Below are 54,686 nucleotides of genomic sequence, written 5' to 3'. Positions count from 1 at the left end.
GGAGTTGACGCTTGGCCTGTTGCGCTCACCTGCGGTGATTGGCGCGCAACTGACCGACAATAACAATACCGTGCTGGCCAATGTCAAACGTGCCCCTTCGGCCAGTACCTACCGAGTGATCAGTGACTTCCTGTTTGGTGCCGATCGCCAGTTCAAGGAGCGGTTGTTCCTCGAACACCTGCCCGATGAATCCCTTGGTACCCTGGCACTGGAAGTCGATACCTACGCCTTCGGCAGCCGTTTCTTGCGTCGGGCCGAAGTCACCCTGCTCAACGGTTTCGCCCGCAGCCTGATCCTCAGCGGCATTCTCCTGGCATTATTTTATGTGATGCTGACCAAGCCGCTGGTACGGGTCATCCGCGAGCTGAGCGAGCGTGACCCGCGCATCGCCGAGCAACCACCGCTGGAATGCCCGGTGCACCATCACAACGATGAAATCGGGGTGCTGGTCAGGGTGGCCAACCAGCAGTTCGAAAGTATGACCACGGAAATCCAGCAGCGGCGCGCCGCCGAAAATCGCCTGACTGACTACCTCGGGCAACTGGAGTCCATCGTTTCGTCGCGCACCGCCGAGCTGAAAGCGATCAATCGGCGCCTGACGGCCTCCAACGAGGAACTGCAGATCGCGCGCCAGACAGCCTTGGACATGGCGCAGGCGCGCTCGGTGTTCCTGGCCAACATGAGCCATGAAATCCGCACGCCCCTCAACGGCCTGCTGGGCATGATCGCCTTGTCCCTCGACAGCCCGTTGAATGCCGAGCAGCGCCAGCAACTGGCGATTGCCCACGACTCCGGCAAAGTGCTGGTAGAACTGCTCAACGATATTCTCGACCTGTCGAAATTCGATGCCGGCCAACTGGAACTCGAACACATTCCCTTCGACCTCGGCTCATTGATCGAAGACACCGCCAACCTGCTCTCGCAGAACGCTGCACCCAGCGTCGAGCTGACCTGCCTGATCGATCCGCAGTTTCCCGCCCAGGTGATTGGCGACCCGACACGGGTTCGGCAAATCGTCAGTAACCTGCTATCCAACGCCCTCAAATTCACTCGTTTCGGCCGGGTCGATGTGCGCCTCTGTACACGGGAGGATGGCGTCAGGATCGAAGTCTGCGACACCGGTATCGGCATCGCCCAGGATGCCCAGGTCAAGATCTTCCAACCCTTTACCCAGGCTGGCGCCGGCATTACCCGTCAGTTCGGCGGCACCGGGCTGGGGCTGGCCCTGACCTTCAACCTGTGCAACGCCATGCAGGGCCGACTGAGCATCAGTTCGGAGTCGGGTTTTGGCAGCCAGTTCTGCGCCGACCTGCCACTGCCAGCGCACACTCGCGCCACACCGCCGGCTCGCCTGCACGGCAAGGTCGTGGCCATCACGTCGGCCAGCAGTGGCCTGGCCGAGCTGTTGCGCAGCCTGTTGCCCGGATGGGGCCTGGATTACCAACAGCGCAGCCTCGATGACTCACTGCACGACCTGGACCCCGATGTACTGATTACTGACTGCCCACCCTGCCTGTTCGAATTGCGCTCGAGGTTCGCCGCACCGATCTTGCTGGTGACCGCCTACGGCAACTTCATGCCCAGCGAAGAAAGCGCCGCCCTTGCTCCTCTGCAGCAACAGGCCCGTCCACTGGCGCGCAATGCGCTGTACCAGACCTTGCGTCGCGCCTTGAACATGGAACACGTTGGGGATAGCCCAACGCCCGATCACTCGCCGTCACCTCCACGCCGGGGGCGAATCCTGTTGGTGGAAGACAACCCGGTCAATCAGCTGGTGGCCAAAGGCATGCTGAGCAAACTGGGCAGCGACGTGATTGTGGTGTCCCACGGCGCCGAGGCGCTCGACCAACTGGAACTCGGCCACTTTGACCTGGTGCTGATGGACTGCAACATGCCGGTCATGGACGGTTATGAAGCCAGCCGGCACATCCGGCGCAGCGGTCGTTGGCCGGACCTGCCGATCGTCGCCTTGACCGCCAATGCCATGCCCGAGGAACGGGAGCGCTGTCGCGCGGCCGGGATGAACGATTACCTGGCCAAGCCCTTTCGCCGCGAAGAACTGGCCGCGCTGCTGGACCTGTGGATACCGCTCAGGAAAGCCCCTTGATCTGCTCCAGCAACTGATCGAGGCCCGCGCGCAATTGCGTCAGTTGCTGCAGGTCGAAGCCGCTGTCGCACAATAATCTGGACTTCAGCGGCCCCACCTGTTCACGCAGGGCAACACCGGCTGGCGACAAGCTCAGGTGCACTTCGCGCTCGTCCCGGGCCGAGCGCTGGCGCTGGACGAACTGCATCTGCTGCAGGCGCTTGAGCAAGGGCGTCAGGGTTCCGGAATCCAGCGCCAGGCGTTCGCCCAACGCCTTGACCGTGGGTTGCTCGGGCGGCTGCTGCTGCCACTCCCATAACACCAGCATCACCAGGTACTGCGGATAGGTCAGGCCCAGGGGCTCGAGCAAGGGCTTGTAGCCCCGGATCACCGCCCTGGAGGCCGCGTACAGCTTGAAACAGAGCTGGTCATCCAGTGCCAGAGAATCAACGGACAGATCATTCATTTGAGCAGTGCTTCAATCTCGCGCGTCAGGTCTTGCGGCTTGGTCGCGGGGGCAAAACGCTTGACCAGCTTGCCGTCCTGACCGATCAGGAATTTGGTGAAGTTCCATTTGATGCCCTGGGACCCCAACACGCCGGGGGCGCGCTTCTTCAACTGGACAAACAGCGGATGGGCGTCGCTGCCATTGACGTCGATCTTTTTGAACAGCGGAAAGCTGACACCGAAATTCAATTCGCAGAACTCAGAGATTGCCCCCTCGTTGCCCGGCTCCTGCTTGCCGAACTGATTGCAGGGAAAACCGAGCACCACCAAGCCTTGATCCTTGTAGGTCTGCCACAACGCTTCCAGTCCCTTGTACTGCGGGGTAAAGCCACATTTGCTGGCTGTGTTGACCACCAGCACCGCCTTGCCGGCGTAATCGGCAAGGGTCTTTTGTTCCCCTTTGATCGTGGTACACGGGATGTCGAGCAGGTTGTCGGTCATGGGACGGGCTCCGAATAATAGGCAGATACAATAAACATAGCGAGCAATTGAATTGTGCGCAACTTAATTGGCCGAAAAACCGACCGGGAGCACCGGCTGGCTAACGGGATTGGCTGCCTGCACCAGACCTTCGCCAGCCAGCCAGCACCTGCCTCAGTCGCGCGGCACCAGGTCCAGGCACACGGAGTTGATGCAGTAACGCAGGCCGGTAGGCGGCGGACCATCCGGGAACACATGCCCCAGGTGCGCCTCACATTTGGCGCAGACCACTTCGGTGCGGATCATGCCGTGGCTGACATCGCGGATCTCAACCATGGCGCTCGCGCCGATCGGCTCGTAGAAACTTGGCCAGCCGCAGCCGGAGTCGAACTTTGCCCGGGAGTCGAACAGCGGCACGTTGCAGCAGATGCAATGATAGACACCCGCGGTCTTCGTCGCGTTGTACTTGCCCGAGAACGGTCGCTCGGTGCCCTTGAGACGGCACACGTTGTACTGCTCTGGATCGAGCATGGCCCGCCATTCTTCCAGGGTTTTCTGGATCTTTTCCATTGTCCTACCTCAGCAACTGAAAAAGCCCGATCTGTACCTTTTCCACGGATCGGGCGGCACGTATGATTGCGCCTCGTCAAACGCCAGTCTGGCAGCCGCGTTACACGCATTCAAACGGATTTTGGTGCACCGCTCCGAGGCGCCGGGCTCGTGTGAGAACGCAGGATTCCCAGTACGGTAGTTCATACAACGTCTGGATCGTTCATTTTCGGGAACACATCGCCATGCAGGTCAGCAAATCGAACAAGCTCGCCAACGTCTGTTATGACATTCGCGGCCCGGTGCTCAAGCACGCCAAACGCCTGGAAGAGGAAGGCCATCGCATCCTCAAGCTGAACATCGGCAACCCGGCGCCCTTTGGTTTCGAAGCGCCTGATGAAATCCTCCAGGACGTTATCCGCAACCTGCCGACCGCCCAGGGCTACAGCGACTCCAAAGGCCTGTTCAGCGCACGCAAGGCCGTCATGCAGTACTACCAGCAGAAGCAGGTCGAAGGTGTCGGTATCGAGGACATCTACCTGGGCAACGGCGTTTCCGAGCTGATCGTGATGTCGATGCAGGCCTTGCTCAACAACGGCGACGAAGTGCTGGTGCCGGCGCCCGATTACCCGCTGTGGACGGCTGCGGTAAGCCTGGCCGGCGGCAACCCGGTGCATTACCTGTGCGACGAACAAGCTGACTGGTTCCCTGACCTGGCAGACATCAAGGCCAAGATCACCCCCAACACCAAAGCCCTGGTGATCATCAACCCGAACAACCCGACCGGCGCGGTGTACTCGCGCGAAGTCCTGCTGGGCATGCTCGAACTGGCGCGCCAGCACAACCTGGTGGTGTTCTCCGACGAGATCTACGACAAGATCCTCTACGACGATGCTGTGCATATCTGCACCGCCTCACTGGCCCCGGACCTGCTGTGCCTGACCTTCAACGGTCTGTCCAAGTCCTACCGGGTGGCGGGTTTCCGTTCCGGCTGGATCGCCATCTCCGGGCCCAAGCAACACGCCCAGAGCTACATCGAAGGCATCGACATGCTGGCCAACATGCGCCTGTGTGCCAACGTGCCGAGCCAGCATGCGATCCAGACGGCACTGGGTGGCTACCAGAGCATCAACGACCTGGTGCTGCCACAGGGCCGGTTGCTGGAACAACGCAACCGCACCTGGGAGCTGCTCAATGACATTCCCGGAGTCAGTTGCGTGAAGCCGATGGGCGCGCTGTACGCCTTCCCGCGGATCGATCCGAAAATCTGCCCGATCCACAATGACGAAAAATTCGTGCTCGACCTGCTGCTCTCGGAAAAACTGCTGGTGGTGCAAGGCACGGCATTCAACTGGCCGTGGCCCGACCATTTCCGTGTCGTGACCCTGCCCCGCCTCGACGACCTGGACATGGCCATCGGCCGGATCGGTAACTTCCTGAAATCCTATCGCCAGTAAATGACCTGTCGCCGAGGCGGGTAGCAACCCGTCCTCGGTGATTGATTCAGCAACATATCCCCCCGCCTTTCGACTACTCTCTGCCCCTTGTGTGCTGGCGCTCGCTCGCTTGTGGCTGCAAGCCAACAATCACGGGCGTTGCGCAGGAAAAAACTGGCCCAATATTGCTTGAAGCAATACCAGAAATGTCCTGCAACCTAGTGGAATCTGGCTGTAGGACACAGTTTGAAATAGTCACCCGGTTGAATAGCCCGGTGCAGCACCTTATATACCCCGCAGTAAGCTACATCTTTAGCATGAGGAGATTTCTACAACCATGATGCGCATCCTGCTGTTTTTGGCCACTAACCTGGCGGTCGTGCTGATTGCCAGCATCACCCTGAGCCTTTTCGGCTTCAACGGGTTCATGGCGGCCAACGGGGTTGATCTCAACCTCAATCAGCTGCTGATTTTCTGTGCGGTCTTTGGTTTCGCCGGTTCCCTGTTCTCGCTGTTCATCTCCAAGTGGATGGCGAAGATGAGCACCAGCACCCAAATCATCAGCCAGCCGCGCACTCGCCATGAACAATGGTTGCTGCAAACCGTTGAGCAACTGTCCCGCGAAGCCGGGATCAAGATGCCCGAAGTCGGTATTTTCCCGGCTTACGAGGCCAACGCGTTTGCCACCGGTTGGAACAAGAACGATGCACTGGTCGCAGTCAGCCAGGGCTTGCTCGAACGTTTCTCGCCGGACGAAGTGAAAGCGGTCCTGGCCCACGAGATCGGCCACGTGGCCAACGGTGACATGGTCACTCTGGCGCTGGTCCAGGGCGTGGTGAACACCTTCGTGATGTTCTTTGCGCGGATCATCGGCAACTTTGTCGACAAGGTGATCTTCAAGAACGAAGAAGGCCAAGGCATCGCCTACTACATCGCGACCATCTTCGCTGAATTGGTCCTGGGCTTCCTGGCCAGCTCGATCGTCATGTGGTTTTCGCGCAAACGTGAGTTCCGTGCGGACGAAGCCGGTGCCCGCCTGGCCGGTACCAGTGCCATGATCGGCGCCCTGCAGCGCCTGCGCTCGGAGCAAGGCCTGCCGGTGCACATGCCGGACACCCTGAATGCCTTCGGCATCAACGGTGGCCTCAAGCAAGGGTTCGCTCGCATGTTCATGAGCCACCCGCCGCTGGAAGAGCGTATCGACGCACTGCGTCGTCGCGGTTGATCCGTCTGGCGTAACAACAAAAAAGGCCCGCAGCGATGCGGGCCTTTTTTATATGTCTTGAGTGGGGAGTTGCTGCCTACGCGCGATGAGACAGGCATAGGCAACTGCGGACTAACGGGGGGAAATCCGGTACACCCGCTCCACAAGCCGTGTCACCCCGGCCCGCAGGAACTTCCAGCTCTCACCCAGCACATCCTGCTCCTGCAGCATGTGCAGGCGCCAGAAGCATCCCCAAGACCGCTGCACCTCATTATCCTCCACAGCAAACGGTGGTCCTGGCAACTGCGCCTGATCGTAATCCAGAGTAATCAGCAACCCCCGCAACTCGGCCGGCAAGATCTGCTGCAGATGCGCGCCATAACGCTCGCGCATTGGTGGCGGCAAGGCGATCAGTGCCGCGCGATCGTACAGCGCAGCACAATCAGCCACATCGCGCGCCGTCAGCGCAAAAAAATCGCCGCACCACAGCTCAATGGCCCCGGCACGATAGACCTTGAACGCGCCCGCATCACTTACCTCTGGCGCTAACTGCTGCTCGCTGAAAAAGTCTTCGACAGCCGTTTGCGAAAGTTCGATCCCGAGCACCTGGTGCCCCTGCCCTGCCAGCCACAGCAGGTCCAGGCTCTTGCCACACAACGGGACTAGCACACGTACCCGCGCAGGGATCGCCAGCTCCGGCCAGTGCCGCTGCAAATACGGATTGACTTGCGGCAGGTGAAAACCGATCTGGTTCGAAGCCCACTTCTTGTGCCAAAACTCCGGCTGCATAAATCACCCTGAAAATTCGATCAATAAGCTCTAAAACTTATATTAGATTTAGATCAATGATCTGACTGAAGATGTAGTCATCTTACCGCTCAGGACCTCCTCCATGTTCCCCAGCCTGTTTATCTCCCACGGCTCACCGATGCTGGCACTGGAACCAGGCGCCAGCGGGCCGGCACTGGCGCGCCTGGCCAGCGAGCTGCCAACCCCCAAGGCCATCGTGATTGTCTCCGCGCACTGGGAAAGTCGGGACCTGCGGGTCAGTAGCGGCACCCAGCCAGAAACCTGGCACGACTTTGGTGGCTTTCCTGCCGCCCTCTTCGCCGTGCAATACCCCGCACCCGGCCAGCCAGAGTTGGCGGCACAGGTCGCCGAACTGCTCAAGACTGACGGCCTGCCGGCACAACTGGACGGGCAACGCCCGTTCGATCATGGGGTCTGGGTGCCGTTGTCGCTGATGTATCCGCAGGCCGACATCCCCGTGGTGCAGGTGTCACTGCCAAGCCACGCCGGCCCGGCACTGCAGACTCGGATCGGCCATGCGCTGGCCAACCTGCGCCAACAAGGCGTGCTGTTGATCGGCTCCGGCAGCATCACCCACAACCTGCGAGAGTTGGACTGGCATGCCGGCCCGGAGAGCATCGAACCCTGGGCCCGTGAGTTCCGTGACTGGATGATCGACAAGCTGGCGGCCGACGATGAAGCGGCGCTGCATGATTACCGCCAACAGGCGCCCAACGCGGTGCGCAGTCACCCGAGTGACGAGCACTTGTTGCCGCTGTATTTTGCCCGCGGTGCCGGCGGCGAGTTCAGCGTGGCGCACACAGGTTTTACCCTGGGCGCACTGGGCATGGACATCTATCGTTTTGGCTGACCACTGAACCTGGAAAGCAAACAGCAGGCAAAAAAAATCCCCGAACCAGTCGGGGATTTTTTATCGTAGATCAATCAGCCCAAGGGCGGATTAATCTTCGCGGTAGCGACGCAGTTTCAGCTGCTTACCGGCAACACGAGTATCCTTCAGCTTGGTCAGCAGTTTCTCCAGACCATCTTCCGGCAGCTCTACCAGCGAGAAGCTGTCACGCACCTGGATGCGACCGATTGCTTCGCGAGCCAGGCCACCCTCGTTAAGGATGGCGCCCAACAGGTTCTTGGCAGCGATACCGTCACGCGCACCCAGCGCGGTACGGCAACGAGCACGACCTTCGGCCAGCGGGATCGGTGCACGACGCTCACGATCACCACGGTCCGGACGATCACCAGTACGCTCTGGACGGTCGCCACGTGGTGCATTGTTCGGCACCAGTGGACGCTCCTTCTCGATCGCGGCCAGGGTCAGCGCTTGACCGTTGGTAGCCTTGCGCAGCAGGGCTGCGGCCAGGGCACGTGGGCTGCAACCGATATCGGCGGTCAGGCGATCAAGCAGATCACCGTGGGTCGATTCGGCATCGGCAACCAGCGGCGCCAGGCTGTTGGTCAGTTTCTTGATGCGCGCATCGAGAACTGCCTGGGCGTCCGGCAGGCGAACTTCAGCAACTTTCTGCCCGGTTACACGCTCGATCACTTGCAGCATGCGGCGCTCACGAGGAGTCACCAGCAGCAGTGCACGACCTTCGCGACCCGCACGGCCGGTACGGCCGATACGGTGAACGTAGGATTCCGGATCGTACGGCATGTCAACGTTGAACACGTGAGTGATGCGCGGAACGTCCAGGCCACGAGCAGCAACGTCGGTCGCCACAACGATGTCCAGACGGCCATCCTTGAGGGAGTCGATCACGCGTTCACGTTGGTTCTGGGCAATGTCGCCGTTCAGCGCAGCGGCTTTGTAGCCTTTGGCTTCCAGGGCGCTGGCCAGGTCCAGGGTCGCTTGCTTGGTGCGCACGAACATGATCAGGGCGTCGAAATCTTCCACTTCCAGCAGGCTCAATACAGCCGAGGTCTTCTGGTCAGCGTGAACCAACAGGTGAGCCTGTTCGATCGCGGTAACGGTCTGGGTCTTGGTCTGGATCTTCACGTGTTGCGGATCGCGCAGGTGGCGCTCGGCAATGGCACGGATCGACTGCGGCAAGGTAGCCGAGAACAATACGGTCTGACGGGTAGCTGGCAATGCCTTGAAGATAACTTCCAGGTCATCCATGAAGCCCAGCTTGAGCATTTCGTCAGCTTCGTCGAGAACCAGGTGGTTCACGGTCGACAGGACTTTCTCGTCGCGACGCAGGTGGTCGCACAGACGGCCCGGGGTGGCGACAACAATCTGTGCGCCATTACGGATTGCTTTCAATTGTGGGCCCATCGGCGCGCCGCCGTAGACAGCCACAACAGTTACGCCTGGCATTTGCTTGGCGTAGGTTTCAAAAGCAGTTGCAACTTGCAGCGCCAACTCTCGGGTTGGCGCCAGGATCAGGGCTTGCGGCTCGCGCTTGGCAGGATCGATGCAGTGCAGGATAGGCAGGGCGAACGCGGCGGTTTTACCGGTACCGGTTTGCGCCTGGCCAATCATGTCTTGGCCGGCCATGATGATCGGGATCGATTGCTGCTGAATAGCCGAAGGCTCTTCGTAGCCGGTCGCGATGACGGCTGCCAGAATATTCGGATTAAGATTAAAAGCGGCGAAGCCGCCGGTTTCCTGGGTCATGGGTCTGCCTCTAAGTGCATCCGCAAAGACCCATGCTCCAAAGCTGCGCGTGCCGTGTTGAGACTCAAGAGTCGCCCTGGCAGCTTTGTCGGCGGGGATTTGCGAAAACGAATGAATGAAAAGAATCGTCAAGGAAGAGTCCGCAGTGCGGACGTGCAGCCGAAGCTGACTTCGGGGAATTGCTCTACCTAAACGCGGCCCGGCTAAAGGCCGGCGCGCACTATACCGGAATTAGCTGAAAAAGGGAGCTTTTTTTATCGAAAAAAGCCTGTGAACGCAGGACTGTCACAGCTTTTGCGGATATTCGCGCGACAGTCTATTTTTCAAAGGCCCGGCCCTGCTGGTCATGGCGCTTAAACGGTTCATCTTGCGGGCCGGGACCTTTGGTCCGATGCCTCCTTTCCCTCCGAGGATTTACTCCATGAATCAACCGGATAAGAGTCGTGTCAGCCGAGAACGACAGGGGCATGTGCTGTTGATCGGGCTGGATCGGGTCGCCAAGCGCAACGCATTCGACCTCGATCTGCTGAACGCCTTGAGCCTGGCCTATGGCGAGTTCGAGGCCGACTCAGAGGCCCGGGTTGCCGTGGTGTTTGCCCATGGCGAGCACTTTACCGCCGGCCTCGATCTGGTGAGTGCGAGCGGCGCACTGGCCAAGGGTTGGCAGGTTCCGACTGGCGGCTGCGATCCGTGGGGAGTATTCGTCGGACCCAGGGTCAGCAAGCCGGTGATTGTAGCCGCCCACGGGTATTGCCTGACCATCGGTATCGAGTTGATGCTGGCGGCGGACATCAACCTGTGCGCCAGCAACACCCGCTTTGCACAGATGGAGGTCCAGCGCGGGATCTTTCCCTTCGGCGGCGCCACCTTGCGCCTGCCTCGACTGTCGGGCTGGGGCAATGCCATGCGCTGGTTGTTGACCGGTGACGAGTTCGACGCCCACGAAGCGTTGCGCCTGGGACTGGTGCAGGAGGTCATGGCCAGCGAGGACCTGTTGCCACGCGCCATTGAACTGGCTGAACGCATCGCCCGACAGGCACCGCTGGGGGTTCAGGCGACATTACAGTCGGCGCGCCAGGCCCACCTCGAGGGTGAAGCCGCAGCGGCAGCGAGTTTGCCGGCGTTGGCCAAGGAGCTGTTGAACAGCGAGGACGCCAAGGAAGGCGTGCGATCATTGATCGAGAAGCGCCCGGCCATTTTCAAAGGATGTTAACCCCCTGGCGCTCCATCAGGTGGCTGGGCGAATGGCCTTGATCAGGTTCTGCAACGAGTAACCCAGGCGCGGGGCCAGGGCTTCGGCGCGGGCGCTCAACCCGTGCACGTCCAGCTCCTGGTCGAGCTCCGCTGGCACGATCAGGATCACATTGCCCTCCTTCACCGGCAGCTCCCAGTAATGGCGGTGATAAAGCCCGCGCAGCAATGCCGCACCCAATGGCTTGCCATCATCGGTCGCCCATTGGTTGATCACCAGCCAACCGCCCGGATTCAGGCGTTTCTGGCAGTTTTCCAGGAAATTCCACGCCAGATGCCCGACACCCGGCCCGACATCGGTGTAGAGGTCGACGAAGATCAAATCCGCAGGCTCGGCGGTTTCCAGCAGATCGAGCGCATCGCCGATACGGATGTACAGACGCGGGTCATCGTCCAGGCCCAGATACTCGATGGCCAGGCGCGGTACGTCCGGGCGCAGTTCAATGGCTTCTACGTCTTCCAGCGGCAGGAACTTCAGGCAGGCTTGGGTCAAGGTACCGGCACCCAGCCCGAGGAACAGCGCGCTGTCCGGCTGCTCGTGGCACAGCGCGCCAATCAGCATGGCGCGAGTGTAGTCATACTCCAGCCAGCTCGGGTCGGCGGTGAACACGCAGCTCTGCTCGATGGCGTCGCCAAATTCGAGGAAGCGGTAATCCGCCACTTCCAGCACCCGGATCATGCCGAACTCATCGTGCACTTCGGCGAGCAGATGCTCGACGCGCTCCTCAGTCATTTCGTCTCCTGGTCGTTGCCCGGCCAGTCACCAGACAACGTTATCATTCGTTCCGCGTTAGGCGGCAAAGGCGCGATTGTCGGCCAAGCATCGCCAGCAGGTCACGTACTAATTGCTGATAACATGAGGTCCCGTGCGTAAACACTAGAGACCGTGATGAGCCAACCCTGGAGCCCTGACAGCTGGCGCGCCTTGCCGATCCAGCAACAACCCCACTACCCGGACGCGGCGCACCTGCATGCCGTCGAGCAAAGCCTGGCCAGTTATCCGCCCCTGGTGTTTGCCGGTGAGGCCCGGGAGTTGCGCCGTCAGTTTGCCGAGGTCACCGAAGGGCGTGCGTTTCTGCTGCAAGGCGGCGATTGCGCGGAGAGCTTTGCCGAGTTTTCGGCGGCGAAGATTCGCGACACCTTCAAAGTGCTGCTGCAAATGGCCATCGTCATGACCTTTGCCGCCGGCTGTCCAGTGGTCAAGGTCGGCCGGATGGCAGGGCAGTTCGCCAAGCCGCGCTCGGCCAACGACGAAACCATCGATGGCGTGACCCTGCCGGCCTATCGGGGTGACATCGTCAACGGCATCGGCTTCGACGAAAAAAGCCGGGTGCCGGACCCGGACCGCCTGCTGCAGTCATACCATCAGTCCACAGCCACCCTGAACCTGTTGCGCGCCTTCGCCCAGGGCGGTTTTGCCGACCTGCACCAGGTGCACAAGTGGAACCTGGACTTCATCGCCAACTCGGCTTTGGCAGAAAAGTACAGCCACCTGGCCAACCGTATCGATGAAACCCTGGCCTTCATGCGCGCCTGCGGTATGGACTCGTCACCGCAATTGCGCGAGACCAGCTTCTTCACCGCCCACGAAGCCCTGCTGCTCAATTACGAAGAAGCTTTCGTGCGGCGCGACAGCCTGACCAACGACTATTACGACTGCTCCGCCCACATGTTGTGGATCGGCGACCGCACTCGCCAGCTCGACGGCGCTCACGTCGAGTTCCTGCGCGGGGTCAACAACCCGATCGGGGTCAAGGTCGGCCCGACCATGAACACCGATGAGCTGATTCGTCTGATCGACGCGCTCAACCCGAACAACGACCCAGGCCGCCTGAACCTGATTGCCCGCATGGGCGCGAACAAGGTCGGCGATCACCTGCCGCAGCTGATTCGTGCCGTGGAACGTGAAGGCAAAAAGGTGCTCTGGAGCAGCGACCCGATGCACGGCAATACCATCAAGGCCAGCAGCGGCTACAAGACCCGGGATTTCGCGCAGATCCTCGGTGAGGTGAAGCAGTTCTTCCAGGTTCACCAGGCCGAAGGCACTTACGCTGGCGGTATTCACATCGAGATGACCGGTCAGAACGTCACCGAGTGCATTGGCGGCGCACGTCCGATCACCGAGGACGGCTTGTCGGACCGCTACCATACCCACTGCGATCCACGGATGAATGCCGATCAGTCGCTGGAGCTGGCGTTCCTGATCGCTGAAACCCTGAAGCAGGTTCGCCGCTAAGGCGGGCTACCCCCCGGCCAACGCCACCCGCAACCGCGCCGCACTGGCGCGGGGGCAATTGAGTTGAATCTGCGCCAGGCCCAACCAGTTGGCCATCTTGCGCAAATTGTCCGCCAACGCCTGCATGCCCGCCTCATCGAGACCCGGTTGCTCTTCGTGCACCGCGTGCACCGCCAGCCGCCCCAACGCCCGCTCAGCCCGCAGATCGACCCGCGCAGCGATCCGCTCGTGGTGCAGAAACGGCAACACGTAATAGCCATACACCCGCTTGGCGGGTGGCGTATAGATTTCCAGGCGGTATCGGAAGTCGAACAGGCGCTCGGTCCGGCTGCGTTCCCAGATCAACGAATCAAAGGGCGAGAGCAATGCACTGGCACTGACCCGGCGTGGGACTTTCGGCTCGGGCAAACAGTACGCCCGTTGCTTCCAGCCCTGCACTTCGCAAGCCTGCAACGCGCCATCCTCCACCAGTGCCGCCAACGCGCTGCGACACTGCGCCAGCTCCAGGCGAAAATAGTCGCGCAAGTCCGTCTCAGTCGCCACACCCAGTGCAGCGGCGGCGTGCAGGAGCAGTCCTCGTTGCGCATCTGCCTCGCTTGGCAGAGCAACACTGAGCACGGACGCGGGAATCACCCGTTCCGGCAGATCGTAGAGCCGCTCAAAACCGCGCCGCCCCGCCACCGTGACCTCTCCGGCAGCGAACAACCACTCCAACGCGTGTTTTTCCGCACTCCAGTCCCACCAGGGCCCTGCTCGCTCCTGGCGTGTCGACAAACTCCCAGCCCCCAACGCACCGAGCTCCTCGACCGAGGCCAGGACCCGGCGGATGGTGTCCTGCTGTTCCCGCCCGAAACGCGCCAATTGCTGATAGATGCCCTCGCCTTGCGCGGCCCGTTGCATCCGCCAGCGCAGCAACGGATACATCGACAACGGCAACAATGAGGCCTCATGCCCCCAGTATTCGAACAAGGTGCGCCGCCGCCCTTGAGCCCAGGCGGCCTGATCAAGTAGCCCGGAGGAGTAGTCTCCAAGGCGCGAGAACAAGGGCAGATAATGCGAGCGCACTAGCGCGTTGACCGAATCGATCTGCAGCACACCCAGACGTTCGATCAACCGATTGAGCTGGCTCGACTTGACCGGTGCTGGCGACTGACGCCCAGAGAACCCTTGGGCCGTCAGTGCCAGGCGCCTGGCTTGCTTGAGGGAAAAACACAGGGAGCCGGTCATGTAACCATCCTTGGTGAAGGTTTCCTCCACCTTAATACCAGGCTCACCAAACGCCAATGGCAGGCTCAACGCTTCAGCGGATCATCCCAGAACGGGCGCGCTGACTCCCTGACCACATCTGCCCGACTCAGCCCGATGTCCCGCAACCGGTCATCGCTCATCCGTGCAAGCTCTGCACGGTCCTTACTCAACTGGCGCCACCGCCCCAGTTTCGCGAGCGCCCTGGACAAATGCCGGACCGACCTGTCCAGCGTTGCTTCCATGGCGCCGCGCCCTACCCTCACTACCGTGTACCGTCGTTCCATGACAGTGCTCCCAAAAAGTGAGGTCGAAGTCTGCTACCGGTTCGGCAAACCAACCAGTGAATGTCGGTGACCACCTGTTTCCAGCTCGATACAGCCCCATGGCCCGGGCGTTTGCACCGGACCACGGGGGAGTGACAGAAGATTTCAATCGACCTGGCCGCTTACTTGCCCTTGCCCATTGGGTCTTCCCAGAAATGCCGCTGCGCTTCCTGCTGGATGTCGGCCCGACTCAGACCAATGTCTTTCAGCGCGTCATCGCTGAGGCTGGCCAGCACTGAGCGCTCACGATGCAACTGAAACCAGCGCACGAGTTTTTCCAGTAGATGATGGGAGAAGCCATGGAGTGAGAAATGGTTTAACTGCACATAACCTTTTTGACCTTTCATCGTCTTGCCCTCCGTTGTGGATGGCTCAAGTCTCGCGCCAGGACTAAGATCAATCCAACGAATGTTTCTTATGCAACACATCTCGGAGATTGATGAGTTGAGCGCCTACCCCAGCATTGATACCGAAGTCCTGCGCACGTTCGTCGCCATTGCCGACCAGGGCGGTTTCACCCGTGCTGGTGAGTTGGTCAACCGCACGCAATCGGCGGTCAGCATGCAGATGAAGCGTCTTGAAGAGGACGTGCTGCAACGCCAACTGTTCCGGCGCGACGGCCGCCAGGTGAAGCTGACTGCCGAGGGTCAGGTGTTGCTGGGTTACGCCCGGCGGATCCTCAAGCTGCACAGTGAAGTGTTCAACACCCTGCGAGAACCGCACATGGTCGGCATGGTCAAGATCGGCACGCCCGACGACTATGTCATGCGCTTCCTGCCGGGCATCCTGTCGCGCTTCGCCCAGGCCTATCCGTTGATCCAGATCGAAGTGCATTGCGACTCCTCCGAGCAGTTGCTGCAACGCCAGGACCTGGACCTGTCGATCGTCACCCGCGAACCTGGTAACGAGATCGGCCAACTGCTGCGCAAGGAACGTTTTGTCTGGGCCCAGGCGCTGTGCTTCAACCCCAACGAGCAAGTGCCGCTGCCGCTGGCAATGTTCAACAGTGACTGTTTTTGCCGGCGCTGGGCCTGTAACGCCCTGGACGCCAGCGAGCGCGAGTACCGCATCGCCTATAACAGCTCAAGTCTGTCGGCGATCATGGCGGTGGTCAGTGCCGGGCTGGCCGTAACCGCCCAACTGGAAAGCCTGATCACCCAGGACATGCGCATCCTCGGCGAGGCGGAAGGTCTGCCGCAGTTGCCCGAGGCCAGCATCATGCTGCTGCGCAACCTGCATAACCCCTCGCCCATCACCGAGTGTCTGGCCGAGCACATTGTCGAAGGCTTCAAACTTTAAAGGCGAGCATCACCGCACACAGCACCAGGAAGGCGCAGAACAACCCGCGCAGCAAGCGCTCCGGCATGGCGTGGGCGATCTTCACTCCCCAACTGATGCTCAACAACCCGCCCGCCGCCATGGGCAGCGCAATGCTCCAGTTCACCTGCTGATGCAGCGCATAGGTGACCAGGGTCACGCCGGTGCTGGGCAAGGCCAGCGCCAGCGACAGGCCCTGGGCCACCACTTGAGTGGTGCCGAACAGACTGGTGAGCACCGGCGTCGCCACCACGGCCCCGCCCACACCGAACAACCCGCCCATGGCCCCCGAGGCTGCTCCCAGGACGCCCAGCCAGGGCCATGGATAGCGCATCTGCGCGCTGGGCTTGGCGGTCGCCATGAACATGCGCAGCAGGTTGTAGCTCGACAGCGCCACCAGAAAGGCCACAAAACCGATGCGCATGACCTGGGCATCAATCCCCACCGCCCAGATCGAGCCAAGCCAGGCGAAACAAAAACCCATCGACGCAAGCGGCAGGGCGTGCCGCAACTCGATGCGATTGCGCTGGTGGTAACGCCAGAGCGCCAGCATCACATTGGGCACCACCATCACCAGCGCCGTGCCCTGGGCAATCTGCTGATCCAGGCCGAACAATACGCCCAGCACCGGGATCGCGATCAATCCGCCGCCGATTCCGAACAATCCGCCGACAGTCCCCAGGGCAGCGCCCAGTACCAGATACATCGCCAACTCAATCACAATTCATTTCTCCGCACACCAGGCTGTGCATCCTACGCAGTAGCTTCTAGCGGGGAAACGCACAGCAACGCACAATGGCTGTGCCAAATCCGCATAGGCCGATCCTGATGAATCCCAACGCGCTCACCGACCAACTGGGGTTATTCCTCGACGTAGTGGAAACCGGCAGTTTTTCCGCGGCCGCCCGCCGCCATCCACTGACCCCCTCGGCCGTCGCCAGGCGTATCGACAGCCTGGAGCATGCCTTGGGCAGCCAGCTGTTCGTGCGCACCACCCATGCCGTTCGCGCCACGCCCGCGGGGTTGGCGTTTGCCGAACGAGCCCGACGGATAGTCAGTGAATTGCGCCTGGCCCGGGCCGAAGCCGCTTCCCTGAGCAACGCGCCGGAGGGCCTGATTCGGGTCGATGCGCCTGCGGCCTTCGGTCGACGCCATCTGGCACCGGTGATTGCCGACTTTCTACAGGTCTATCCGGGGCTCGACGTGCAATTGCATTTGATCGACAGCTTCGTCGACATGCAGGGCTTGAACCTGGGCAAGGTCGACCTGGTGCTGCGCGCCGGGCAAATGGCCGACACCCGCATGGTGGCCACACCCCTGGCGAGCATGGTGCGCATTGCCTGCGCCAGCCCCGCGTACCTCAAGCGGCGCGGCGTACCCCAGCGGCCCGAGGAGTTGAGCACTCATGACGGCCTCGATTGGGATGGCCTGGCGCCGCCCTTCGCCTGGCGCTTCGAGCACAACGGCCAACAGCACTTGCATCGCCCGCAACGCATCCGCCTGAGCGCCAACAATGCCGAAGCGCTGCTCTACGGCGCCCTCGCCGGCCTGGGTATCGCGCACCTGCCGACCTGGTTGTGCAGCGAATACCTGCTGCGCGGCGAGTTGCTACCGTTGTTTTGCGACGCGGGCTTGCCCAAGCCGGAGAACACCGGCATCTATGCCCTGCGCCTGGAGCAGCAGGCCAGTTCCCGCACACGGCTGTTGCTGGAATACCTCAAGAGCCGCTTCAGCCCGATCCCGCCATGGGACCTGGCCCTGCAGCGTGACTTCAGCCGGCTCTAGCGGACAATCATCTGGCGCAAGGCAAAAAAAACCCGACACAAGGTCGGGTTTTTTGCCTACAAGGACTGCGCTTATTTAGCACGGCCTTTGTAAGAACCGCCTTCGCGGGTATCGATCTCGATCATGTCGCCGATTTCGATGAAGTCAGCAACCGACAGCTCGGTACCGTTCTTCAGTTTGGCAGGCTTCATCACCTTGCCGGAAGTGTCACCGCGAGCGGAACCTTCGGTGTAGTCAACCTGACGCACGATAGTGGTCGGCAGCTCTACGGATACCAGACGGTCTTCGAAGAACACGGCTTCGCAGACGTCGGTCATGCCTTCTTCAACGAATGGCAGAACGCTTTCGATGTCTTCGGCGTTCAGCTCGTACATGGTGTAGTCAGTGGTGTCCATGAACGTGTAGGTGTCGCCGCTGATGAAGGACAGGGTCGCTTCTTTGCGGTCGAGGATCACGTCGTCCAGTTTGTCGTCGGCGCTGTAAACGATCTCGGTCTTGTAACCGGTCAGCAGGTTTTTCAGCTTGGTCTTCATGATCGCGCTGTTACGACCGGACTTGGTGAATTCAGCTTTCTGAACCAGCCAAGGGTCGTTTTCGAGACGGATCACCGTACCGGGTTTCAGTTCTTTACCAGTTTTCATTGCGAATATCCGAATTTGGATGGGATTTACAAAAATCTAGGCCGCGTATCATATCCAATTTAGGTAAAACTGCACCAGCGCTGAGGCAAGATCGGCCTGCAACGACTGTTCCAGACACCATGAGCGGGCGTGATTTTGCAGCTCCGGCCAGTGCGCCTCGGCGCTGATCCAGGCCGGGGCCATGCCCTCGCCGTTATTCCAGGCCCGCCACAACCCCTCTAGCGCCGCGCGTGCAGCCGGCGACAGGGCTTTGGTGTAGAGGCTCAAAAAGGCTTTGAGCTTATCCAGGTGGGCCTCTTCCTCCTGCTGGTAGATATGCCACAGCATCGGACGAGCGGCCCATTGCGCACGGACGAACGAGTCCTCGCCACGCACCGCGTTGAAATCGCAGCACCACAGCAGCAGGTCGTACTGGTCCTGACGGACAAACGGCAACACCTGCACGGTCAGGGCTCCCCGTTGCTGCACTGCGCCGACTGCCAGTCCCGGCTGCCCTAGCCAGCGTGCCACATCCCCGAGGACTCGCCCCTGCGGCACCAGCAGATGGGTGGCCTGTGCAGCGTTCGCCATCACGTCCAGCCAATCGGCCAGCCCGGCATTCTCGTAGGCAAACAGGGATATCAGGCGCGCTCCCGCGGCGCGCTCTACCCCCAGGCCTTGCAGGAACTCACGCTGCGCAACCGGGTGGGCTTGAAACTGCTCGCGCCGTGCCAGCAACTCCCGTTCGCGCAGCAGACCGCCCGTGCCCGGCTGGAACCCGGGGAAAAAAAAGTATTTCTGCACATGCTGGAACTTCACCGAGGGCAGGCCGTGGCAGCCAACGATCCAGTCTTCGGCACTCAAATAGTCGAGGTTCAGCCACAGCGGAGTGTGCTCGCGGGCTGCCATCGCCTCCATGTAGGCATGCGGTAACTGACAGGCGAAGGCCGCAACCACCACATCGGCAGCGTCCGTCGCTTGCCAGTCCGCCGACCAGTGACGCACGTCCACGCCCTGCTGCCATTGCTGGCGCGCATTGACATCGAGCTCCGGACACAGGCGCTCGAATGCCCGCAGGTCATCGACCCACAAGCGCACCGCGCAGGGATGCTCGGCCACCAGTTGGCGGGCCAGGCGCCAGGTCACGCCGATGTCACCGTAGTTGTCGACGACCGTACAGAAAATATCCCAGTCGACTTTCATGCCGGGCTCCGTGGGGCAAAGACTTTGATTGTCCGCATAAATCGTTGCGCGCAGAAGGGCCGACGGCGATTAATCTTCATGCGACAATCCACGCTTGCCCATTTCCCCCGCCAGGAGGCAACGATGCCGTACCGTCCATCCGCTCGCCGCACAGTGTCGATCACTCTCAACCCGCTGCAATTGATCGGCTGCATCGCCCTGGGCCTGTGGCTGGGGTTCGTCGCCATTGCCCTGACCGCCTGGCTGCTGTCCAGGCTTTTGCCTGCTACACAGTTGGCGCCGCTGGCGGACGTGGTGCGCCCGGCCACCCAAGCCGCGCCGGTGGCGGCACAACCAGCAGCGGACAACCAGATGTTTGAGCAGTACAAGTCCATCCTCAACCAACAGGCGCGGCAGGAAGTCCTGGAGCAAGCGCGCAATGACCCGCGCAATCAGACCAACCCCACCTGCCAGTTCTGGTTGCAACAAGACCGCACTATCCCCAGCGACAAAAGCCGCAGCAACGTGCTGCAGTTCTGCAATTGATCATGAATAAACAGAACGTACACCAGTTGCTTCTGGAAAAGCTGGCGGTCGATTTCGACGTCGCCCAGCGAGCGGCGCAAACCGCCTACGAAACCGCAACCCACGAAGAAAACATCGCCGAGAACAAGTACGACACCCTGGGGCTCGAAGCCTCTTACCTGGCGGCCGGCCAGGCCAAGCGCGTCGAGGAAATTCGCCAGGCGCTGACGCGGTGCCAGAACATGCCCGTGGCTGCGTATGACGCGCAGCGGGGCATCCAGATCGGCAGCCTGCTGGGCCTGGAAGACGACCAGGGGCGCCAGCAATGGCTGTTCCTGGCGCCGGATGCGGCGGGATTGAAGGTCTATCTGGTGGGACAGTTGATTACCGTCATCACCCCGCGCTCGCCACTGGGCAACAGCCTCTTGGGCAAATTGGAGGGCGATGAGGTGGAGATCGTGGTGGCGGGCACTCGGCAACAGTTCACTGTCACCGAGGTCGTCTGAGGGACTCAGTGAACCGGTAGTTCAACGCCGTCGAACAGTTCTTCGAGTTCCTGCTTGTTGTGGCACTGGATGGCCTTGGCCATGACTTCGCGGGTCAGGTGTGGGGCGAACTTCTCGATGAAGTCGCACATGAAGCCCCGCAGGAAAGTACCGCGACGGAAACCGATCTTGGTCACGCTGGACTCGAACAGCTCGCTGGCATCGAGTACTACCAGGTCATTATCGAGCTTGGTATCGACCGCCATCTTGGCTACGATCCCGACGCCCAGGCCGAGGCGCACATAGGTCTTGATCACGTCGGCGTCAGCGGCGGTGAACACCACTTTCGGCGTCAAGCCGCGGTGGCTGAAGGCTTCGTCGAGCTTCGAACGGCCGGTAAAACCGAAGACGTAGGTCACGATCGGGTATTCGGCCAGGGCTTCGAGGGTCAGCTTCGGCAGCTTGGTCAGCGGGTGACCCTGGGGCACTACCACACAACGGTTCCAGCGGTAGCACGGCATCATTACCAGGTCGCCGAACAACTCCAGGGCCTCGGTGGCAATGGCAAAATCCACGGTGCCATCGGCGGCCATTTCGGCGATCTGCATCGGCGACCCCTGGTGCATGTGCAGGGCAACGTCGGGGTATTGCTTGATGAAATTGCTGATCACCGGCGGCAATGCATAACGTGCCTGGGTGTGTGTGGTGGCAATCGACAGGGTGCCTTTCTTCTCGTTGGAGAACTCCTGGGCGATCTGCTTGATGCTCTCGACCTTGCGCAGGATTTCGCCGGCGGTGGTGATGATGCGCTCACCGGCCGGAGTGACGCGGGTCAGGTGTTTGCCGCTGCGTGCAAAAACCTCGACGCCCAACTCGTCCTCCAGCAGGCGGATCTGCTTGCTGATGCCCGGCTGCGAGGTATACAGGCTTTGGGCAGTAGCCGAAACGTTGAGGTCGTGGTGCGCCACTTCCCAGATGTAGCGCAATTGTTGAAGCTTCATATGAATCCCTCAAAGCAGATAGACGCCACGGGCATCAGCGACGGTATATAACTATATTAATGGTTTGAAGAATAAATCTAGAACTTTTTCATCAAAAGGCCAGCATTCTCGCCTCAAATATCCCCGTGCCGCCGGCGCTGTGACAGGGGCACCAGGTAAACCGGCACTTGCGACAACTGCAACACCCGTGCGGCTGTGCGCCCCAAAGGGGTTTCCCCACCGCTGCCATGGCTGTGACTCCCTAGGATCAACAAATCCACCGAGAGTTTCTGAGCCTGTTCGAGAATCACCTGGGACGGATCGCCCTGGAACACCCTGACCGACTGAATCAGCTCCAGGTCCTGCTGCCCCTCCCCCAACTCCTCGCGAAAACTGTCGAGCACCCGCTGTTCGATATTGGCCATTACCGTACTCAGGCCCTGGCTGTGAAACTCGTTCAGCGCCTGTTCGTCGAGGTAGCTCTGCAACACCGATTCAGCGAACAACCCCATCGGTTCAACCGCGTGCACTACATACAGCTCGGCCTTGAACGTTCGGGCCAATGCCAGTGCGTGTTGCATCACAAAAGGAGCGTAAAGGCCGAGGTCAGTGGCATACAGCATCGAACGAATCATGTGACCTCCTCGAGTGCCTGAATGGCGGAGATTGCTTCAGCTTAGCAGTGCTGCGCGCAGTTCGACGTGCCGTGCAAGGTGCTGAACGGGCGACCTAAACCTTCAGTTCGTTGCTGATGCCGTGGGGCACATGCCCGGTGGCCACGACCTCGCGAGCCAGTTCACAGTGGCCGGCCTGGTCGTCGAAAAACACATCGGCGGCAAACGCCTCAAGAAATGCCGACTTGGTCAGCCCCCCGAGAAACAGTGATTCGTCGAGGCGGATATCCCACTCGCGCAGCGTGCGAATCACCCGCTCATGGGCCGGCGCCGAACGTGCCGTGACCAAGGCGGTGCGGATCGGGCATTGGTCTTCAGGGAACTCGCGCTGCAAGGCATTGAGTGCGGCCAGGAAGCCCTTGAACGGACCGCCGCGCAGCGGCTCACGCGCGGCCTGCCGCTCACTGGCCTGGAACGCTTCAAGACCGCCGGCCTGATAGACCCGCTCCGACTCATCGGAAAACAGCACCGCATCGCCATCGAAGGCGATGCGCAACTCTTCGCTGGCCGCACGGCTGGCACCTCCCGACAGAATGGTCGCGGCGGCAAAGCCGGCGTCCAGTGCGCTGCGCACATCTTCAGCGTGAGTGGAGAGAAACAGGTCGCAGCCAAATGCCTTGAGGTACGGATAGGGACTGCGGCCACCGACAAACGCCGCCCGGGAAATTGCCAGGCCGTAATGGTGGATCGAGTTGAACACCCGTAACCCGGTGTCAGCGCTGTTGCGCGATACCAGCACCACTTCGACCCGAGCCTTGCCCAAGTGCGCATTGAGGTTCAACAGTTTCTGCACCAGGGGGAAGGCATCGCCCGGCTCGAGGATCTCGTCTTCATGTTCGATCTGGTACTGCCGGTACGCCTCGACGCCACTGGCCAGGTACACCTTATGGCTGTCGCTGAGGTCGAACAGCGCTCGCGAGGAAATCGCCAGGACCAGTTTGTCGTCGATGCCTTTTGCCATGTGTCCCCCCGGACTGAAACTTCAGCGATTACGCCCATCAATAAAACACAGGGCCTGATAAAGGGCTTCGATCTTCGGCATCGGGCAACCCGCTGCCCGGGCCGAAGCCAAGGGCTGGGCGTAGATCGCAGCCAACTCCAGCGGCCGCTGCTGCAGGAAGTCGTGATACATGCTCGGCCAGTAGTCGGGCATTTTTTCGGTGACCTTGAACAGATGCTCGGCATAACCCGCTGGCATGCTGTGCCCACAGGCTTGTGCGCCCTGCACCACTTCCGCCATCAGCGCCTGGATCAGTTCGCGACTGTATTGATCGGCCATCAAGGGGCTGGTACTCGCCCCGAGCAGCACCGACAAACCGTTGTAAGGAACATTCCAGACCAGTTTTTGCCAACGCGCCTGCTGAAGATTGGCCATGGCCTGGGAATCGAGACCAGCGGTACGAAACAGCCCAGCGCCTTGCTCGACGATCTGCTGGCGTGCCGCCGCATCGGCCATCACCGGGCCACTGTGATAACCCACATGCACGGCGCCCAGCGCCTGGTGTTCGATGATGCCTGGGCCTGCGCGGTGCACACAGATGAAACACAGGCCACCGAGCAGGTGCAGCGAGTCGGGCAACAGCTCGCGCAAGCTGTCCTCGACATCCAGGCCGTTCTGCAGCAGCAGGACCTTGGCGCCCGCCGCCGCAGCCTGGATGATCGCCGGCGCCAGCTCGCTGTTGCTGGTGGTCTTGGCACCCACCAGCAACCAATCGCAAGGGGGCATGTCTTCAGCGGTGTTGTAGGCCTGGACCGGGTTCAAGGTCAGAGCGCCGAACGGCGCGCTGTGCACTTGCAGGCCACGCTCGGCCACCGCGCAAAATTCGCTGCGCAATAGAAAATGCACGTCAAATCCGGCCCGCGCCAACATCACGCCGTAAAATCCACCAATCGCCCCGGTGCCGATAATGCCGATTCTCGGCGATTGTCCTGCTGTTGCTGTCATGGCAATTCCTCTGGTTCCCGACTCAGCGCCAGCCCCACCGCCGCGTTCAGTTCAGTGCGGGTGAGGCGCGCCTGGACTGCGCCAAAAAACTCACCGTCGCGCACCACAAACAGCGCCGGCAAATGAAAGACCTGATAACGCGCCACGGCTCCGCCGTTGTTGCCGGCGTCGATCCAGCACAGCCGATCGACCGCGAGGCCGAGGGCGGGTAACTGGACTCGCGCCCAACGGCAACTGGAGCAGCCGACACTGGTGAAAATCACCAGCGAGACACCACTCATCGCCAACAGCCGTTGGTCGGCGTCGAAATCGGTCAGCTCGCATTCGACCACTATACTGGGGGAAACACTGTCGAATGACCGACACTTGGAGTCCGCGTTCATGGGGCGTTTTATTCCTCATCCTGACGATGTGCCCGTCGAGTTAACGTTGCGCAAGCACCAGTGTATTTCTCGGCAAGAGCTGCACACTATCAGTCTCGGCGGCGTGGCTTGCAATTACCACCGCGCCTGGCGCAAGGGTACGGCACTGGAAGTACGCATGCCGACCCTCAGCGAACATGTCTGCTACCTGGGCTACGTGGCCTGGTGCCTTCGGCGCAAGCGTGGTTATCTGGTGGGCATCGCCTTCATCGACGAACAGACCCTGTTCAAAGCGCGAATGGGCGAGCAGGTCTGCCAGATCGAACGTTATTGCCGCCAGCAAGACCAGCAGCGCGAACCACAAGGCGTCCAGGCACTGGCCCTGCAATGGGTCGATCAACATGCCGGCGAGTACTCCCACGAGACTGTTCGCCAGGCTTTTGCCACGCCAGCGCTGGATTAAACCCGCGTCTGCCCATTGTCGAGCCACCGCCTAACGCGCTAAGGTTCGGCTCCCCGCTGCGCTTAAATCATGCTGTGCTCCGCCGCGCGGGGATCGCTGGCGGCCGGCACCCGTGACCTGACGAGTAACACGATGGCTGATTTACCGATCAATGACCTAAACGTCGCCTCCAACGAGACGCTGATCACTCCTGACCAGCTCAAGCGTGATATCCCCCTGAGCGCCGCTGCCCTGCAGACCGTGACCAAGGGCCGCGAAGTGATTCGCAATATCCTGGATGGCACCGACCACCGCCTGTTCGTCGTAATCGGGCCCTGCTCGATCCACGACCTCAAGGCCGCACACGAATACGCCGAGCGCCTCAAGGTCCTCGCCGCAGAAATGTCCGACACCCTGTATCTGGTCATGCGGGTCTATTTCGAGAAGCCACGTACCACCGTCGGCTGGAAAGGCCTGATCAACGATCCGTACCTGGACGACTCCTTCAAGATCCAGGATGGCCTGCACATTGGTCGCCAGTTGCTGCTGGACCTGGCCGAGATGGGCCTGCCGACCGCGACCGAAGCACTTGACCCGATCTCCCCGCAGTACCTGCAGGACCTGATCAGTTGGTCGGCAATCGGCGCGCGCACCACCGAATCCCAGACCCACCGGGAAATGGCTTCCGGCCTGTCCTCGGCGGTTGGCTTCAAGAATGGCACCGACGGCGGCCTGACCGTTGCCATCAACGCCCTGCAGTCGGTTTCCAGCCCACACCGCTTCCTGGGGATCAACCAGGAAGGTGGCGTATCGATCGTCACCACCAAGGGCAATGCCTACGGTCACGTGGTCCTGCGCGGTGGCAACGGCAAGCCGAACTACGATTCGGTCAGTGTGGCGTTGTGCGAGCAGGCGCTGAACAAGGCCAAAATCAAGCCAAACATCATGGTCGACTGCAGCCACGCCAACTCCAACAAGGATCCGGCCCTGCAACCGCTGGTGATGGAGAACGTCGCCAACCAGATTCTGGAAGGCAACCAGTCGATCATCGGCCTGATGGTCGAAAGCCATTTGAACTGGGGTTGCCAGGCGATTCCCAAAGACCTGGCCGACCTGCAATACGGCGTGTCGATCACCGACGCCTGCATCGACTGGTCTGCGACCGAAACCACCTTGCGCAGCATGCATGCCAAGCTCAAGGATGTGCTGCCTAAACGCGAGCGCACCTGACCCGCATTCAGCGCACACAAAAACGCCGGGCTTAGCCCGGCGTTTTTATTGGTAACCCTGATCAGAGCTTGGCGGCATGCCGCTGATGACGTTCCATGTAGCGCTCCACGTAGGAGCACGAGGGGATGACGGTGTAACCCATCTGCTCCGCGTACTCGAGCGCCTGCTCGGTCAACGCGGCGGCAATACCACGGCCACGCAGCGCGTTGGGTACGAACGTGCGATAGATATCCAGGGTCTGCTTACCCAGGTCCATATAGGTCAGGTAGGCACGATGACCGTCCACATTGGTCTCGAATTGATGACCAGCCTGGTCATGGTGGATGGACAACGCCTCGCTCATCACTACTCCTCGCGGGTCTTTGACTGACCCCTACCTTACCGATGTTTTTCCGGCGAAGGAACCTCTACGCCACCCCGTGCCTGTCGGACACCGAGAAAAACCCGTCCTGATCCCACGCAACCTGGCACGTATCAAATAGTAGGCACCAAAGGCACAAATGCTCAAGGCGCGCTCGTCTCGATGTCGCGGGCGTGGGTTCGGCACGGGTCACGTCGAGGCGGTTCGACCGACGCTCTGGAGCGGCCGATCACCTGAACATTGCCGGATATTGAGACTTAAGACGTGCGCCAGTAGTTAAAGTCACTGCCTACATGCAAAAGTGACGTGAAACGACGCACAATTCCTCAACATAAGTGTAGACGAATCTATATAAAGGGACTTTAGGCGATACTGCGAAACAGCCATCAGGGTGCCACTGGCTTTCAAGCAGCGCGCTCAGGACGGGCTTCGCGGTTGCATACTTTTTATACAGCGCGATTAAAAGTTGCTCGAAAAAGAATCAGCGCCTACAATTTTTTTTGCTTCTTGCTCTACGTCAGTTTACTTACTAAAAGTAATGGGTAGTATGTACGCCGGCTGTTTCCTCACTCTGGGGTGACAGCTAATTAATAGAAAGTCCTTGAAGGGGAACACGATGAACAACGTTCTGAAATTCTCTGCTCTGGCTCTGGCCGCAGTTCTGGCTACCGGTTGCAGCAGCGTATCGAAAGAAACCGAAGCACGTCTGACTGCTACTGAAGACGCAGCAGCTCGCTCCCAAGCTCGTGCAGACGAAGCTTACCGTAAAGCTGATGAAGCTCTGGCTGCTGCTCAAAAAGCACAACAGACTGCTGACGAAGCTAACGAGCGTGCTCTGCGCATGCTGGAAAAAGCTAGCCGCAAGTAATAGTCCTTCGGGATTGTTATCAAGCCGACCCATTTTTTGGGTCGGCTTTTTTATTGCCCGCAGTTTCTGCCGGCCATAAAAAACCCGCCGGGGCTGACGTCCCGGCGGGTCTTGTGGAGCGCTTACTGCAGTTCTAGCGGCGTGCTCGACACCAGCGGGGTACCCGTGCCCGGCACGGCGATTTCCACCGGCAGGCCATCTTCGGCCGCGACCACGTCACGCACCACGTCCCAGTTCATGCGCATGTTGCTGGTGATGTCCTCACGCTTGAGCATGGCGTTGATCACTGCGGTGTGCTTGTCGACCACCGACGGGTTGCCCTTGTCATCGATTGGCGTATGCGCCTCCAGATAGACCTTGCCGCCGCTCATGCCGAACTTGTACGGGTCGTTGAGGATGCGCACCGAGGTACCCACCGGCACCATGCTGGCCATCTCCAGCACGTTGTTGTTGAACATGCGGAAGCAGCCGTGGCTGGTGCGCATGCCGATGCCGAACTTCTTGTTCGAACCATGGATCAGGTAACCCGGCGTGCCCAGGGTGAACTTGAAAGGTCCCAGCGGGTTGTCCGGACCGGCCGGCACGACATTCGGCAACGGGTCGCCATCGGCGGCGTGCTCAGCCTTGATCGACGCGGGAGGGGTCCAGGTCGGGTTGGGGGTCTTGGCGACGATGCTGGTGTGGGCAATCGGCGAACCCCAGCCTTCCCGACCGATCCCCAGGGGGAAGGTGTAGACCACGTTGCGGCCTTTCGGGAAGTAGTACAGGCGGTACTCGGCCAGGTTGATCACGATGCCTTCACGCGGGCCCGGGGGCAGGATGAATCGCGTTGGCAGGATGATCTCGGTGCCCGCGCCCGGCAGCCAGGGATCGACACCCGGGTTGGCCGCGACCATTTCCGAATAACCCAGGTCATAGGTGGTGCCCAGGTCGGCGAAGGTATCTTCGTACTTGGCCTTGATCACTTGCACCTGGCCGACGATATCTTCGCCCGGCGGCGGCAAGGGCAGCTCCAACGCTGCAACGGGACCGGCCACGCACAGGGCGGCAAGAGACAGGCAGCGGGCGACGGCAGGAAAGCGCGACAACATCCGGAAAATCCTTTGCATGATCGACAGAGGGGGTAAAACCGCGATTGTACACCGCAGTCTGCGGATTCGGGGAACCGGGCGACGGTCGCCGCGCCGCAGGTTACAACTCGAAACGCAACTCCGGCCAGATCGGCGAAGTACCGCGCTTCTGCGACTCCAGGATTGCTCGGCACAACGAGCACAGACGCTGGTCCTGGAATACCCGGCGATCGACGCTGGACCAGCGCGGTTGCGCCGGCAGCAACGTACCGCACAGGGTACGGTCGGCCGAGCCGCCCAACTCCAGTTGACGCGTCACCAGATGCACCCGGACTTCCTGGCAGGCGAACAGATCCAACTGCTCGTCAGGCTCGATCAGTTGGTAGGCAAACAGGGACCAGGCAGGACGCGGCATCGGGGGCTCCAGATCAGGGGGGCGCCACATTAGCCGAAAGCCTGCCACTAGAAAAGCATCAAAGCAGGGGTTTTAGCGTTGGCCAGACATTTTCCAGCAACTTGCCCTGTGCCGCGCCGGCCGGGTGAATGCCATCGGCCTGCATCAGCTCGGGCTTGCCGCCAATTCCCTCGAGAAAAAACGGCACCAGCGCGACCTTTTTTTCCGTCGCCAGATTGCTGTAGACCTGGGCAAAGGCCTGGGTATAGCGCACACCATAATTAGGCGGCAACTGCATGCCCAGCAACAGCACCTTGGCGCCACTGCCCCGGGACTGGTCGATCATCGAGGCAAGATTTTGTTGCAATTGCGTGGGCAGCTGTCCGCGCAGGCCGTCATTGCCCCCCAGCTCCAGCACCACCAGCGCCGGCTTATGGGCTGCAAGCAGCGCTGGCAGCCGCGCCTGGCCACCTGCACTGGTGTCGCCACTGATGGACGCGTTGACCACCGTAGCGGTGAAACCTTCGTCCTTGAGCCGCTGCTCCAGCAGCGATACCCACCCCTGCCGGGTATCCAGGCCGAAAGCCGCGCTGATACTATCGCCAACGATCAGGACAGTACCCGCCGCTGCGTTCTGGGCCATGCACATCAAGGCCAGGCCAGCACTCAAAAACCACACACGCATCGGACTCTCCATGGGCGCAAACATTCTCACTGCGCGGAACCTTAGCAAAGTGGTTCCCAGCGCGGAAGGTGAACTGACCATCCTGCACCAACTCAGCCTGGAACTGAACAAGGGCGACAGCCTGGCCATCGTCGGCAGTTCCGGTTCCGGCAAGTCCACCCTGCTCGGCCTGCTCGCCGGCCTCGACCTGCCCAGCAGCGGCGAAGTCACCCTGGCCGGCCAGGCCTTGAGCCAACTGGATGAAGACCAGCGTGCACGCGTCCGCGCCGAGCATGTGGGGTTCGTGTTCCAGTCGTTCCAATTGCTGGACAGCCTCAACGCCCTGGAAAACGTGATGCTGCCGCTGGAACTCGATGGTCGCAAGGATGCCCGCGAACGCGCCACCGAACTGCTGCGCCGAGTCGGCCTGGGCAAGCGCCTGAGTCATTCGCCGCGCCAGCTTTCCGGTGGCGAGCAGCAGCGCGTGGCGATCGCCCGGGCATTTGCCGCCGAACCCGATGTGCTGTTTGCCGATGAACCCACCGGCAACCTCGATACTCATACCGGCGAGCACATCAGCGACCTGCTGTTCGAACTGAACAAGGAAAGCGGCACCACCCTGGTGCTGGTCACCCACGATGAGCGCCTGGCCCATCGCTGTCACCGCCTGATCCGCCTTGAAGCCGGCCTGTTGGTCGCCCCCCTGGAGCCTTGATGGCACGTTTGCCGCTGTTGCGCCTGTTCAGCCTGGCCATTCGTCAATTGCTGCGCGATGCCCGCGCCGGCGAACTGCGGGTGCTGTTCTTCGCCTTGCTGGTGGCCGTGGCCGCCAGCACCGCCATCGGCTATTTCGGCGCGCGCCTGAATGGCGCAATGCTGTTGCGCGCCACCGAATTCCTCGGTGCCGACCTGCTGCTCGAAGGCAGCTCGCCCGCCCGTCCCGAGCAGATCCAGAGCGGCAAGGACCTGGGCCTGCAACACGCCCAGGTGGTGGAGTTTTCCAGTGTCATCGCCACCGACCAGGGCATCCAGCTGTCGAGCATCAAGGCCGCCGACGGGGTCTACCCGCTGCGCGGCCAGCTGAAAAGCGCGCCCGCGCCGTTTGCCCCGGAAGAAGCCGGCGGCAGCCCGCAACCGGGTGAAGCCTGGGTCGAGGCACGGCTGCTGACCGCGCTGGACCTGAAGATCGGCGACAACATCGACGTCGGCATGAAGACCCTGCGCCTGAGCCGCGTCCTGACCTATGAGCCGGACCGCGCCGGCAACTTCTACAGCCTCACGCCGCGGGTGATGATCAACCTCGCCGACCTGACGGCCACCGGCGTGGTGCAGCCCGGCAGCCGGGTCAGCTACCGCGAACTCTGGCGCGGCGACGCCACCGCCCTGGCCACCTACCGCGAGCGACTCCAGCCCGGCCTGGCGGCGAACCAGCGCCTGCAGGATGCCCGCGACGGCAATCGACAGATCGGTGGCGCGCTGGGCAAGGCCGAACACTACCTGAACATGGCGAGCCTGGTGGCGGTGCTGCTGTCCGGGGTTGCGGTGGCGCTGTCGGCGACTCGTTTTGCCACCCGCCGTTTCGACGCCAGTGCCTTGTTGCGCTGCCTGGGGTTATCCCGTCGGGAAACCCTGGTGCTGTTCAGCCTGCAACTGACTGTGCTGGGGTTGCTCGCCAGCGCCAGCGGCGCCCTCATCGGCTGGTTCGCCCAACTGGGGTTGTTCGCCCTGCTCGGCGACTTGCTGCCCACCGACGTACCACCCGGCGGCCTGCTACCGGCCATTGCCGGGATCGGCACCGGGCTGGTAGCGCTGGCCGGCTTTGCCCTGCCACCGCTCGCCGCCCTCGGCCGAGTGCCACCCCTGCGGGTGTTGCGACGCGACATGCTGCCCATCCCGTCAAGCACCTGGATGGTCTATGGCGCCGCCCTGGGCGCGCTTGGCCTGATCATGTGGCGCCTGAGCCTGGACCTGGTGCTGACCTTCGCCCTGCTCGGTGGTGGCGTACTGGCCGCGCTGGTGCTCGGCGGCTTGTTGCTGCTGGTGCTCAAGAGCCTGCGCCGCCTGCTGGCCCGGGCATCCCTGCCCTGGCGCCTGGGCCTGGGGCAATTGCTGCGTCATCCGCTGGCGGCAGCCGGGCAGTCCCTGGCTTTTGGCCTGATCCTGTTGTCGATGGCGTTGATCGCCCTGCTGCGTGGCGAGTTGCTCGACACCTGGCAGAACCAGCTACCCAAAAATGCGCCAAACTATTTCGCCCTGAACATCCTGCCGGCCGACAAACAGGCATTTACCGATCGCCTGATCGAACTCTCCGCCCAATCCGCGCCGCTGTACCCGGTGGTGCCAGGACGCCTGATAAGCATCAATGGTGAGCCGGTGCAGGCGATTGTCAGCAAGGACTCCCAGGGTGATCGGGCGATCCAGCGCGACCTCAGCCTGACCTGGGCGGCGCAACTACCGGCGGGCAACAGCATTACCGCCGGCAATTGGTGGTCAGCCCAGCCGTCCGACGACATCCCCGGGGTCTCGGTCGAGGGTAAGGTTGCCGAGAGCCTGAAGCTCAAGCTCGGTGACCACATGGTGTTCACCGTTGGCGGGGTCAACCGCGAAGCCCGGGTCACCAGCCTGCGCGACATCAACTGGGACAACTTCCAGCCAAACTTCTTCATGATCTTCCAGCCCGGCACCCTGCAGGACCTGCCCGCGACCTACCTGACCAGTTTCTACCTGGCCGCCGGTCACGACCAACAGATCATCGACCTGTCGCGCGCCTTTCCGGCGGTGACCATCTTGCAAGTCGAGGCCCTGTTGGCACAGCTACGCAGCATCCTGGGCCAGGTCACCCTGGCGGTCGAGTACGTGCTGTTGTTCGTCCTTGCGGCGGGTATGGCCGTGCTGTTTTCCGGATTGCAGGCGACCCTCGATGAACGCATTCGCCAAGGGGCGTTGCTGCGTGCGCTGGGGGCCGAACGGCAACTGCTGGTCAAGGCCCGGCGGATCGAGTTCGGCTTGCTGGGTGCGGTCAGCGGCCTGCTGGCGGCCATTGGCTGCGAACTGGTGAGCCTGGTGTTGTACCGCTACGCCTTCGACCTGGCTTGGCATACCCACCCATGGCTGCTGTTGCTGCCGGTGATCGGTGCATTGCTGGTGGGCGGTGCCGGGGTCTTTGGTACGCGCCGGGCATTGAACGCCAGCCCACTGACAGTCCTGCGCGAGGGTTGATAGACTCGATGCTTTCCCAGCACAAGACATTGTCATGAGCCGCTATCGCCCTCCCCGTCCTGCCGGCACCGCCCTCATCACTCCCGAGGGCGAGGCGCGGATGCGTGCCGAGTTCCACGAACTCTGGCACGTGCGCCGCCCCCAGGTGACCCAGTCCGTCAGCGAAGCCGCCGCACAGGGCGACCGCTCGGAAAACGCCGAATACACCTATGGCAAAAAAATGCTGCGCGAGATCGACAGCCGGGTAAGGTTTCTCACCAAGCGCCTGGAGGCGCTCAAGGTGGTCAGCGAAAAACCCAGCGACCCGAACAAGGTCTACTTCGGCGCCTGGGTGACCATCGAGGATGAACAGGGCAAAACGTCGCGCTACCGCATCGTCGGCCCGGATGAACTGGACCTCAAGCAAGGCCTGATCAGCATCGACTCACCGCTGGCGCGGGCCTTGATCGGTAAAGCGCTGGATGCCGAGGTACGGGTACAAACCCCGGACGGCGAGCAGTTCGTGTACATCACGGCCATCGACTACCCCTGAAGGCTAGCGTCGGGCGATCAGCCCCTGGCGGGCGACACGGGTCAGTTGCCTGATCATTTCACCCGCTTCTTCGGCGCTGGGGGACTGGATAACGGCCAGATCAAAGCTGTCACTGGCAAAACGCGCCAACGACTCACCGTCTTCGACAAACTGGATCAGGAACGCTGCCGGGCCACCGTTGCGACGCGGCCAGCCATCCAGATAACGCAGCAGCGTCGGCTGGTGATTACCGCCCAGGAGGATTTTCGGGTTGCGTTGGGTCAGGTGAGCCGTGATCGGCGCGGGGCGTACAGAGGGGTGCAGTGCATTCATCTTGTCGTGTCTCAGCCTCAAAAATCTGCATGGCAGGTGAGAGGCAACACCGAACCAGCGCTTTAGCGGTACTTCAAAGCCTGTTCCAGGCTTCTATCGGCAACTGAATGAGTCACCTGGCGCCCCGCAAGTAGCTGTTTAAATCGGCGCATGGCAGCATCCTAGAGAAGCTGACGGGACAGTGTCAAGAATCCGCAGCAACAAAAAGGCCCGCGTATGCGGGCCTTAGTCGTGAGCCAGAGCACTCAACCGGCGATGGCGCGATCCACCGACAGCTTGCCGGCACCTTCGAACAAGACCGCGATGCTACCGCCGAGCAATGCCAGGGCAAATTCGTAGCCGTTGTTGGCCATGAACAGGCCGTTGCTGATGTGCACCGAAAAAATCGCTACCAGCGAGAGGAAGGTCAGGCCCAGGGCGGCCGGACGCACCAGCAAGCCGATGATCAGCGCCAGGCCGCCGAAGAACTCGGTACCGCCAGCCAGGATCGCCATCAACTGCCCCGGTGCCAGGCCCAGGCTTTCCATGTACTGCGCGGTCCCGGCAAGGCCATAGCCGCCAAACATACCGAACAGTTTCTGCGCACCGTGGGCGGCGAAGATCACGCCGACGCAGATCCGCAAGACCGTCAGGCCGTAGCCGGCGCGGGTGAAAAGTACCTTGTTGATCAGTGTGCTCATGCTCTGTCATCCATAGTGAGTGTGTGTGTTGGTTGGCCGCTATATTAATCGGTAAACCTTATGTTAAAAGCGCAAAAAACTCAGATTAACAATCAGTTTAGTCGATCATTTGCGACTGACAACTTTTTGCCCCGGGGCCTCCAGCGCCTCCCGCTCCCGGTCATAGGCCAAGTAGTACTTGTTCACACTGTTAACATAGCTGACAGGACCCATCCCTACCTGCTCCATGGCAATGCGCTCGACCTGGAAGAACCACTGGTTAGGGTTCAGCCCACGGCGCCGCGCCTCGGCACGCATGCCCTGGACCCGCTCCGGGCCGATGTTGTAGGCGGCGAGAATGAACGCCATGCGCTCGCGCTCATTGAGCTTGGGGCTGGCGAAAAACTTGCGCCGGATCAGCGCCAGGTATCGCGCACCGGCCTGCACATTGCTGTCCAGGGACTGAATGTTATTGACCCCGACCCGCTGCGCCGCCGAGGGCGTGATCTGCATCAATCCGGTCGGCCCGCTGCCGCTTCGAGCGCTAGGCTCCAGCGACGACTCCTTGAACGCCAGGGCCGCCAGGTTCAGCCAGTCCAGGCCTTGTTCGCTGGCATGTTTCTGCAGCACGGTGCGCACTTTCTCAAGGCGTTGCCGGTCGTTGCGGGCCAGCGGGTTGCGTACCTGATACAGGCGCCGATAAATCCGCAGGAACGCCACATCCTGGTCGGAGGGGGCTTTGTAGGTGGTGAGAAAACGGTCAATGCTGGCCCGCAGCATCGAGGCATCACGATGCACGAACCAGAACTCTTCGCCCGGCTCGCTGATCAGCACCTGCCGGTCGAAGCGCAATTTGGGCAGGATCTTGCCCCAGCGCTCGGCAATGGGTTGCTCGACAATGGTCAGGTGAAAAATCCCGCCCTGGACCATTTCCAGCACATCCTCCACGGCGAGGCTGGGGTCTACCCATTCGATCTTCACCGGCGGCAACTTGTGCAGCGCGAGTTTCTGGTTGATCTGGTTGATCGCCTCCCCGGCGGCACTGCCGGTGGGCAGCGCCAGGGTTTTGCCCGACAGCTGTTCAAGCCGGGTGTAGCGCCGCTCACCCTTGATCCCTACCAGCAATAACGGCACGTTGCTGACAATCGGCTCGCTGGCGCTGACCGCCCGCACTGCCTGGGCGTCAAGCAGCTCGCCTGGGGCCACCAGGTCGCCTTCGCCGCGTTGCAGCGCACCGAGCAATTGGTCCTTGGCCTTGGGAATGATCTTCAGGGAAATTTCCTGGCCATCGCGGGCATGGCCATTGAGGTATTGCTCGAAAGCACGCAGGCGATGGTATTCCATGCCGATGTTCTGGCCCTGGACTTGCGCGGAGCTGTTGCGGCTCTGATTGACCAGGACCCGCAGCACCCGACTGCTGCGGATTTGCGCCAGGTCGCGGACCTTGCCCGTCTGCACGGCCTCCACGGGCCCGGCCAAGCGCGCCAGTGCCGGCAAAGGCACGAGCAACGACAGGCACAGCAGGAATAAAACCGGGAGTCGCGTCATCCGTTCTCCGGAAAGAATACTGTCCCGCCGCACAACAAGAGGCGCAGCAGGTCGACAGAAACAGAGCGCCTGAAGCGCTGGCAACGAGCGAAAGAGCGGGCTGCGAGCCTGATAAAATCAGTCGAAGTGCTCCTTCGGCATCAAAAGACAGCGTTAACTCATTGTAGTTCTTGGCTTTTCTTATAAATCTTGAGCTCTGGTATGCTTTCCGGCCGCATCCCCAGGGTAGCACCATGCAACTCATCGATATCGGCGTCAACCTGACCAACCCCAGTTTCGCCGACAAACACCAGGCGGTGCTGGACCGCGCCTATGCCGCAGGAGTCTGCCAACTGGTGCTGACCGGCACTAGCGTGGAGGGCAGCGAACAGGCCCTGGAACTGTGCCAGCAACTGGATGAAAGCGGCGAGCGCCTGTTCTGTACCGCCGGTATTCACCCACACTCGGCCAGCGACTGGAATGCCGACAGCGCGCGGCGCCTGCACAGTTTGCTGAAAGAGCCGAACGTGCGGGCAGTCGGCGAATGCGGGCTGGATTTCAATCGCGACTTCTCACCGCGCCCACAGCAGGAAAAGGTCCTGGAAGAACACCTGGCCCTGGCGGTCGAGTTGCAGTTGCCAGTGTTCCTCCATGAGCGAGACGCCAGCCAGCGCCTGCTGGAGATCCTGCGCGACTTCCGCGACCAGTTGCCGGCCGCCGTGGTGCACTGCTTCACCGGGGAAAAAAAGGCGCTGTTCAGTTACCTCGACCTGGACTTGCACATTGGCATTACCGGCTGGATCTGTGACGAGCGCCGCGGTACCCATCTGCACCCGCTGGTGCGCGAGATTGCCCGCGGCCGCCTGATGCTCGAGAGCGATGCGCCCTATCTGCTGCCTCGCAGCCTGCGGCCAAAACCGAAAAACGGGCGCAACGAACCGGCCTACTTGCCCGAGGTACTACGCGAAGTGGCCCTGCATCGGGGCGAGAGCCTGGAAGACCTGGCGGCCCACAGCACTGCCTGTGCCCGGGCGTTTTTCGCCTTGCCGAGCGTCGCGTTTTGCGCCAATCCGTAGGAGCAAGGCGGCCAGCGATAGCATCTGAGCCCTGCCCCACTACGACTTGACCCACATCAACACCGGACCTCCTCGATAGCGGCACAATGATGGCACCTTGCCAATGCTGTTTCCGCTATCAGAGAAGACCTCCATGGGTGCCTGGCTTAGCAATATCTCGCTGAAATACAAGTTCTGGGCGGTCAATGCCGTCGCCTTCGTGACCACCCTGCTGCTGGTGCTGTATGCCGTGCAACTGGAACAACAGGCGCGCAGCGAGGCTGCCCGGCAGGCGGCTGGCGCTCAAGCGCAATTGCTCCGAGCCTGGCCCGCTACCCAACCGCTACCCGCTAACGACACGCTGCTGAGCTTCAGGCCAGGGCAAACTCCCACGCTCGACGAGCGGCCGTTACCGCAATTGAACAACGCCAACGGCTGGGTCTCGATCAATGCCATGCCGTTGTTCGGCAACCACCTGCTGATCGGTGCCGAGGTCCTGTCCCGGGCCGATGGCGAACGCACTGCCGTCCTGGCCTATGGCCCGAGCCTGACCCAGGTATTTGCCGAGCGCTTCGTCAACTACGCAGCGGCGGTGTTGATCCTGATGCTGGCGATGCTCGGCGCCTCGCAATTGTTGATCCGCTTTCTGCTCAGCCAGCTCAACACCCTCAAGGATGTGATGCTGCATGTCGAGAAAACCGGTGACCTATCGGCCCGTGTGCCGCTGTCCTGCGCCGATGAAGTGGGCCAGATGGCCAGTGCGTTCAATGCCATGCAGGCCGGCTACCAACGCGTGGTCAATACCGTGGCCCATACCGCGCAGCAACTGGATGTCGGTGCGGCGCGCCTGGCCAACAGCATGAGCGACGTGCGCCAGGGCATGCTCGGCCAGCAAAGTGAAACCGATCAGGCGGCCACCGCGATCAATCAGATGTCCGCCACGGTCTACCACATCGCCCAGCACGCCGGCGCAACGCGGGACCTGTCGCAAACCGCCGACGACCTGGCAGGCAGCGGCCAGGAGGTGGTCAGTCGCGTGCAACACTCCATCGCCGGGCTGTCCACCGGTGTGCAGCAGACCGCCGGGATGATCCAACGCCTGGCCGAAGACAGCCAGAAGATCAACGGCGTGGTCGGGGTGATCCACAGCATCGCCGAGCAAACCAACCTGCTGGCCCTCAATGCCGCCATCGAAGCGGCCCGCGCCGGTGAGATGGGCCGAGGGTTTGCCGTGGTCGCCGACGAAGTGCGCAACCTGGCCAAGCGGGTCCAGGCCTCGACCGATGAAATCACGCGCATGGTCTCGGCCCTGCAAGCGGGCACTCGCGATGCCGTGGACTTCATGCAGGAGAGTTCCTTCAAGGCCGACGACTGTGTGCAGCAGGCGCAGGAGGCGGGCAGTGCCCTGGCCAAAATCACCAGCGCCGTGGCGCAGATGCGTGAAAGCAACACGCAGATAGCCGTCGCCGCCCAGCAGCAAAGCCAGGTGGCAGAAGAGATGAATCGAGCGGTGGTGAGCATCCGCGACGTCACCGAGAACACTGTGGCACAGACCCTGGACTCGGCCACCACCAGCGATGAGCTAGCGAAACTGGCCGGCGAACTGAACCAGGCCATCGGCCAACTCAAGCTTTAGGCACTATCACGCAGCTGCTATCACCTCGATAGCCAACCTTGATTCGCCGCGTGCCAGGACCCGACCTATTCTTCAATCATGTGTTGTACACGGATCGAGGAGTACCTTCATGGGCAAACGTCACCCCAACCTTCCCGCCTGGCAATGGCGGGCGTACCCGAATAATCACCAGCACCCGACCAACCTGGTGCTGCACCTGATTGCCGTGCCGCTGTTCATCCTGGGCTTTTTGCTGATTGTCTCCGGAGTGTTCAGCCTGAGCCTGGCCAATATCGCCATTGGCATCATCGGCTTGCTGGCCGCGTTGGGCTTGCAGCGCCACGGTCACAGCCTGGAAGCCCAAGCGGCCGAACCCTTTACTGATCGCAAGGATGCCGTCTCGCGGCTGCTGGTCGAGCAGTTCCTGACCTTCCCGCGTTATGTCTTGAGCGGCGGCTGGTGGCGCGCCTGGCGCGAACGTCACCGCCGCTGAAGTCAGGCGAAGATCGTCACCGTCTGGCGGCTCAGGGCAATCAATTGGCCCTCGGGGCTCCACAAGGCGGCAGCGGCATGGCCGTAGCCGTCACGGGCGTGTTCGATCTGCACATGGTACTTGCACCAGTCCAGGGTGCTCAGGGCCAGCAATGGTTGCACGAACTCGATGGTCCAGGTCAGGGTACTGCCGGCCGCTGGCTTGTTCAGGTGCGGCAGCAAGGCCGGGGGCCAGGCATCCACCAGCGCCAGGATGTGCGCTTCGCTCACCGTCTCGGCATTGGCTTCGTCGCGCAAACGCACCCAGCCGCCCATGTCGCGCGACTTGTTACCGGTGAAGGGCAAGCCGCCGATGCTCCAGCGCATCGCCAGGTGACGCATGAACTCTGGCGTCACGCCCTTGATATAAGGCAGCTCCTGGCACTCGTCCCAATGTTTCATCGTTGGCGCTGGCGCGGCCAGCACCTCGACCTCGGAAGCCCGCGAGGCGCCGAAGCTGCCCTGGACCAGTGTCACCACCTGACCGTTCTGCACCGCTCGACCGAGCACCTGGCTGACCGCCTTGCCTTCGCGCAGCACCTCGACTTCGAAACGGATCGGCACACCGGGCTCCGCCGGGCCGACAAAGGTGATCGCCAGCGAGCGCACCGGGCGCTCTGCCGGAACCCTGGCGCGCATGGCTTCGTACTGCAAGGCGGCGACCAGCCCACCAAAACTGGCGCGACCCTGCGCCCATTGCGCCGGAATGACCAGTTCATCAGGGGAACGGCGCACGGCGTCGAGTAATTCGCTAAAGCGCATGGCAACCTCAAGACAGGGAAAAGGACAGCAGGATCTTAACCAGCCCAAGCGCTCTATACAGCACCTATTCCGGCCAAAGTGCCGGACAGATAGGCCGCCCATCAACGGCCGCAGGACGTTCATTCGAGTTGGCAATACCGCAGGGGGGGCGCTGCGCAACCCAACGCAGCCTTCGGCAGCGGCTACAAAAACACCGGCGCTGGATTCAGGACTTGAAGCAGGTGGCGCTGAGTTTGTCGAGCACTTGATCGGCACGCGCCTCAGCCTTGCTCATGGTCTGTTGCCAGACCGCTACGCAGGGCAACAGATCGGATTCGTGCTCGGCCCTGGCCAGCCATTGCCAGCAATCGTGCCAGTCGCCCAGCGCAGCCTGCGCTGCCTTGAGCCGTGGCATGGCGGCCTTGGGTAAACGATCCAGCTCCGGGTAGGCTTCGATGGCGTAGCGCACGCGCTTGATCAACAAGCGCAGGCGGTGACGGTCATGGGCCGGATCGTGCAGGGTCGTGTCCAGGCTATGCCACTGCTTGGCCAGGCGCTTCTCGATGCGTGCACGCAGGCGCTTGAGCAGCCCTTGGCGCTGGGAGGCGCGCAAGAACCGTGGAAAGGCATCGAGGACCATCAATAACTGCGCCAACTGGGGACTGTCGGCCACCGCCGGGTAGGCTTGGGCCATCTGCCGCATGCGTCGCTCGGCCGCAGCGGTTTGCCCGTGGTCGAGTAGATAGGCCGCCAACACTTCGCGGTCACGCAACGGGGTGGTCAAGGTGCCTACGCCCGCCGCAGACGCTTCCAGTTGCTCGACGCCGGGTAAGCCACGCAAGGGCCGCAACAGGCTGCGTAACCGGCGCACGGTGGTGCGCAAGTCATGCAATGCCTCCGGGTCGGTGTTGGCACTCAAGCGTGCCTGGCAAGCCAACAAACGCACATGCAGGCCCAACACTTGAGCCACCAATCGATCCACCAACGCAGACATCCCGTTCTCCCCAGTCAACCCAGTCATCCTCACCAGTCTACGCTAGGCGCAATAGCGGCTGCCGGTATTGCGCCAGGTCATGGATGGCTTATCGACCGGCGCGGGATTCACGGATATAGAAGCGCGCCTTCTCGGCCTTGTTGGCGCAGCCTTCGAAGGCTTCGAACTGTTGCTGGGTCTTGGCCCCAGTCAACAGCGACAGGGCCTTGGAGTAACTCACGGTGCCGGCAAATCCTTCGGCCTTGGCCAGGTCCAGTTCTTTCCATGCGGAATCCAGTTGGCTAGCGCAACTATCGCGGTACGCCGTCTTGCCCGCGCAACCGGCCAGGACCAACGCAATCAATGGCAGACAGATCCATGCTTTCATCAATGACACCTCAAGGTAGAAATACAATCGTGCAGGGTAAGACGGTCAACGCGGGTAAAAGTGCCTTGGCCCATCGCTGGAAACTATAGCGTCGGCGAGAATACCCATGCGCCGTCATCCAGTGTCGAAAAAACGACTGCTTGTGTCTGTGTGATTGAAGCACGCCCCTGAAAGGGTGCATTGTTAAAACCTGTTTGGCGAAGGATCAAGTACATGAAGAAGCGTGTCGCGCTGGTGCTCGGCTCCGGTGGCGCCCGGGGCTATGCCCATATCGGGGTCATCGAGGAAATTGAACGACGAGGCTACGACATCTCCTGCATCGCCGGTTGCTCCATGGGAGCAGTGGTGGGTGGTATCTACGCCGCGGGCAAACTCAACGAATACCGTGACTGGATCGAAAGCCTGGATTACCTCGATGTGTTGCGCCTGGTAGACGTGAGTTTTCGCCTGGGGGCCATACGCGGCGAAAAAGTCTTCGGGCAGATCCGCAAGATCGTCGGTGAGATCAATATCGAAGAGCTGCGCATTCCCTACACGGCCGTGGCTACCGACCTGACCAACCAGCAGGAAATCTGGTTTCAGGAAGGTTGTCTGCACCAGGCCATGCGTGCCTCGGCGGCCATTCCGAGCCTGTTCACCCCGGTGATGCAGGGCAATCGCATGCTGGTGGACGGTGGCTTGCTCAACCCGCTGCCGATCGTCCCCGTGGTCTCCAGCCACTGTGACCTGATCATCGCGGTCAACCTCAACTCCACCAACCAGAAGCACTATCAGTTGCCGGTGATCCAACGCCCCGCCGCGTTCAAAAGCCGCTTCGACAGCCTGATCAACTCCCTCGGCTCGCACCTGCCGTTCCGCCGCAAGCAGGCCGAACAATTGCTCCTGCTGGAGCAGGAAGCGTTGCGCAGCGAAGCCGCCGAGATCAACCCCTGGCTCGAAGGTGCCGAACCCGAAGCGCAGCAGCCCGCCGCCGCCCCCGAAACCGAAGGGGCACCCAAGTCGGCAACCGGTTCGTTCATCATCGACAACGTCGGCCCTGCCTCCCTGCTCGACCTGATCAACCAGAGTTTCGAGGTCATGCAAACCTCCCTGGCGCAGTACAAGATTGCCGGTTATCCACCGGACATCCTGATCAACGTGCCAAAGCGCGTCTGCCGTTTCTTCGAGTTCTACAAGGCCCCGGAACTGATCGCCCTGGGCCGCGAGATTGCCCGCGACACCCTGGACCGCTACGAGAGTGAGCGCGATTGAGTATCCGCTGACCGGACACGGTTCAAGCGTCGCTCAACAACCGATACCCCACACCCGCCTCGGTCAGGATGAACCGTGGTCGGGTCGGGTCGTCCGCCAGTTTCTGGCGCAAGTGCCCCACCACGATCCGCAGGTAGTGACTGTCCTCGACATGGGTCGGGCCCCAGATGTCCTTGAGCAGTTGCTGCTGGGTGATGACCCGCCCGGCGTGGCGTGCCAGTTGCGCCAGCACCGCGTACTCCTTGCGGGTCAGCGCCACTTCGGCACCGTCGAGCAGGACCCGGCGGTACGCCAGGTCCACCGTCAGCGGGCCAATGCTCAGCGCTGCTTCCGGCGCCTGGCCGGCGGGCGCCTGGCGCAAGAGGGCTCGGATTCGGGCGAGGAATTCCTGGATACCGAACGGCTTGGTCACGTAATCATTGGCGCCACCGTCCAGGGCCTCGACTTTCTGCCCCTCGCTGGCGCGCACCGACAACACCAGCACCGGCACCTTCGACCACTCGCGAAATTCGCGCAGGACCTGCTGGCCATCCATGTCCGGCAGACCGAGGTCGAGCACCAGCAAGTCCGGTTTGTTCAGCGCAGCCTGGGCCAGGCCTTCGGTGCCCGTGCCGGCTTCGAGCACTTTGTAGCCCTGGGAGACCAGGCTGATGCGCAGGAACTTGCGGATCTGCGGCTCATCGTCGATGACCAGGATGGTCGTGGTCTGGCTCATGGTTTCCATTCAACATAAAGAACTGGCGACAGAGTAGCGCAGCCCGCCTCAGGCTTCACTTTCCAACCCCGGTTGTGCCTGCAACGGCAGGTGCAGGGTGATGCAGGTGCCACGGCCGTCGAGACCATCAGCGACGCTGATGCGCCCGCCGTGGGCACCAACCATGCCCTGACAGATCGCCAGGCCCAGTCCCGTGCCCTGCCCGCCCCGATCCCCACGGGCAGCGGTATAGAACATGTCGAAGATCTTCGCCCGCTCCTCTTCGGGGATACCCGGGCCCTCGTCACTCACCGAGAAATACAGCTCGCTGTCCGTCGCCCCCGCACTCAGTTGCAGGTGGCCTTGGGCCGGGGAAAATCGTGCGGCGTTTTCCAGCACATTGACCAGCGCCTGCTCGATCAGCGCCGCGTGCACGAACAGCAGTGGCAGCTCGGCCGGCACCTCGACGCTGACCTGCAACGGCGCCAGCACCGCGCGCAAGCGATTGAGCGCGCTGCCAACGATATCGGCGGGCGACACCCAGTCGCGCGCGAGCTTCAGCGCGCCATGGCCAAGCCGGGTCATGTCCAGCAGATTCTGGATGTAGCGGTCCAACCGCTCGGCTTCATCACGCGTGCCTTCCAGCAGTTCGCGACGATCCTCCAACGGGATCGCCTCGCCCAGCGCCAGCAAGCTGTCGATGCTGCCGCGCATGGACGTCAGTGGCGTGCGCAGGTCGTGGGACACCGACGCCAGCAAGGCGCTGCGCAGTTGTTCGGTTTCACCGTGCAGGCGCGCCGCCTCCAGGTCTTCGGCCAATTGGGCGCGGGCCAGGGCTTGGGCCAGGGGCTGGCTCAGCGCCGTCAGCAAGCGCCGCCGTTGCCCACTGAGTGGCTCGCCTTCGCGCGGGCACACGCCGAGCAGGCCCAGCGGACCGTCGTCGACCGACAACGGCCACCACCACCAACGACCGAACGGCAGGGTTCCGGTGCCCTTCCCCGCCGGCTGGTCATGCTGCCAGGCCCACTCGGCAGCCGCACGCTCGGCTTCAGAAAACTGCAACGGCCCGCCGGTTTCCACCTTCCAGCCACCCTGGCCGTCACGATTGAGCAGGCACAACTGCAGATCATTCCAACCCACCAGGTGTTGCGCCGCCGCACTGACCACGGCCTGACGGTCGGTGGCGGCCGTAAGCTTGCGCGACAGGTCGAGGAGCTCGCTCGTCTCTTCCTGGGTATCACGCAGGGCCTGCAATTGCCGACGCTGACGCGCGGCGAGGTTGCCGGTGAGCGCCGCCATGAGCAGGAAAAACAGCAAGGTCAGCACGTCCTCTTCGCGCTGAATGGCAAACGAGAAGTTGGGCGGGATAAACAGGAAATCGTAGGTCAGGAACGACAGCGCGGCGCACACCAGCGCCGGCCCCAGGCTACTGCGCACTGCCACCAGCAGCACCGCGGCGAGAAATACCAAGGAGATGTTCGGCAGTGGCAGCAGGCTCGATACTGCCCACGCCAGGCCGCTGGCCAACAGCGTGGCCAGCGGTGCCAGGGCGTAGTCGAACCAGACCAGAGCCTGGGGCGAACGCTGGCGCGGCAGGTGCTGTTGCTCATCGCTGTCCAGCACGTTGATTTCCAGGCCTCGGGCATTACGCAACAGGCGCGAAGCCAGGCCACCGCCGAACAGCCGCCGGCGCCAACGCGCACGGGACTGGCCGACCAGCACCAGGCTGGCGCGCCGCTCGGCTGCGTGCTGGATCAAGGTCTTGGCCACCTCGCCGGCACGCAGCAACACCACTTCGCCGCCCAAGCGCTCGGCCAGTTGCTGGGCGCTTTGCAGGCGCAAGCGCGACTGCTCATCGCCGACGCTGCCGTTGTCCACATGCACCAGGCTCCAGGGCAGATGCCGGCGCTGGGCAACTCGACTGGCGTGGCGCACCAGGCGTTCGGCCTGGGCATCGCCGTCGACCCCCACCAACAAGCGTCCCCGCACGGCCGGTGCGGCCTGGCCCAACTGCCGGTAGCCACGGCTGAGGTCGTCGTCGACCTGGGCCGCTGCGGTTTGCATCGCCAGCTCGCGCAACGCGGTGAGGTTGGTCTGGGTGAAGAACGCATCGATCGCCGCCCGCGCCTGCTCGGGCACATAGACCTTGCCGTCACGCAGGCGCTCAAGCAGCTCACGGGGCGGCAAGTCGATCAGCAACAGCTCGTAGGCTTCCTGCAGCACCCAGTCGGGCAGGGTCTCGCGCACCTGTACGCCGGTGATGCCGCGCACCTGGTCATTGAGGCTTTCCAGGTGCTGGACGTTGACCGTGGTGTAGACATCGATACCGGCCGCCAGCAGCTCCTGGATGTCCTGCCAGCGTTTGGCGTGGCGACTGCCGGGGGCATTGCTGTGGGCCAGTTCGTCCACCAGCACCAGTTTTGGCCGGGCCTTGAGCAGGCCGTCGAGGTCCATTTCCTCGAGCATCACCCCACGGTATTCCGAGCGCAGCAACGGCTGTTGCACCAACCCACCGAGCAAGGCCTCGGTCTCCGCGCGGCCGTGGGTTTCCACCACCCCGGCCATGACCTTCACGCCCTGGCGCAACTGGCTGTGAGCGGCCTGCAGCATGGCGTAGGTCTTGCCGACGCCGGGCGCCGCGCCGAGAAAGACCTTGAGCCGGCCACGGCCATCGTGGGGCAGATCGGCTAGCAGTGCATCGGCGCGGCCGGAGTCGCTCATGGGAGGCTCTTCATTCAGGTGGTTGGGTGGTGTCGCTCGGGTCCGCCAGCGCCTACAACGGCAACTGTTCCAGCGCCCGGTTCAATTGCAGCACATTGACCACCGGCGGACCTACCAGCGGCTGTTCGATATGCGCGTTGAGCAATTGGCGCAACGTCGCCACCGGCACATTTCGCGCCGCAGCAACCCGCGCCAGTTGATAGGCAATCGCGGCCGGAGGCAAGTGCGGATCGAGGCCGCTGCCGGAAGTGGTCAACAGCGCCAATGGCACCGGGCCTTGGCCTGGGACCAACAGTTTGTTGGCCTCATCGATGACCCGCGTGGCAAGCGCCGGATTGCTCGGGGCCAGGTTGCTGGCGCTGCTGGAAACGGTGGCAAAGGCCCCCGCCGAAGGCCGTGGATGGAACCAGGCATCACCGACGAAATCCTGGGCAATCAACGACGAGCCGCGCACCTTGCCATCGGCATCACGCACCAGGCTGCCATTGGCCTGGGCCGGGAAGGCGACCTGGGCCACGCCGGTCACGAGCAGTGGATAAGCGACGCCGGTAATCAGGGTCATCAGAACTAGCAGGCTCAAGGCCGGACGAATCATTGTGGACATGTCACACCCCTCAATTCAGTTAAAACGCCACGCCCCAGGCGTGGCGCAGCTCCGTTACACCAGATGCAAGGCAGTCAGCAGCAGGTCGATCAACTTGATGCCCGCAAACGGCACCACCAGCCCGCCCACGCCGTAGATCAGCAGGTTGCGGCGCAGCAGGTGAGCGGCGCTGGCGGCCTGTACTCGCACGCCACGCAACGCTAACGGAATCAGCGCGACGATGATCAGGGCGTTGAACACAATGGCCGAGAGGATCGCGCTCTGCGGGCTGCTCAGGTGCATGATGTTGAGCACCCCAAGCTGTGGATAAATCGCCGCGAACAGTGCCGGCAGGATGGCGAAATACTTGGCCACGTCGTTGGCGATGGAAAAAGTGGTCAGCGCCCCACGTGTCACCAGCAACTCCTTGCCGATCTGCACCACATCCAGCAGCTTGGTCGGGTCGCTGTCGAGGTCGACCATGTTCGCCGCTTCACGTGCGGCCTGGGTGCCGTCGTTCATGGCCATGCCGACGTCCGCCTGGGCCAGCGCCGGGGCGTCGTTGGCGCCGTCACCACACATGGCCACCAGGCGGCCGTCGTTCTGTTCCTGACGGATGCGCGCCAGCTTTCTCTCGGGCGTAGCTTCGGCCAGCACATCATCGACGCCTGCCTCCGCAGCAATCGCCGCCGCGGTCAGCGGGTTATCGCCGGTCACCATGACAGTGCGGATCCCCAGCTTGCGCAGCTCGGCAAAACGCTCGCGGATCCCCGGCTTGACCACGTCCTTGAGGTGGATCGCGCCCAGCAACCGACCCTCGGCGCACACCAGCAACGGCGTGCCGCCGCTCTGGGCGATCTTGTCGATTTCCCGCGCCATCGGCGGCAGCAGGTCGGCACGACTCTGACCGACAAAGGCCAGCAGTGAATCCACTGCGCCCTTGCGGTAGACGCGCCCTTGATAGTCGACCCCGGACAATCGGGTTTCGGCGCTGAATGGCACGCCGGTCACTGCTTCGGCAGCGGGTTCAGGCTGTGGATAAAGTCCGCGCAGGTACTCGACGATCGATTTGCCTTCGGCCGTGTCGTCCGCCAGCGAGGCGAACAACGCCCCTTCGGCCAGTTCCTTGGCGCTGATCCCGGGTGCCGCATAGATGGCTGCGCAACGCCGATTGCCGAAGGTGATGGTGCCGGTCTTGTCCAGCAACAGCACGTGCACGTCGCCCGCCGCTTCCACGGCACGGCCGGACTTGGCGATCACGTTGAGCCGCACCAGGCGGTCCATGCCGGCAATCCCGATGGCCGACAGCAAGCCACCGATGGTGGTGGGAATCAGCGTCACCAGCAGCGCCACCAGGAACACCAGCGGCAGGTTGTCATTGGCGAAGTGAGCGAAGGGCTGCAAGGTCACGACCACTACCAGGAAAATCATGGTCAGGCCGATCAGCAGGATATCCAGCGCCACTTCGTTCGGGGTTTTCTGGCGCTTGGCACCTTCGACCAGGGCGATCATCCGGTCCAGGGTCGACTCACCCGGGTTGGCGGTGATGCGCACCAGCAGCCAGTCTGACACCAGCCGGGTGTTGCCGGTGACCGCCGAGCGATCCCCCCCGGATTCACGGATCACCGGGGCGGACTCGCCGGTAATCGCCGCCTCGTTGACCGCGGCGATGCCTTCGATCACCTCACCGTCCCCCGGGATCATTTCCCCGGCTTCGACGCGCACCACATCGCCTTTGCGCAGGCTGGCGGCGGGCACTACCTGAAAGCTGCCATCGGCCTTCTTGCGACGCGCGCTCAGGCCTTCACTGCCCGCCTTGAGGCTGTCGGCGCGGGCCTTGCCCCGACCTTCGGCCAGGGCTTCGGCAAAGTTGGCGAACAGCACGGTGAACCACAGCCACAGGGCAATTTGCGCGGCGACAAAGGTCGGCACCGCGGTGTCCGGGATGAAGCACAAGACGGTGGTGAGGATCGCCGTGAGTTCGACCACCAGCATCACCGGCGAGCGCTTGAGCTGGCGCGGGTCGAGCTTGACGAAGGCTTGCACCAGCGCCGGCCGCCACAGGGCCGAGATCGCGGTTTTCGGTTGCTCCGGGGCCTTGGCGGCCACGGGTTTGGTTGCGGGCATATTCATCATCCAGCTCCTATAAAGTGGCTCAGAAGCCCAGGCTCAAGTGTTCAGCAATAGGGCCCAGCGCCAGGCTCGGCAGGAACGTCAGGCCACCCACCAGCAATATGGTTACGGTCAACAGGGTGACGAACAGCGGACCATGGGTCGGGAAGCTGTTCTGGCCGACAGGCGCGCTTTTCTTCATCGCCAGGCTGCCAGCCAGAGCCAGTACCGGAAGGATGTAACCGAAGCGACCGATCAACATGCCCAGGCCCAGCATCAGGTTATGGAATGGCGTGTTGGCGCCCAGACCCGCAAAGGCCGAACCGTTGTTGGCGCTGGCCGAGGTGTAGGCGTACAGCAATTGGCTGAAACCGTGGGGGCCAGGATTACTGATGGTGGCCGCAGGGCCTGACAGACTCGTCGCAAGAGCACCGAGCACCAGTACGCCAACCGGCATTACCAGCAAGGTCACCACCAGCAACTGAACTTCCTTGGCTTGCAGCTTTTTGCCCAGGTACTCCGGGGTGCGCCCGATCATCAGCCCGGCGAGGAACACCGCGATCAGCACGTTGAGCAACATGCCGTAGAGGCCGGCACCGACGCCGCCGAAGATCACCTCGCCGACCATCATGTTGATCATTGCAATCATGCCGCTCAACGGGTTGAGGCTGTCGTGCATACCGTTGACCGACCCGTTGGAGGCTGCGGTGGTGGTCACAGACCAAAGTACGGTCGCGGTGGTGCCAAAGCGTGCTTCTTTACCTTCCAGCGGCGCGGTTTGTTCTACGGCGGCGTTGTTCAGGGTTGGGTTCGGCTGGTTCTCAGCCCACAGCGACACCGCACCACCGATCAGGAACAGCGCGAGCATGCAGGCGATGATCGCCCGGCTCTGACGCAGGTCCTTGACGTAATGGCCGAAGGTGAACACCAGGGCCACCGGGATCAGAATGATGGAGCTGACTTCAAACAGGTTGCTCCAGGCCGTCGGGTTCTCGAACGGATGCGCCGAGTTGACGCCGAAGAAGCCACCGCCGTTGGTGCCCAATTGCTTGATCGCAATCTGGCTGGCGGCCGGGCCCAGTGGAATCACCTGATCGACACCTTGCATCGTCAGCGCATTCACATACTGCGCGAAGCTTTGCGGCACGCCCTGCCAGACCAGAAACAGCGCCAGCAGCAAACACAGCGGCAGCAAGCCGTAGAGCGTGGCGCGGGTCATGTCGACCCAGAAGTTGCCCAGGGTTTGCGCCGATTTGCGGCTGATACCACGGCACAGCGCAACCAGCACAGCCAGGCCGGTGGCGGCGCTGACAAAGTTCTGCACGGTCAGGCCGACCATCTGGCTCAGGTAACTGAGGGTCGCTTCACCGCTGTAGGACTGCCAGTTGGTGTTGGTCATGAAGCTGACGGCGGTATTGAATGCCTGGGTCCATTCCTGCCCCGGCAGATTCTGCGGATTGAGCGGCAGGTAGTTCTGCAACAGCAGGATCGCGAACAACAGCAAAAAGCCCGCGAGGTTGAACGCCAGCAAGGCCAGGGTGTACTTCTGCCAGCTCTGCTCGCTGTGCGGATCAACCCCGGCTACGCGATAACAGCCCCGCTCCACTGGCCCGAGGATCGGCGACAACCAGGTACGCTGACCTTCCATGACCTTGTAGTAGAAGCGTCCCAGGAACGGTGCGGGAATCAGCACCAGGGCGAAAAAGGCCAGGATCAGCCAATAGTCATAACTGTGCATAGCCGCTCCTAGCTCCGGTCCGCGCGCAACAACGCGACCAATAGATAAATGAACAGTCCCACCGCCAGTAGCAGGGACACCCCGTCCAGAATGTTCATTGAATTTCTCCGAGTTACGGCGTGTTGCCGCGTGTGCAGTGATTGTCGGCAAGGAGGGCGTAAAGGAACGAGATCAGGGGGGTTGGCGTGGCGTAAAAAAACCGTAAAGAGTGCGCTTGAGCCGGGGTCTGGCCTCGATTGGCGGGAGGGCTGCCGGCTTTATCGCAAGTCAAGCGAGGGACCTTGCGCATTTGCCCTCGCACATGACCGCGACTTCGGGCAAGAATGTCGACCATCGCCGTTTATTGCTGGAGAACATGATGAATGTACTCAACACCGATCTGCCGGGTGTTCTGATTATCGAACCGAAGGTCTTCGGTGACGAACGTGGGTTCTTTTACGAGAGTTTCAACGCGAAGGCTTTTGCCCAGGCGACAGGCCTGGACACCCAGTTCGTTCAAGACAACCACTCACGCTCGCAAAAAGGCGTGTTGCGCGGCCTGCATTACCAACTGGAAAACACCCAGGGCAAGCTGGTGCGTGTAACGGCGGGTGAGGTACTGGACGTTGCCGTGGATATTCGCCGCAGCTCGCCACACTTCGGCAAATGGGTCGCGGTACGCTTGTCCGCCGAGAACCATCGCCAACTGTGGGTGCCGGAAGGTTTCGCCCACGGTTTTGTGGTGCTGAGTGAGTTCGCCGAGTTTCTCTACAAGACCACCGACTACTACACCCCTGCGGCCGAGCGCAGTATTCGTTGGGACGACCCGGACCTGGCGATCGACTGGCAACTGCATGAAGCGCCGCAACTCTCCGCCAAGGATCAGGCAGGTGCTTGGTTCAAGGACGCCCAGGTATTCGATTGAAACCCGCTCGCTGCGCTGAACCGATGTTGGTCAGGTGATCCTGGCGCAACAGGCCTAGAATGGAACCACGGAGAATCGTTGTGACTCAAAGTGGATATGCACGACATTGTCGCGAAACCGTTCGCCTCGATGCCTGCCCTTAAGGAGAGCCCTATGCCCTGGTATGCCTGGTTGATTCTGGTGGTTGCGATCGGATCGATCGTCGGTGGTCTGATGATGTTGCGCGACACCGCGAACAAGGTCGAGTTGACCGATGAGCAACGTAAACGCGTGGCTGAACGTAACGCGGAAATGGACGCCAAGGACGCTCAGGATCGTTGACCCTGGCGCCGGCCGGGATTTTGTAATTATGCGTCCCGGCCGGCACCCGCCCTACTCCTGCCAATCCGCCTTGGCAATCTGCAGCCCGTGCAAGCCTTTGTACGCAGCCCGTTCAGGCTGACTCCAGCCTTGCAGCAAATCATCGTCCAGCCTATAGATTTCCACCCCCAGTGGCCGACATACACTCAACGGGTCCTGGGCGTCCGGCCCCCACATCGCCAGCGACAAATCCCCGCCCGGGCACGTTGACAGCGCGCACAACAGATCGATCTCGGCAAAAAACTCCAGGTAGTCGCCTTTGCGCGCGGGACAGGCCTTCATGAAATACAGGTCGTCGTGGTTCAGTCCTGTGCACTGGAAGATGTTCAGCACGTCATGCACGTCGAACTCGGTCAAGCCATGGGGCAACACCGCACGGGTCAGGTTGGAATGACAGTGATGGTGAAAGTCTTCGCCGGTGAGCATTTTGTTCACGTAGGGATCGCAGCGCGTGCCCAGCAAGTCATGCAGGCGGCCGCCGTGTTCGTCGATCCCATAGTCGGCCAGGCTATCGTCGGTGATGGTCACCAGAGGCCTGAGAAACGGCAGGTTTGACCAGAGCCGGTCGTGGGTGCTGACATGGGCCCCCTGCAACTGCCGGGTACGGGCCGCCCATAAGCGCTCGCGCGGATCGTTGGCATTCCACACGTTAAAATCCCCCACTTGTGGCCCCACCGGCGTGGTCACCCGAAACACATGACCAGCGGGCACATGCCAGGCGCGACCGGTACGAATGGGCACCTCGAACTGCTCGATTAGCGTGCGGCCATCCGGGGTGTCGCGAATTCGCTGATAAAACGCGGTATCGACCTGCAATGCCGAACCCTTACTGACCTGGTAGGCCGCGGGATAGTCTTTGTACATGGCGTGATTCCTCGATCAGTGGCGCGAGCCAGGGTTGAATACCTCGAGCAGTTGCTGCTCGGAGTCGTCCAGGTAAGAGTTCAGGGCTTCGATGGCGGCCGGACGGTCGTTCTCGATCAGGTGCTGGTAAATCAGTCGATCACGCGTCAGCCACGGTGCCTGGAACCTGGATTCATCAGGCGCCGCGCTGAACACCAGGCGCAATTGCGCGACGACGTTGGTGAAGAACTCGTCGAGCAACGGGCTGCCCAGCAACCCGACAATCAGTTGGTGAAAATGCAAGCTGTGGGTACCGACGGCTCGCCAGTCCTCCCGATCACGGGCCAACTGCGCGGCCTCGATGGCCTCGTGCATGGAGTTCGATTGCTGCTCGCGCAGCGGACGGCTGGCGGCGATCCCCTGCAACTCAAGGGTACGTCGCACCTGGAACAGGTCGCGCACCTGATCGGCGCCGGGCTGGCGGACCATCACCCCTTTGTGCCGTACGTAGCGCGTCAGGCCTTCCTGCCCCAGGCGGTGCAGGGCTTCGCGAATAGTGTTGCGCGAGGCGTTGTAAGCCAGCACCAGGTCCGCCTCGATCAACGCCTTGCCCGGCAGCAAGCGCCCGCCAATGATATCGGCGCGCAGCTCCAATGTGATGTGGTCAGCCAGGGACAGTCCATCACTCATACTCATCACCTGCGGATTGTTGAACAATCTTCTGGGAATGAGTAATCACTATTCGTGCCAGCTATGAACTGAATGTGGACGCATCTGCATGCTTTTTCGAAATAGAAGTACAGTCACCATTCCATTTAGCTTGGTTAATATGGCGCATTGCCGTGGAGATTAACGATGCGCTACTCGCAGGACCATAAAGCCCAGACTCATCAGCGCATCATCAAGGAAGCAGCCGCACGCTTTCGCCGCGACGGAATCGCTGCCACTGGCCTGCAACCCCTGATGAAGGCCCTGGGGCTAACCCATGGCGGTTTCTACTCACACTTCAAATCCAAGGACGAACTGGTTGAAAAGGCCCTGCAAGCCGCGGGGGAAGAAGTCAGTGAGCGTTGTGCAGCGCTGTTTGCGCAAGAGCGCCCCCTCCAGGCCTTTATCGACACCTACTTGTCCGAATGGCACAAGACCTCTCCCCATGAGGGCTGCCCACTGCCCACCATGTCGTCTGAACTGGGATTGCGCGGTCAAGCCAGCCCCACCAGCGATATCGTGCTCAATGCACGCCTGCAGCAGGTTGAGCACGCCCTGGGCAGCGAGGATGCGGCCGACCAGAGCCTGATCATCATGTCGACCCTGGTCGGCGCTCTCTTGCTGTCGCGCAGCGTCGAAAGCCCGGAGTTGGCCCAGCGAATTCTCGATGTCACGCGCGAGCATCTGAACAAGCTGGCGGAGTAAACCTGCCCTACTTGTAACGTGCGGCGGCGACGTTTCTCGACAGGTTCGGCGCCAATGCGTGACGCGCGGTAACAAACCCATCCCAGTCTGCGGCATCAGGTAGCGAAGGAATGCAGATCAATTCCCCTTGGTCGAAACCCGACAAGGCAGCGTCAACCATCTCCCCTGCTTCCATGACCATCTCTGCCGGAATGGCACTACCGTCGATTCCGGAGCGTTCCCAGATTTCGGTACGCGTCACCCCGGGCAACACGGCCTGGACCTGCACCCCGCTACCACTGAGCTCGGCGTTGAGCGATTGGCTCAGGCTCAGCACGTAGGCCTTGCTTGCACTGTAGGTAGCGTTGAAGCGCTCGGGGATCAGCGCGACCACCGATGCCAGGTTGATAATCGCCCCGCGACCCGCCGCCGAGAAGCTCGCGGCGGCCGCCGAGGCTAAACGCGTCACGGCCACTACATTGAGTTGAATCATGCGCTCCAGTTGATCCAGGTCGGCACCCGCCAAAGGTCCCTCCGCCGCCACCCCGGCGTTGTTCAGGAGCAGGCTGATGCTGGGATCGGAGCGCAGGCGCTGCTCGACAGCGACCAGGTCTGCCTTGAATGTCAGATCGGCCTTAAGCACTTCAACGTCAATGCCATGCTCAGCCCGTAATCGGGTTGCCGCGCTTTGCAAGCGTGCTTCATCACGAGCCACCAGCAATAAGTCGAACCCCCTCGCCGCCAAACGCTCGGCATAGATCGCACCAATACCGGAAGACGCCCCCGTGACGAGCGCCTTGCCTTTGGACTGAACAGAACTCATGGCTGTACTCCTGGAAGATCCCGCAGGAAATTGGTCGCCAGACTCACGACTACTGAGAGCGGCGGCAGATCAATTATAGTCATAATCCAATCACAATATTACCATCGTAATTTTTTGTTTCCGAC

At 61.7% G+C, this 54,686-nt stretch carries 59 protein-coding genes (1 of these 59 cut by a window edge); 23 read left to right on the top strand and 36 right to left on the bottom strand.

Features of this window, described 5'->3' with window-relative positions; genetic code table 11:
* Nucleotides 1-2,107, top strand: the 3' portion of a protein-coding gene (locus CKW24_RS11985; RefSeq protein WP_095168137.1) for a response regulator. The gene continues 215 nt to the left of window position 1, outside the view; the window shows 2,107 of its 2,322 coding nt (coding positions 216-2,322); its start codon lies off the left edge, out of view; the stop codon is at nt 2,105-2,107.
* On the opposite strand, the gene CKW24_RS11980 is transcribed toward CKW24_RS11985, so the two are convergent.
* The 3 genes from CKW24_RS11980 to msrB all read right to left on the bottom strand — a co-directional run bounded on the left by CKW24_RS11980 (nt 2,091) and on the right by msrB (nt 3,583).
* A complete protein-coding gene (locus CKW24_RS11980; protein ID WP_095168135.1) occupies nt 2,091-2,552 on the bottom strand; it encodes a MarR family winged helix-turn-helix transcriptional regulator in 462 nt (153 codons plus the stop codon). The genes CKW24_RS11985 and CKW24_RS11980 overlap by 17 nt on opposite strands.
* Nucleotides 2,549-3,034 (bottom strand): glutathione peroxidase, encoded by a 486-nt coding sequence (locus CKW24_RS11975; RefSeq protein ID WP_095168133.1) that lies wholly within the window; start codon nt 3,032-3,034, stop codon nt 2,549-2,551. The genes CKW24_RS11980 and CKW24_RS11975 overlap by 4 nt, the downstream gene beginning before the upstream one ends.
* Nucleotides 3,035-3,187: 153 nt before the next feature.
* Entirely contained in the window at nt 3,188-3,583 is a 396-nt protein-coding gene (gene msrB / locus CKW24_RS11970; protein ID WP_095168131.1) for a peptide-methionine (R)-S-oxide reductase MsrB, read from the bottom strand.
* A gap of 224 nt (nt 3,584-3,807) precedes the next feature.
* Between msrB and CKW24_RS11965 the strand changes: the two genes are divergently transcribed.
* Nucleotides 3,808-5,019: a pyridoxal phosphate-dependent aminotransferase gene (locus CKW24_RS11965; RefSeq protein WP_095168129.1), complete on the top strand. Its 1,212-nt coding sequence runs from the start codon at nt 3,808-3,810 to the stop codon at nt 5,017-5,019.
* 316 nt (nt 5,020-5,335) lie between these two features.
* Nucleotides 5,336-6,223, top strand: a complete 888-nt coding sequence (htpX, locus tag CKW24_RS11960; protein ID WP_095168127.1) for a protease HtpX — start codon at nt 5,336-5,338, stop codon at nt 6,221-6,223.
* A gap of 111 nt (nt 6,224-6,334) precedes the next feature.
* On the opposite strand, the gene CKW24_RS11955 is transcribed toward htpX, so the two are convergent.
* The gene (locus tag CKW24_RS11955) at nt 6,335-6,991 is read right to left on the bottom strand and encodes a thiopurine S-methyltransferase (RefSeq protein ID WP_095168126.1); all 657 of its coding nucleotides are present in this window, start codon (nt 6,989-6,991) and stop codon (nt 6,335-6,337) included.
* A gap of 103 nt (nt 6,992-7,094) precedes the next feature.
* Between CKW24_RS11955 and CKW24_RS11950 the strand changes: the two genes are divergently transcribed.
* On the top strand, nt 7,095-7,862 hold the full coding sequence (locus tag CKW24_RS11950) for a class III extradiol ring-cleavage dioxygenase (RefSeq protein ID WP_095168124.1): 768 nt from the start codon (nt 7,095-7,097) through the stop codon (nt 7,860-7,862).
* Nucleotides 7,863-7,952: 90 nt separating this feature from the next.
* Here the strand turns inward: CKW24_RS11950 and CKW24_RS11945 are convergent, their stop codons facing one another.
* Nucleotides 7,953-9,626, bottom strand: coding sequence for a DEAD/DEAH box helicase (locus tag CKW24_RS11945; RefSeq protein WP_095168122.1), 1,674 nt, complete (start codon nt 9,624-9,626; stop codon nt 7,953-7,955).
* Nucleotides 9,627-10,047: 421 nt separating this feature from the next.
* Here CKW24_RS11945 and CKW24_RS11935 point away from each other — a divergent pair, with 421 nt between their 5' ends.
* Nucleotides 10,048-10,839: a crotonase/enoyl-CoA hydratase family protein gene (locus CKW24_RS11935; protein WP_095168121.1), complete on the top strand. Its 792-nt coding sequence runs from the start codon at nt 10,048-10,050 to the stop codon at nt 10,837-10,839.
* 15 nt (nt 10,840-10,854) lie between these two features.
* Here CKW24_RS11935 and CKW24_RS11930 read toward each other — a convergent pair whose 3' ends face one another.
* Nucleotides 10,855-11,610, bottom strand: a complete 756-nt coding sequence (locus CKW24_RS11930) for a spermidine synthase (RefSeq protein WP_095168119.1) — start codon at nt 11,608-11,610, stop codon at nt 10,855-10,857.
* Nucleotides 11,611-11,766: 156 nt separating this feature from the next.
* On the opposite strand from CKW24_RS11930, the gene CKW24_RS11925 reads away from it, so the two are divergent.
* Complete coding sequence (locus tag CKW24_RS11925) at nt 11,767-13,113, top strand: class II 3-deoxy-7-phosphoheptulonate synthase (RefSeq protein ID WP_095168117.1); 1,347 nt, start codon at nt 11,767-11,769, stop codon at nt 13,111-13,113.
* 6 nt (nt 13,114-13,119) lie between these two features.
* Here the strand turns inward: CKW24_RS11925 and CKW24_RS11920 are convergent, their stop codons facing one another.
* The 3 genes from CKW24_RS11920 to CKW24_RS11910 form a co-directional block, all read right to left on the bottom strand.
* Nucleotides 13,120-14,340 (bottom strand): winged helix-turn-helix domain-containing protein, encoded by a 1,221-nt coding sequence (locus CKW24_RS11920; RefSeq protein ID WP_095168267.1) that lies wholly within the window; start codon nt 14,338-14,340, stop codon nt 13,120-13,122.
* A gap of 65 nt (nt 14,341-14,405) precedes the next feature.
* The gene (locus tag CKW24_RS11915) at nt 14,406-14,603 is read right to left on the bottom strand and encodes a DUF1127 domain-containing protein (RefSeq protein ID WP_095168265.1); all 198 of its coding nucleotides are present in this window, start codon (nt 14,601-14,603) and stop codon (nt 14,406-14,408) included.
* Nucleotides 14,604-14,806: 203 nt separating this feature from the next.
* Nucleotides 14,807-15,031, bottom strand: coding sequence for a DUF1127 domain-containing protein (locus CKW24_RS11910; RefSeq protein WP_095168115.1), 225 nt, complete (start codon nt 15,029-15,031; stop codon nt 14,807-14,809).
* A 97-nt stretch (nt 15,032-15,128) separates the two neighbouring features.
* Here CKW24_RS11910 and CKW24_RS11905 point away from each other — a divergent pair, with 97 nt between their 5' ends.
* Nucleotides 15,129-15,983, top strand: coding sequence for a LysR substrate-binding domain-containing protein (locus CKW24_RS11905; protein ID WP_177440625.1), 855 nt, complete (start codon nt 15,129-15,131; stop codon nt 15,981-15,983).
* On the opposite strand, the gene CKW24_RS11900 is transcribed toward CKW24_RS11905, so the two are convergent.
* Nucleotides 15,973-16,722, bottom strand: coding sequence for a sulfite exporter TauE/SafE family protein (locus CKW24_RS11900; RefSeq protein ID WP_095168112.1), 750 nt, complete (start codon nt 16,720-16,722; stop codon nt 15,973-15,975). The genes CKW24_RS11905 and CKW24_RS11900 overlap by 11 nt on opposite strands.
* Nucleotides 16,723-16,829: 107 nt before the next feature.
* On the opposite strand from CKW24_RS11900, the gene CKW24_RS11895 reads away from it, so the two are divergent.
* Nucleotides 16,830-17,786 carry a LysR family transcriptional regulator gene (locus tag CKW24_RS11895; RefSeq protein WP_095168111.1) on the top strand — a complete coding sequence of 319 codons (957 nt, stop codon included), beginning with the start codon at nt 16,830-16,832 and terminating at the stop codon, nt 17,784-17,786.
* Between the two features lie 71 nt (nt 17,787-17,857).
* Here the strand turns inward: CKW24_RS11895 and CKW24_RS11890 are convergent, their stop codons facing one another.
* Both CKW24_RS11890 and earP read right to left on the bottom strand, forming a co-directional pair.
* Nucleotides 17,858-18,427, bottom strand: coding sequence for an elongation factor P (locus CKW24_RS11890; protein ID WP_002554550.1), 570 nt, complete (start codon nt 18,425-18,427; stop codon nt 17,858-17,860).
* 48 nt (nt 18,428-18,475) lie between these two features.
* A complete protein-coding gene (gene earP, locus CKW24_RS11885) occupies nt 18,476-19,609 on the bottom strand; it encodes an elongation factor P maturation arginine rhamnosyltransferase EarP (protein WP_095168109.1) in 1,134 nt (377 codons plus the stop codon).
* Between the two features lie 123 nt (nt 19,610-19,732).
* Here earP and CKW24_RS11880 point away from each other — a divergent pair, with 123 nt between their 5' ends.
* Nucleotides 19,733-20,134 (top strand): hypothetical protein, encoded by a 402-nt coding sequence (locus tag CKW24_RS11880; RefSeq protein ID WP_095168107.1) that lies wholly within the window; start codon nt 19,733-19,735, stop codon nt 20,132-20,134.
* 2 nt (nt 20,135-20,136) lie between these two features.
* Nucleotides 20,137-20,619 (top strand): GreA/GreB family elongation factor, encoded by a 483-nt coding sequence (locus tag CKW24_RS11875; protein ID WP_095168105.1) that lies wholly within the window; start codon nt 20,137-20,139, stop codon nt 20,617-20,619.
* Between the two features lie 5 nt (nt 20,620-20,624).
* On the opposite strand, the gene cysB is transcribed toward CKW24_RS11875, so the two are convergent.
* From cysB to CKW24_RS11850, 5 genes are all read right to left on the bottom strand, one after another.
* A complete protein-coding gene (cysB, locus tag CKW24_RS11870; protein ID WP_003183769.1) occupies nt 20,625-21,599 on the bottom strand; it encodes an HTH-type transcriptional regulator CysB in 975 nt (324 codons plus the stop codon).
* A 113-nt stretch (nt 21,600-21,712) separates the two neighbouring features.
* Nucleotides 21,713-22,213 (bottom strand): universal stress protein, encoded by a 501-nt coding sequence (locus CKW24_RS11865; RefSeq protein ID WP_095168103.1) that lies wholly within the window; start codon nt 22,211-22,213, stop codon nt 21,713-21,715.
* 94 nt (nt 22,214-22,307) lie between these two features.
* A complete protein-coding gene (locus CKW24_RS11860) occupies nt 22,308-23,213 on the bottom strand; it encodes a 5'-nucleotidase (RefSeq protein WP_095168102.1) in 906 nt (301 codons plus the stop codon).
* Between the two features lie 21 nt (nt 23,214-23,234).
* Entirely contained in the window at nt 23,235-24,197 is a 963-nt protein-coding gene (locus CKW24_RS11855) for a putative 2-dehydropantoate 2-reductase (protein WP_095168101.1), read from the bottom strand.
* Entirely contained in the window at nt 24,194-24,580 is a 387-nt protein-coding gene (locus CKW24_RS11850) for a thioredoxin (RefSeq protein ID WP_095168100.1), read from the bottom strand. Before CKW24_RS11850 ends, CKW24_RS11855 begins: the two co-directional genes overlap by 4 nt.
* On the opposite strand from CKW24_RS11850, the gene CKW24_RS11845 reads away from it, so the two are divergent.
* Together CKW24_RS11845 and CKW24_RS11840 are read left to right on the top strand one after the other, a co-directional pair.
* Nucleotides 24,579-25,022, top strand: coding sequence for a PilZ domain-containing protein (locus CKW24_RS11845; protein WP_095168099.1), 444 nt, complete (start codon nt 24,579-24,581; stop codon nt 25,020-25,022). The two genes, CKW24_RS11850 and CKW24_RS11845, sit on opposite strands and share 2 nt — an antisense overlap.
* Before the next feature lie 132 nt (nt 25,023-25,154).
* Nucleotides 25,155-26,231, top strand: coding sequence for a 3-deoxy-7-phosphoheptulonate synthase (locus tag CKW24_RS11840; RefSeq protein ID WP_095168098.1), 1,077 nt, complete (start codon nt 25,155-25,157; stop codon nt 26,229-26,231).
* A gap of 61 nt (nt 26,232-26,292) precedes the next feature.
* Here CKW24_RS11840 and CKW24_RS11835 read toward each other — a convergent pair whose 3' ends face one another.
* Entirely contained in the window at nt 26,293-26,574 is a 282-nt protein-coding gene (locus CKW24_RS11835) for a GNAT family N-acetyltransferase (protein ID WP_093422070.1), read from the bottom strand.
* Nucleotides 26,575-27,208: 634 nt separating this feature from the next.
* Here CKW24_RS11835 and oprI point away from each other — a divergent pair.
* Nucleotides 27,209-27,460, top strand: coding sequence for an outer membrane lipoprotei OprI (gene oprI, locus CKW24_RS11830; protein ID WP_003172710.1), 252 nt, complete (start codon nt 27,209-27,211; stop codon nt 27,458-27,460).
* A gap of 122 nt (nt 27,461-27,582) precedes the next feature.
* Here the strand turns inward: oprI and CKW24_RS11825 are convergent, their stop codons facing one another.
* The 3 genes from CKW24_RS11825 to CKW24_RS11815 form a co-directional block, all read right to left on the bottom strand.
* Nucleotides 27,583-28,551, bottom strand: coding sequence for a L,D-transpeptidase family protein (locus CKW24_RS11825; protein ID WP_095168097.1), 969 nt, complete (start codon nt 28,549-28,551; stop codon nt 27,583-27,585).
* Between the two features lie 100 nt (nt 28,552-28,651).
* Nucleotides 28,652-28,945 (bottom strand): hypothetical protein, encoded by a 294-nt coding sequence (locus tag CKW24_RS11820; RefSeq protein ID WP_027620143.1) that lies wholly within the window; start codon nt 28,943-28,945, stop codon nt 28,652-28,654.
* 58 nt (nt 28,946-29,003) lie between these two features.
* Nucleotides 29,004-29,609: an arylesterase gene (locus CKW24_RS11815; RefSeq protein WP_095168096.1), complete on the bottom strand. Its 606-nt coding sequence runs from the start codon at nt 29,607-29,609 to the stop codon at nt 29,004-29,006.
* A gap of 10 nt (nt 29,610-29,619) precedes the next feature.
* On the opposite strand from CKW24_RS11815, the gene CKW24_RS11810 reads away from it, so the two are divergent.
* From CKW24_RS11810 to greB, 3 genes are read left to right on the top strand one after another with little or no spacing between them, the layout of a single operon-like run.
* Nucleotides 29,620-30,303 carry an ABC transporter ATP-binding protein gene (locus CKW24_RS11810; RefSeq protein ID WP_095168095.1) on the top strand — a complete coding sequence of 228 codons (684 nt, stop codon included), beginning with the start codon at nt 29,620-29,622 and terminating at the stop codon, nt 30,301-30,303.
* On the top strand, nt 30,303-32,807 hold the full coding sequence (locus CKW24_RS11805) for an ABC transporter permease (protein ID WP_095168094.1): 2,505 nt from the start codon (nt 30,303-30,305) through the stop codon (nt 32,805-32,807). Before CKW24_RS11810 ends, CKW24_RS11805 begins: the two co-directional genes overlap by 1 nt.
* A 34-nt stretch (nt 32,808-32,841) precedes the next feature.
* Nucleotides 32,842-33,339, top strand: a complete 498-nt coding sequence (gene greB, locus CKW24_RS11800) for a transcription elongation factor GreB (protein WP_095168093.1) — start codon at nt 32,842-32,844, stop codon at nt 33,337-33,339.
* A gap of 3 nt (nt 33,340-33,342) precedes the next feature.
* Here greB and CKW24_RS11795 read toward each other — a convergent pair whose 3' ends face one another.
* The 3 genes from CKW24_RS11795 to CKW24_RS11785 all read right to left on the bottom strand — a co-directional run bounded on the left by CKW24_RS11795 (nt 33,343) and on the right by CKW24_RS11785 (nt 35,858).
* Nucleotides 33,343-33,651 (bottom strand): hypothetical protein, encoded by a 309-nt coding sequence (locus CKW24_RS11795; RefSeq protein ID WP_095168092.1) that lies wholly within the window; start codon nt 33,649-33,651, stop codon nt 33,343-33,345.
* A gap of 245 nt (nt 33,652-33,896) precedes the next feature.
* Nucleotides 33,897-34,331: a DoxX family protein gene (locus tag CKW24_RS11790; protein ID WP_095168090.1), complete on the bottom strand. Its 435-nt coding sequence runs from the start codon at nt 34,329-34,331 to the stop codon at nt 33,897-33,899.
* A 105-nt stretch (nt 34,332-34,436) separates the two neighbouring features.
* Nucleotides 34,437-35,858 carry a transglycosylase SLT domain-containing protein gene (locus CKW24_RS11785; protein WP_095168088.1) on the bottom strand — a complete coding sequence of 474 codons (1,422 nt, stop codon included), beginning with the start codon at nt 35,856-35,858 and terminating at the stop codon, nt 34,437-34,439.
* Nucleotides 35,859-36,091: 233 nt separating this feature from the next.
* On the opposite strand from CKW24_RS11785, the gene CKW24_RS11780 reads away from it, so the two are divergent.
* The 3 genes from CKW24_RS11780 (at nt 36,092) to CKW24_RS11770 (ending at nt 39,000) form a co-directional block, all read left to right on the top strand.
* Complete coding sequence (locus CKW24_RS11780) at nt 36,092-36,913, top strand: TatD family hydrolase (protein WP_095168086.1); 822 nt, start codon at nt 36,092-36,094, stop codon at nt 36,911-36,913.
* A gap of 133 nt (nt 36,914-37,046) precedes the next feature.
* A complete protein-coding gene (locus CKW24_RS11775; RefSeq protein ID WP_095168263.1) occupies nt 37,047-38,528 on the top strand; it encodes a methyl-accepting chemotaxis protein in 1,482 nt (493 codons plus the stop codon).
* Nucleotides 38,529-38,637: 109 nt separating this feature from the next.
* Entirely contained in the window at nt 38,638-39,000 is a 363-nt protein-coding gene (locus CKW24_RS11770) for a terminase (protein WP_095168084.1), read from the top strand.
* A gap of 2 nt (nt 39,001-39,002) precedes the next feature.
* Here the strand turns inward: CKW24_RS11770 and CKW24_RS11765 are convergent, their stop codons facing one another.
* The 3 genes from CKW24_RS11765 to CKW24_RS11755 form a co-directional block, all read right to left on the bottom strand.
* Entirely contained in the window at nt 39,003-39,800 is a 798-nt protein-coding gene (locus CKW24_RS11765) for an acyl-CoA thioesterase II (RefSeq protein ID WP_095168081.1), read from the bottom strand.
* Between the two features lie 205 nt (nt 39,801-40,005).
* The gene (locus CKW24_RS11760) at nt 40,006-40,773 is read right to left on the bottom strand and encodes a CHAD domain-containing protein (RefSeq protein WP_095168079.1); all 768 of its coding nucleotides are present in this window, start codon (nt 40,771-40,773) and stop codon (nt 40,006-40,008) included.
* Between the two features lie 88 nt (nt 40,774-40,861).
* Nucleotides 40,862-41,140, bottom strand: coding sequence for a hypothetical protein (locus tag CKW24_RS11755; RefSeq protein ID WP_095168077.1), 279 nt, complete (start codon nt 41,138-41,140; stop codon nt 40,862-40,864).
* A 213-nt stretch (nt 41,141-41,353) separates the two neighbouring features.
* Between CKW24_RS11755 and CKW24_RS11750 the strand changes: the two genes are divergently transcribed.
* Nucleotides 41,354-42,391 carry a patatin-like phospholipase family protein gene (locus CKW24_RS11750; RefSeq protein ID WP_095168076.1) on the top strand — a complete coding sequence of 346 codons (1,038 nt, stop codon included), beginning with the start codon at nt 41,354-41,356 and terminating at the stop codon, nt 42,389-42,391.
* A 22-nt stretch (nt 42,392-42,413) separates the two neighbouring features.
* On the opposite strand, the gene CKW24_RS11745 is transcribed toward CKW24_RS11750, so the two are convergent.
* The 6 genes from CKW24_RS11745 to kdpF are packed head-to-tail and all read right to left on the bottom strand — an operon-like array spanning nt 42,414 to nt 50,337.
* Entirely contained in the window at nt 42,414-43,106 is a 693-nt protein-coding gene (locus tag CKW24_RS11745) for a response regulator (protein ID WP_095168074.1), read from the bottom strand.
* A gap of 48 nt (nt 43,107-43,154) precedes the next feature.
* Nucleotides 43,155-45,806, bottom strand: coding sequence for a sensor histidine kinase KdpD (locus CKW24_RS11740; RefSeq protein ID WP_095168072.1), 2,652 nt, complete (start codon nt 45,804-45,806; stop codon nt 43,155-43,157).
* Nucleotides 45,807-45,858: 52 nt separating this feature from the next.
* A complete protein-coding gene (kdpC, locus tag CKW24_RS11735; protein ID WP_095168070.1) occupies nt 45,859-46,410 on the bottom strand; it encodes a potassium-transporting ATPase subunit KdpC in 552 nt (183 codons plus the stop codon).
* 54 nt (nt 46,411-46,464) lie between these two features.
* The gene (kdpB, locus tag CKW24_RS11730; RefSeq protein ID WP_095168069.1) at nt 46,465-48,522 is read right to left on the bottom strand and encodes a potassium-transporting ATPase subunit KdpB; all 2,058 of its coding nucleotides are present in this window, start codon (nt 48,520-48,522) and stop codon (nt 46,465-46,467) included.
* A gap of 22 nt (nt 48,523-48,544) precedes the next feature.
* Entirely contained in the window at nt 48,545-50,239 is a 1,695-nt protein-coding gene (gene kdpA, locus CKW24_RS11725; protein ID WP_095168067.1) for a potassium-transporting ATPase subunit KdpA, read from the bottom strand.
* An 8-nt stretch (nt 50,240-50,247) separates the two neighbouring features.
* Nucleotides 50,248-50,337, bottom strand: coding sequence for a K(+)-transporting ATPase subunit F (kdpF, locus tag CKW24_RS11720; protein ID WP_095168066.1), 90 nt, complete (start codon nt 50,335-50,337; stop codon nt 50,248-50,250).
* A 260-nt stretch (nt 50,338-50,597) separates the two neighbouring features.
* Here kdpF and rfbC point away from each other — a divergent pair, with 260 nt between their 5' ends.
* Both rfbC and CKW24_RS11710 read left to right on the top strand, forming a co-directional pair.
* On the top strand, nt 50,598-51,143 hold the full coding sequence (rfbC, locus tag CKW24_RS11715; RefSeq protein ID WP_095168064.1) for a dTDP-4-dehydrorhamnose 3,5-epimerase: 546 nt from the start codon (nt 50,598-50,600) through the stop codon (nt 51,141-51,143).
* A 153-nt stretch (nt 51,144-51,296) separates the two neighbouring features.
* Nucleotides 51,297-51,464 carry a DUF2897 family protein gene (locus CKW24_RS11710; RefSeq protein ID WP_071554261.1) on the top strand — a complete coding sequence of 56 codons (168 nt, stop codon included), beginning with the start codon at nt 51,297-51,299 and terminating at the stop codon, nt 51,462-51,464.
* A gap of 51 nt (nt 51,465-51,515) precedes the next feature.
* On the opposite strand, the gene CKW24_RS11705 is transcribed toward CKW24_RS11710, so the two are convergent.
* Nucleotides 51,516-52,367, bottom strand: a complete 852-nt coding sequence (locus CKW24_RS11705; protein ID WP_095168062.1) for a DUF1989 domain-containing protein — start codon at nt 52,365-52,367, stop codon at nt 51,516-51,518.
* Nucleotides 52,368-52,382: 15 nt separating this feature from the next.
* Nucleotides 52,383-53,036: a GntR family transcriptional regulator gene (locus CKW24_RS11700; RefSeq protein ID WP_095168060.1), complete on the bottom strand. Its 654-nt coding sequence runs from the start codon at nt 53,034-53,036 to the stop codon at nt 52,383-52,385.
* A 165-nt stretch (nt 53,037-53,201) separates the two neighbouring features.
* Here CKW24_RS11700 and CKW24_RS11695 point away from each other — a divergent pair, with 165 nt between their 5' ends.
* Nucleotides 53,202-53,759: a TetR/AcrR family transcriptional regulator gene (locus CKW24_RS11695; RefSeq protein WP_095168059.1), complete on the top strand. Its 558-nt coding sequence runs from the start codon at nt 53,202-53,204 to the stop codon at nt 53,757-53,759.
* Between the two features lie 7 nt (nt 53,760-53,766).
* On the opposite strand, the gene CKW24_RS11690 is transcribed toward CKW24_RS11695, so the two are convergent.
* The gene (locus CKW24_RS11690) at nt 53,767-54,561 is read right to left on the bottom strand and encodes an SDR family oxidoreductase (protein WP_095168057.1); all 795 of its coding nucleotides are present in this window, start codon (nt 54,559-54,561) and stop codon (nt 53,767-53,769) included.
* Nucleotides 54,562-54,686: the final 125 nt, after the last annotated feature.

The organism is Pseudomonas sp. Irchel 3H3, from assembly GCF_900187635.1.
GTDB lineage: Bacteria > Pseudomonadota > Gammaproteobacteria > Pseudomonadales > Pseudomonadaceae > Aquipseudomonas.
The sequence above is the reverse complement of the archived record's forward strand: the minus strand, read 5'-3'. Positions and strand labels throughout refer to the sequence as shown.

Coding starts and splice junctions, on each gene's coding strand:
- CKW24_RS11980 (WP_095168135.1), bottom strand. CDS start 2,552: ATGAATGATCTGTCCGTTGATTCTCTGGCACTGGATGACCAGCTCTGT.
- CKW24_RS11975 (WP_095168133.1), bottom strand. CDS start 3,034: ATGACCGACAACCTGCTCGACATCCCGTGTACCACGATCAAAGGGGAA.
- msrB (WP_095168131.1), bottom strand. CDS start 3,583: ATGGAAAAGATCCAGAAAACCCTGGAAGAATGGCGGGCCATGCTCGAT.
- CKW24_RS11965 (WP_095168129.1), top strand. CDS start 3,808: ATGCAGGTCAGCAAATCGAACAAGCTCGCCAACGTCTGTTATGACATT.
- htpX (WP_095168127.1), top strand. CDS start 5,336: ATGATGCGCATCCTGCTGTTTTTGGCCACTAACCTGGCGGTCGTGCTG.
- CKW24_RS11955 (WP_095168126.1), bottom strand. CDS start 6,991: ATGCAGCCGGAGTTTTGGCACAAGAAGTGGGCTTCGAACCAGATCGGT.
- CKW24_RS11950 (WP_095168124.1), top strand. CDS start 7,095: ATGTTCCCCAGCCTGTTTATCTCCCACGGCTCACCGATGCTGGCACTG.
- CKW24_RS11945 (WP_095168122.1), bottom strand. CDS start 9,626: ATGACCCAGGAAACCGGCGGCTTCGCCGCTTTTAATCTTAATCCGAAT.
- CKW24_RS11935 (WP_095168121.1), top strand. CDS start 10,048: ATGAATCAACCGGATAAGAGTCGTGTCAGCCGAGAACGACAGGGGCAT.
- CKW24_RS11930 (WP_095168119.1), bottom strand. CDS start 11,610: ATGACTGAGGAGCGCGTCGAGCATCTGCTCGCCGAAGTGCACGATGAG.
- CKW24_RS11925 (WP_095168117.1), top strand. CDS start 11,767: ATGAGCCAACCCTGGAGCCCTGACAGCTGGCGCGCCTTGCCGATCCAG.
- CKW24_RS11920 (WP_095168267.1), bottom strand. CDS start 14,340: ATGACCGGCTCCCTGTGTTTTTCCCTCAAGCAAGCCAGGCGCCTGGCA.
- CKW24_RS11915 (WP_095168265.1), bottom strand. CDS start 14,603: ATGGAAGCAACGCTGGACAGGTCGGTCCGGCATTTGTCCAGGGCGCTC.
- CKW24_RS11910 (WP_095168115.1), bottom strand. CDS start 15,031: ATGAAAGGTCAAAAAGGTTATGTGCAGTTAAACCATTTCTCACTCCAT.
- CKW24_RS11895 (WP_095168111.1), top strand. CDS start 16,830: ATGAATCCCAACGCGCTCACCGACCAACTGGGGTTATTCCTCGACGTA.
- CKW24_RS11890 (WP_002554550.1), bottom strand. CDS start 18,427: ATGAAAACTGGTAAAGAACTGAAACCCGGTACGGTGATCCGTCTCGAA.
- earP (WP_095168109.1), bottom strand. CDS start 19,609: ATGAAAGTCGACTGGGATATTTTCTGTACGGTCGTCGACAACTACGGT.
- CKW24_RS11880 (WP_095168107.1), top strand. CDS start 19,733: ATGCCGTACCGTCCATCCGCTCGCCGCACAGTGTCGATCACTCTCAAC.
- CKW24_RS11875 (WP_095168105.1), top strand. CDS start 20,137: ATGAATAAACAGAACGTACACCAGTTGCTTCTGGAAAAGCTGGCGGTC.
- cysB (WP_003183769.1), bottom strand. CDS start 21,599: ATGAAGCTTCAACAATTGCGCTACATCTGGGAAGTGGCGCACCACGAC.
- CKW24_RS11865 (WP_095168103.1), bottom strand. CDS start 22,213: ATGATTCGTTCGATGCTGTATGCCACTGACCTCGGCCTTTACGCTCCT.
- CKW24_RS11860 (WP_095168102.1), bottom strand. CDS start 23,213: ATGGCAAAAGGCATCGACGACAAACTGGTCCTGGCGATTTCCTCGCGA.
- CKW24_RS11855 (WP_095168101.1), bottom strand. CDS start 24,197: ATGACAGCAACAGCAGGACAATCGCCGAGAATCGGCATTATCGGCACC.
- CKW24_RS11845 (WP_095168099.1), top strand. CDS start 24,579: ATGGGGCGTTTTATTCCTCATCCTGACGATGTGCCCGTCGAGTTAACG.
- CKW24_RS11850 (WP_095168100.1), bottom strand. CDS start 24,580: ATGAACGCGGACTCCAAGTGTCGGTCATTCGACAGTGTTTCCCCCAGT.
- CKW24_RS11840 (WP_095168098.1), top strand. CDS start 25,155: ATGGCTGATTTACCGATCAATGACCTAAACGTCGCCTCCAACGAGACG.
- CKW24_RS11835 (WP_093422070.1), bottom strand. CDS start 26,574: ATGAGCGAGGCGTTGTCCATCCACCATGACCAGGCTGGTCATCAATTC.
- oprI (WP_003172710.1), top strand. CDS start 27,209: ATGAACAACGTTCTGAAATTCTCTGCTCTGGCTCTGGCCGCAGTTCTG.
- CKW24_RS11825 (WP_095168097.1), bottom strand. CDS start 28,551: ATGTTGTCGCGCTTTCCTGCCGTCGCCCGCTGCCTGTCTCTTGCCGCC.
- CKW24_RS11820 (WP_027620143.1), bottom strand. CDS start 28,945: ATGCCGCGTCCTGCCTGGTCCCTGTTTGCCTACCAACTGATCGAGCCT.
- CKW24_RS11815 (WP_095168096.1), bottom strand. CDS start 29,609: ATGCGTGTGTGGTTTTTGAGTGCTGGCCTGGCCTTGATGTGCATGGCC.
- CKW24_RS11810 (WP_095168095.1), top strand. CDS start 29,620: ATGGGCGCAAACATTCTCACTGCGCGGAACCTTAGCAAAGTGGTTCCC.
- CKW24_RS11805 (WP_095168094.1), top strand. CDS start 30,303: ATGGCACGTTTGCCGCTGTTGCGCCTGTTCAGCCTGGCCATTCGTCAA.
- greB (WP_095168093.1), top strand. CDS start 32,842: ATGAGCCGCTATCGCCCTCCCCGTCCTGCCGGCACCGCCCTCATCACT.
- CKW24_RS11795 (WP_095168092.1), bottom strand. CDS start 33,651: ATGAATGCACTGCACCCCTCTGTACGCCCCGCGCCGATCACGGCTCAC.
- CKW24_RS11790 (WP_095168090.1), bottom strand. CDS start 34,331: ATGAGCACACTGATCAACAAGGTACTTTTCACCCGCGCCGGCTACGGC.
- CKW24_RS11785 (WP_095168088.1), bottom strand. CDS start 35,858: ATGACGCGACTCCCGGTTTTATTCCTGCTGTGCCTGTCGTTGCTCGTG.
- CKW24_RS11780 (WP_095168086.1), top strand. CDS start 36,092: ATGCAACTCATCGATATCGGCGTCAACCTGACCAACCCCAGTTTCGCC.
- CKW24_RS11775 (WP_095168263.1), top strand. CDS start 37,047: ATGGGTGCCTGGCTTAGCAATATCTCGCTGAAATACAAGTTCTGGGCG.
- CKW24_RS11770 (WP_095168084.1), top strand. CDS start 38,638: ATGGGCAAACGTCACCCCAACCTTCCCGCCTGGCAATGGCGGGCGTAC.
- CKW24_RS11765 (WP_095168081.1), bottom strand. CDS start 39,800: ATGCGCTTTAGCGAATTACTCGACGCCGTGCGCCGTTCCCCTGATGAA.
- CKW24_RS11760 (WP_095168079.1), bottom strand. CDS start 40,773: ATGTCTGCGTTGGTGGATCGATTGGTGGCTCAAGTGTTGGGCCTGCAT.
- CKW24_RS11755 (WP_095168077.1), bottom strand. CDS start 41,140: ATGAAAGCATGGATCTGTCTGCCATTGATTGCGTTGGTCCTGGCCGGT.
- CKW24_RS11750 (WP_095168076.1), top strand. CDS start 41,354: ATGAAGAAGCGTGTCGCGCTGGTGCTCGGCTCCGGTGGCGCCCGGGGC.
- CKW24_RS11745 (WP_095168074.1), bottom strand. CDS start 43,106: ATGAGCCAGACCACGACCATCCTGGTCATCGACGATGAGCCGCAGATC.
- CKW24_RS11740 (WP_095168072.1), bottom strand. CDS start 45,806: ATGAGCGACTCCGGCCGCGCCGATGCACTGCTAGCCGATCTGCCCCAC.
- kdpC (WP_095168070.1), bottom strand. CDS start 46,410: ATGTCCACAATGATTCGTCCGGCCTTGAGCCTGCTAGTTCTGATGACC.
- kdpB (WP_095168069.1), bottom strand. CDS start 48,522: ATGAATATGCCCGCAACCAAACCCGTGGCCGCCAAGGCCCCGGAGCAA.
- kdpA (WP_095168067.1), bottom strand. CDS start 50,239: ATGCACAGTTATGACTATTGGCTGATCCTGGCCTTTTTCGCCCTGGTG.
- kdpF (WP_095168066.1), bottom strand. CDS start 50,337: ATGAACATTCTGGACGGGGTGTCCCTGCTACTGGCGGTGGGACTGTTC.
- rfbC (WP_095168064.1), top strand. CDS start 50,598: ATGAATGTACTCAACACCGATCTGCCGGGTGTTCTGATTATCGAACCG.
- CKW24_RS11710 (WP_071554261.1), top strand. CDS start 51,297: ATGCCCTGGTATGCCTGGTTGATTCTGGTGGTTGCGATCGGATCGATC.
- CKW24_RS11705 (WP_095168062.1), bottom strand. CDS start 52,367: ATGTACAAAGACTATCCCGCGGCCTACCAGGTCAGTAAGGGTTCGGCA.
- CKW24_RS11700 (WP_095168060.1), bottom strand. CDS start 53,036: ATGAGTGATGGACTGTCCCTGGCTGACCACATCACATTGGAGCTGCGC.
- CKW24_RS11695 (WP_095168059.1), top strand. CDS start 53,202: ATGCGCTACTCGCAGGACCATAAAGCCCAGACTCATCAGCGCATCATC.
- CKW24_RS11690 (WP_095168057.1), bottom strand. CDS start 54,561: ATGAGTTCTGTTCAGTCCAAAGGCAAGGCGCTCGTCACGGGGGCGTCT.